This is a genomic window from Oerskovia enterophila (assembly GCF_044748475.1).
GTDB classification, from domain to species: domain Bacteria; phylum Actinomycetota; class Actinomycetes; order Actinomycetales; family Cellulomonadaceae; genus Oerskovia; species Oerskovia enterophila.
This window is the reverse complement of record NZ_JBIVFZ010000007.1, coordinates 1-57,671: the sequence shown is the minus strand read 5'-3', so window position 1 is coordinate 57,671 and position 57,671 is coordinate 1. Positions and strand designations below refer to the sequence as shown.

The following is a 57,671-nucleotide window of genomic DNA, read 5'->3' as shown; positions in this document are numbered from 1 at the left end:
GTGGGGGCGGGGCGAGCAGGTCTCAAGGTGCCCGACGGCGGAGCGCACGTCGAGCGATTTCGGTGACCTCGGCGAGAGGTCCAGCATGCGACGCCGCGGTGAGGTCCGCGACGGCAGGCCGAGCGCCTCAGGCGAGCGACGCCGTCGGGTCCGGGGCTGCGACGTGCGGGTCGGGCGGACGGACCGCCGCGTGGGGCGGGCCCACCGCATGGGGCGGGCCCGCGCCCTGGCACGGCGCCTCGAGGACGCCGTGGAGGAACACGTCGACGATCTGGGTCGCGTCGAGCGGCCCGTCCTGGAACAGCAGCGGGCTCGCATGGCCGTGCACGAGGAAGAAGAAGACGCTCGCGGCCACGCGGGGCTCGGTCCGCAGCTCGTCCGCGTACGGGACGAGGCTCGCCTCGATCGCCTCGACGATGTCCTGGACGGCCGACATCCGGGCGTCGCGGTGCGAGTCCGGGCCCTGCTTGCCATGGTTGCGGTGCACGTCGTCCCGGTGGCGACGGCGGGCGTCGCCCCCCGGACCGCCCGGCGGGCCGCCCCGGTCCCCCATGACCTGATGGGCGACCTGGACGATCTTGGCGGTCGCGCGCTGGCTGTCCTGGATCAGCTCGGCCAGGGCCGTGAGGGTCTCCGGGAGGGACCCGCGGTCGGCCGTCTCGCTGATCGCGCGCACGAGCGGCGCCGGGTCGAGCGCGGCCACGAGGGCCGCGTGGATCAGCTCGTCCTTGTCCTCGAACGCGCGGAAGAGCGTGCCCTCGGCGACGTCGGCCGCCTGGGCGATCTGCCGGGTCGTCACGGCCGAGCCGTAGCGCGCGAGCAGGGGGACGGTCGCGGCGGCGATCGCCGCGCGGCGGTCGTCACGGCTCATGGGTCGGGCGCGGCCCGAGGGGGTGCTCACGCCCTCGACCCTAAATGAGTGAGCACTCACTCGTCAAGGTTGCCCGACGCAACCAGATGCACGGACGCCCGAGGGGGCGCCGCGAGCGCGGCGCCCCCTCGGGCGTACGGTCCTGCTGTGGTGATGCCCTAGGGGCGATCCTCCGGCGTCCCCTCGCCGGGCTCCGACGCGTCGGTCGGGACGGCCGGCGGGCCGAGCGGACGCGGCGACGCGGTGCCCGGCTCCGGGGCCGGGGCGAAGCGCTGGCCGGGGACCCCGGGGCGCTGCCCGCTCTCCGCCTGCGGGTCGAACGGCAGGCCCGAGTGCGTGCCCGCGCTCGTGGCGTCGGCCGTCGCGGCCTCGGCCTGACGACGGGCCTCGGCGAGCGCCTCGGCCGGGTCGACCAGTGCCGGGGTGCCGAACTTGACGCGGTCCCGGTCGCGCTCGCGGCGCGCCGCCTCGGAGGGCTCGTACCCTTCGCCGGACGGCGTGGGCGCACCGCCGCCGAAGCCCTGCGCGATGGATCCCAGCGCCGCGGTGAACTCGGTGGGGACGACCCACAGCTTGCTCGCGGTGCCGTCGGCGATCTTGGGCAGCATCTGCAGGTACTGGTAGGCGAGCAGCTTGGGGTCCGCGTCGCCCTCGTGGATCGCGTCGAAGACCTGCAGGATGGCCCGCGCCTCACCCTCGGCGTTCAGGATCGCGGCCTGCGCGTTGCCCTCTGCGCGCAGGATCGCGGCCTGCTTCTCGCCCTCTGCGGTCAGCACCTGGGACTGCTTGATGCCCTCGGCCGTGAGGATCGTGGCGCGACGGTCACGCTCGGCGCGCATCTGCTGCTCCATGGAGCCCTGCACGCTCGCGGGCGGGTCGATCGACTTGAGCTCGACGCGGTTGACGCGCACGCCCCAGCGCCCGGTCGCCTCGTCGAGCACGCCGCGGAGCTGGCCGTTGATCTGGTCGCGGCTCGTGAGCGTCTGCTCGAGGTCCATGGAGCCGACGACGTTGCGCAGCGTGGTGACCGTGAGCTGCTCGATGCCCTGGATGTAGTTGGCGATCTCGTAGACCGCCGACTTGGGCTCGGTGACCTGGAAGTAGATGACCGTGTCGATGCTGACCACGAGGTTGTCCGAGGTGATCACGGGCTGCGGGGGGAACGAGACCACCTGCTCGCGCAGGTCGACACCCGCACGCACGCGGTCCACGAACGGGATCAGCAGGTGCAGACCGGGCTCGAGCGTGCTCGAGTAGCGACCCAGCCGCTCGATGATCAGCGCGGTGGCCTGCGGGACGATCCGCACCGCCTTGACGAGCGCGATGATCACGAACAGCAGGATCAGCCCGAGCACGATGTAGACGGCGATCATTCCGGGTTCTGGTTCAGTCATCGATCTTTCTCCTGAGGATGCTTCTCGGCGGAAGGGCGGGGCGGACGGAGCGACGGCTGGACGGGCTCAGACGGTGTGGCTGTCGGAGGCGACCGACTGCACCACGGCCGTGGCCCCGTCGATGCGGACCACACGGACCTCGGTACCGGTCGCCAGCTCCGGCGACCCGTCCACGGTCCGGGCGCTCCAGATCTCTCCCTGGAGCTTGACGCGGCCGCCCAGCTCGGTCACCCGGGACACGACGACGGCGGACCGACCCACCTGGGCGGCGGCGCCGGTCTCGGTGAGCGGCATGCGGTGACGCAGGTGGCGCAGCAGCCACGGGCGCAGCGAGAACAGGAGAGCGGCCGAGACGACCGCGAAGGTGATGATCTGCAGCCACAAGGGACCGCCGGCCGCGTTGACCCCCGCGGCTGCGAACGCTCCCCCGGCGAACATGATGAGCACCAGGTCGAGCGAGATGATCTCGATCAGGACGAAGAGGAGACCCGCTCCGACCCACCACAACCAGTCCATGACGGTTCCTTCCGTCGTGCGGCTCGTCCTGCGCGTCGTGGACGCGTCGACATCACCTGCGTTGACACCACCTGCGTTCTTTGCCCAGATTTTACCGGAAGAACGAGTTCCGTGCACCTATCGGGCGTGTCGGACGCGGGGCGTCCGGGGCCGCGCGTCAGCGCGCCGCGCGCGCCATCCAGCGACCGCCGCCGTGCGCGACGAACAGCGGCAGGCCGAACGCCGCGCTCAGGTTCTCCGCCGTCAGGACCTCGTGCAGCGGACCGGCGCGGTGGACGCCGCCGTCCTTGAGCAGCAGGACGTGCGTGAAGCCCGGCGGGATCTCCTCGACGTGGTGCGTCACGAGGACCAGCACGGGCGAGGCAGGGTCCGCAGCAAGCTCCGAGAGCGCCCCGACGAGCTCCTCGCGCCCGCCCAGGTCCAGGCCGGCGGCGGGCTCGTCGAGCAGCAGCAGCTCCGGGTCGGTCATGAGCGCGCGGGCGATCTGCACGCGCTTGCGCTCACCCTCGCTCAGCGTGCCGAACAGGCGGTCGGCCAGCGGCAGCACGTCGAAGGCCGCGAGCAGGTCGTCGGCACGCTCGGTGTCGAACTCCTCGTACGTCTCCGTCCAGCGGCCCGTGACGCCGTAGGCCGCGGTGACCACCACGTTGCGGACGGTCTCCGAGGCCGGGATCTGCTCCGCGAGCGCCGCGCTCGCCAGGCCGATGCGGGGCCGCAGCCCGAACACGTCGGTGCGGCCCATCCGCTCGCCGAGCAGGTCCGCGCTGCCCGCGGTGGGGTGCATGCGTGCTGCCGCGATCTGCAGCAGGGTCGTCTTGCCCGCGCCGTTGCGGCCCAGGATCACCCACCGCTCGCCCTCGTTCACCTGCCAGTCCACGGAGTCGAGGATGGTCTTCGTGCCACGGCGCACCGTGACTGCCTGCAGGTCCAGAACCGAGCTCATGGGACACGACCCTATAGGTTGGCGGACGTGGAATCCCACTCTGCCCTCGCGCTCCCCCGTACCGTCGTCCTCGCCCTGTGGTCGCAGGCGCTCGGCCCGCAGGCCGACGAGCCGGTCGATCCCGACGGCCCCGGCACGGCCCTCGTGCGCCGCGCGGTCGCCGCGGTGCGGCTCGACGACGAACCGCACACGGTCGAGGGCGACGGGACGGCCTCGACCCTGACCGACCTGGTCGCCCGCTGGACCCGTTCGCCGTTCGAGGTGTGCGCGGTGCTGCCGGCCCCCGGCGACCCGCTCGGCGTGCCGTCGGTCGTGAGCGCCGACGCGACCGACGCCGAGGAGTGCCTGCTCGTGCAGTCCCCCGAGGGCGCCTGGGCGCTCGTGCCCGAGGTCACGGCGTTCGGGAGCGTCTACGAGACGGGGCACCTCGTCACGTGGCGCATGACGCCCGTGCCGACGTGGCGCACCCAGGTGCTCGCCGCCGTCGGGACCCTCGCGGACGCCGAGCGCGACCTGCGCGTGGCCCTGCTCACCGCGACCGAGGCCCTGGCCTCGCTCGACGTCGCCCGCTGGCGCGAGGACGCGGCCGAGACGATCGCGTCGCTGCGGTCCACGACCCCCCCGGACTGGCCGCTGCCCGCGGCCCGCTCGGAGTCGGACGCGCGCCGCGTGCGCGTGCTCGCCCAGGCCGCGCGGCTGCGGGCCATCGTGGACCTGGCCACGGCCGACGACGGCGGCGCGGTCAACCTCTGGCAGGCCGACCAGCGCTCGACCGCCCTGCGCGAGGTCGACCGTGCCGCGCGGCGGGCCATGTCCGCCGCGACCGCCCGCTACGCGGCGGGACCGGACCCGAGCACGCTGCGGTAGACCTCGAGCGTGCGGTCCGCGATCGCGTCCCACGCGAAGTGCTCCTCGACGCGCGTCCGGGCCGCTCGACCCATCTCGCGCGCCCGCTCCGGGTCGGAGACGACCGCGACGAGCGCAGCGGCGAGGTCGGCGACGAACGTGTCCGGGTCCACGGGCGTGCCCGTCCCGTCGTCGACCTGCTCGATCGGGACCAGGTGGCCCGTGACGTCGTCGTCGATGACCTCGGGGATGCCCCCGGTCGCCGAGCCGACGACGGGCAGACCCACGGCCATGGCCTCGAGGTTCACGATCCCCAGCGGCTCGTAGACCGAGGGGCACACGAACACGGTCGAGGCCGCCAGGACCGCCACGAGCTCCTCGCGCGGGAGCATCTGCTCGATCCACACGACCCCGGTGCGCTGCTCGGCGAGGCGCGCGACGGCCTCGCTCACCTCGGTCGCGATCTCGGGGGTGTCGGGTGCACCCGCGCACAGGATCAGCTGGACCTCCGGAGGGAGCTGAGCGGCCGCGCGCAGCAGGTACGGCAGGCCCTTCTGGCGCGTGATGCGCCCGACGAAGACCACGGCCGGGCGCTCGGGGTCGATCCCGAGGTCGCGGACCACGCGGTCCGCCGCGGCGACCTGCGCCTCGGAACCGGGGCGACGCCAGCCGTCGAGGTCGATCCCGTTGTGGACCACGTGCACCTTGGCCGGGTCGACGTCCGGGTAGCAGCGCAGGATGTCCGCGCGCATGCCCGCCGAGACCGCGATGATGCCGGCCGCGGCCTCGTAGGCCGTCTTCTCGGCCCAGCCCGACAGCGCGTAGCCGCCCCCGAGCTGCTCGGCCTTCCACGGTCGCAGCGGCTCGAGCGAGTGCGCGCTGAGGACGTGCGGGATCCCGTGCAGGAGCGAGGCCAGGTGGCCGCCGAGGTTCGCGTACCAGGTGTGCGAGTGCACGAGGTCGGCTCCTGCGACGTCGTCGGCCATCGCCAGGTCCACGCCGAACGTCCCCAGCACGGGGTTCGCCGAGGAGAGCGAGCCGGGCACCGAGTACCCCGTGACCCCCTCCTCGCTGCGGGGTCCGTCGAAGCTGCGCACGCGCACGTCGATGCGTTCGCGCAGCACACGGGACAGCTCGGCGACGTGGACGCCCGCGCCTCCGTAGACGTAGGGCGGGTACTCACGGGTCAGCAGGTCGACTCTCACGCGGCACACGCTAGCGCGCTCGGCAGGGCCCGTGCGCACGGCAGGCCGCCCGCGACGCTCTCGCACCGCGAATCACCCGCGACCAACACGTGGTTCGGTCCCCACGAACACCGGCCGAGGCCATAAGGTTCTGCCCATGGCCGCCCCACGTGTCCTCGCAATCGTCCTCGCCGGTGGCGAGGGCAACCGGCTCATGCCGCTCACCGCCCACCGCGCCAAGCCGGCCGTCCCGTTCGGCGGTATCTACCGCCTGGTCGACTTCGCGCTGTCGAACCTGGTGAACTCGCACTACCTGCACATCGTCGTGCTGACGCAGTACAAGTCCCACAGCCTCGACCGCCACATCACCAAGACGTGGCGCATGTCGTCGTTGCTCGGGAACTTCGTCGCGCCGGTGCCGGCGCAGCAGCGGGTGGGCAAGCACTGGTACCTCGGCAGCGCCGACGCGATCTACCAGTGCCTGAACATCATCGAGGACGAGCGCCCCGACATCGTCGTGGTCGTCGGTGCGGACCACGTGTACCGCATGGACTTCTCCCAGATGGTCGACGCCCACATCGCGTCGGGGGCCGAGCTGACCGTCGCGGGCATCCGCCAGCCCATCTCGATGGCCGACCAGTTCGGGGTCATCGACACCGACCCCGAGGACCCCACCAAGATCCGCGCGTTCCTCGAGAAGCCGACCGACCCGGTCGGGCTCGCGGACTCGCCGCTCGAGGTCCTGGCGTCCATGGGCAACTACGTCATCAACGCCGACGCGCTCGTCGCGGCCGTCACGGCGGACGCGACCGACCCGGACTCGCGCCACGACATGGGCGGAGACATCGTCCCGGCCTTCGTCGCGCGCGGCACGGCCGGTGTCTACGACTTCATCCGGAACGACGTCCCGGGCTCCACGGACCGCGACCGCGACTACTGGCGCGACGTCGGGACGCTCGACGCGTACTACGACGCGAACAAGGACCTCATCTCGATCACGCCGGTCTTCAACCTCTACAACGACGAGTGGCCGCTGCACACCGGGTACGTGGGCCTGCCGCCCGCGAAGTTCGTCCACTCGGGGCAGGGCCGCCTGGGCCACGCCGCGGACTCGCTCGTCTCCCCCGGCGTCATCATCTCCGGGGCCACCGTGGTGGGCTCGGTCCTGTCCCCCGGCGTCTACCTGCACTCCTGGTCGTCGGTGTCGGACTCCGTCCTCATGGACGGGGTCCAGGTCGAGCGGCACGCCCAGGTCCACCGCGCGATCCTCGACAAGAACGTGATCGTCACCGAGCGCGCCCGCATCGGGCTCGACCCGGCACAGGACCGCGCCCGTGGGTTCACCGTCACCGAGTCGGGCATCACCGTCGTCCCCAAGGGAACCATCGTTGAATAGCACTGCCGCCCGTCCTGACGTCTCGACCCGCCGGTTGGTGGTCATGGACGTCGACTCGACCCTCATCACGCAGGAGGTCATCGAGCTCCTGGCGGACCACGCCGGGACCCGCGAGCTCGTCACCGAGGTCACCGAGCGCGCCATGCGCGGCGAGATCGACTTCGGCGAGTCCCTGCGCGAGCGGGTCGCGACGCTGGCCGGGGTCCCGGTCAGCGCGTTCGAGGACGTGCTCGAGCGCGTCACGCTCACGCCCGGCGCCCGCGAGCTGGTCGCCGAGTTCCAGGGCCGGGGCTGGACCGTGGCCCTGGTCTCCGGGGGCTTCGAGGAGATCGTCGCCCCGCTGGCCGCGAGCCTCGGGATCACGCACTTCCGGGCGAACCGGCTCGAGGTCGTGGACGGCCTGCTCACGGGCAGGACGACCGGCCCCGTGATCGACCGCGCGACCAAGGAGGTCACGCTGCGCGAGCTCGCCGCCAGCGAGGGCGTGGACATGGCGGACACCGTCGCGATCGGCGACGGCGCGAACGACCTCGACATGATCGGCGCGGCCGGCATCGGGATCGCGTTCGCGGCCAAGCCCGTCGTGGTCGCCCAGGCACCCTTCTCCGTCCCGGGTCCGCGCCTCGACGCGGTGCTGGAGATCATCGACGCATCGCGCCGGACCGCCTGAGGATCACCCCGGATCGCGCGCCGGTACGACGAAGCCCCTTCCTCCCGTCGATCGGGTGAAAGGGGCTTCGTGCTTCGCGCGGCTCGCGCCTTCAGCTCGAGGGACGCCCGACGTACGACAGGTTCGCGACCGCACCGTCCCACTCGCCCCACGGGGTCGAGGACTCCAGGACGCTGTACGTCGCCGTGGGGACCCCCACCCGGACCTGGGCGAGCGCGCCCGAGTCCGAGCCGGGGCCGGCCAGGTGCGCCGCGGTCGCTGCCATGGTCGGCTCGTGACCGACCACCAGGAGGGTGCGCACCCGGGAGTCGGCCCCTCGGACCATGTCCAGCACGTCCCGCACGCCCGCGGCGTACAGGGTGTCCGTCACCACGACCTCCGGGGCGACGTCACCCAGGTGCGCCGCGAGGAGGTCCCACGTCTGGCGCGTGCGCAGGGCAGAAGAGCACAGGACGAGCTCGGGGACGAGCGCGGAGTGCGCCAGCGCGGCACCGACCCGGCCGGCCTGACGCCGGCCGTTGAGCGCCAGCGGGCGCAGGACGTCGTCGACTCCGCCGGCAGGCTCCGCCTTGGCGTGCCGGAGCAGCACCAGGCGGTGCGTGCCGCCCGTCGCCCCGGAACCGGCGGCGTCGGACGCCACCGAGGATCTGCCGTCTCGCACGTTCGCCCCTCTCGTCACAGCCCCATGGCGTGCACGCCGCCGTCGACGTGCACGATCTCCCCCGTGGTCGCCGGGAACCAGTCTGACAGCAGCGCGACGACCGCGCGTGCAGCGGGCTCCGCGGTCAGCTGGTCCCAGCCGAGCGGTGCGCGCGTGGGCCAGCCGTCCTCCATCTGCTCGAACCCGGGGATCGACTTCGCCGCGGTGGTGCGGATGGGGCCCGCGGAGACGAGGTTGGTGCGGATGCCCTCCGGGCCGAGGTCGCGCGCGAGGTAGCGGTTCGCCGACTCGAGCCCGGCCTTCGCGACGCCCATCCAGTCGTACACGGGCCACGCGAACTGCGCGTCGAACGTGAGCCCGACGACGGCACCACCGTTGGTCATGAGCGGCTTGGCGGCCACGGCGAGGGACTTGTAGGAGAAGGTCGAGACCTGCAGCGCGGTCGCGACGTCCTCCCAGGTCGCGGAGAGGAAGTTGCCGCCCATGACGCTCTGGGGCGCGAACCCGATCGAGTGCACGACGCCGTCGAGCGTGTCCACGTGCTCGCGGACCGCGTCGGCCAGGCCCGCCAGGTCCTCCTCGTTCGTCACGTCGAGCTGGACGACGGGCGCCTCGACCGGCAGACGCTTGGCGAACGCCTGCGTGAGCTTCATCTGGCGACCGAACGAGGAGAGCACGACCGTGGCCCCCTCCTCCTGCGCGAGCCGGGCCGCGTGGAACGCGATCGAGGAGTCGGTGAGGACGCCGGTGATCAGGAGCTTCTTGCCTTCGAGCAGACCCATCAGATTCTTCTTCCGTTCTTTCGTCGTGCGCTGCTTGAGCGTACTCATGGACGACCTGCCCGGGGTAGTTCTCGGGGGTCGTGCGGTGTGTCGGGGAGCACGCGTGCTCCCCGACGACGTCAGGTGGTGGTCAGTGCCCCATGCCGAGGCCGCCGTCGACCGGGATCACGGCGCCGCTGATGTAGCCCGCGTCGGGGGACGCGAGGAACTGCACGACACCCGCGACCTCGTCGGCCTGGGCGAAGCGTCCCGCGGGGATGTTCGCCTTGTACTGCTTCTGGCGCTCCTCGGGCAGCTCGGCGGTCATGGCCGTCTCGATGAAGCCCGGGGCGACGACGTTGGCCGTGATGCCGCGACCACCGAGCTCGCGCGTGATCGAGCGGGCCATGCCGACCAGCGCGGCCTTCGAGGCCGAGTAGTTGACCTGCCCGGGGCCGCCGTACAGGCCCACGACCGAGGAGATGAGCACGATGCGGCCGCGCCGCAGGCGGATCATGCCCTTGGAGACGCGGCGCACGCAGCGGAAGGTCCCCGTGAGGTTGACGTCGATGACGGACTCGAACTCGTCGTCGGTCATGCGCATGAGGAGCTGGTCACGGGTCACGCCCGCGTTCGCGACGAGGACCTCGACCGGGCCGAGCTCGGCCTCGATCGCCGTGAAGGCCGCGTCGACGGCCTCGGTGTCGGTGATGTCGCCCACGACGCCGAACACGCCCTCGGGCAGGTCGCCGCTGCGGTAGATCGTCGCGACACGGTCACCGTTGGCGACGAACCGCTCGGCGATCGAGCGGCCGATGCCCCGGTTGGCGCCCGTGACGACCACGGTGCGCGGGCTGGGGGAAGCGGGGGCTTCGGACACGACATCTCCTCGTTCGGGTGGCCTGGGAGGCGTCGTCCGCGGCGGGGATTCCCCCGCTCGTCCGGCACGTCGCCGCAACGACCGTACCGCGAGCGCCCGACGGCGTGCGCGCAGGGACCATCACAGGCGACCGGGGTCCTTTGTCGGGTTCCGACAAACGTAGGATGGAGGGGTGAGCAGCAACAACAAGGTGCCGAGCATCTCGGACGCACCGGAGTCGCTCGCGCAGGACCAGGCCCGGCGCACCAAGCGCTACCTCATCCAGATGGGGATCCGGCTCGTGTGCTTCCTCGCGGCCGTGATCGTCCACGGGTGGTTCTCGTTCGTCCTGATCGGGGCCGCGATCGTCCTCCCGTACGTCGCGGTGCTGCTCGTCAACGCCGGGCGGGACCAGAGGACCTACGACGTCTCGCCCATGGAGCGCCTCCAGGTGGAGGCCGCCCCTGACCACCCGAGCCTCGGGCGCGTCGTCGAGCTCGACGACGAGGGCCGGGTCCGCCGTGAGGACCCCGACTCCCCCGCCGCCCCGGACGCCCCCGCCCCGCCGCCGACCGGCGAGCCTTCCGACCGGTCCGCCGCCGGCCCCGCCACTGACCGACCCACCGACCACCCCACTGACCGACCCACCCAGCAGGAGCCGCACGATGGTTGACCTCCTCCACCTCGCCGACCCCGTCGACGAGGGTGAGCTGTTGTGCAGCGCCAAGGGCTGCCGCGCCGAGGCGGCGTGGGGCCTGCTGTGGAACAACCCCAAGCTCCACACCCCCGAGCGCCGCAAGGTGTGGCTCGCGTGCGACGACCACCGCGAGCACCTCGAGACGTTCCTGGGCGCCCGGGACTTCTGGAAGCAGACCGTGCCGGTCGTCGACCTGGAACGTCGGCCCGAGCTGTGACGTCCCCCTCCCCCGAGGTCCCCGGCACCCCGCAGAGCGCTGAGCCTTCCAGCCCGCGGGCCCGCACCCCCGACGCGGCCGAGCTCGCCCGGGACGTCGCGCGCGACGCCAAGGCCGAGCCCCGGACGATCCGCCAGTGGATCACGCTCGCGCTCGGCGTCCTGCTCGTGGCGGCGCTCTGCGTGCTCGCGGGCCGCTGGCAGTGGCACCGGTACGAGTCGCGATCGGCCCAGATCGAGATCATCGAGTCCAACTACGACGCGACCCCGGTCCCGCTCGCCGACGTCCTGCCAGGGCCGGGCGCCGAGCTGGACCCGCAGCGGGTGTGGCAGCAGGTCACGCTCGAGGGCAGCTACGTCCCCGAGGCGAGCGTCCTCCTGCGCAACCGTCCGGTCGGCAGCAAGGCCGGGTTCCACGTCCTGGTCCCGTTCGTCACCGAGCCCACCGACGGCAGCGAGCCGGTCGTCATGGTCGTGGACCGCGGCTTCGTCCCGCTGGGCGCCGACGCGAGCGCACCCGACGAGGTGGCCGCTCCGCCGTCGGGCCGCGTCGAGGTGACCGTGAGCCTGCGCGCCGACGAGCCCGCGTCGAGCCGCGACGCACCCGACGGGCAGGTCCAGGCCATCAACACGGCCCAGGTGCTCGCCGAGGGGCCCGACGGCGGCGCGTGGGCCGACGGGATGACCGTCGGCGCGTACGGCTCGCTCCGTGCCGAGGACCCGGCCCCCCCGGCCTCGCTGCGGGCCCTGGCCGTCCCGGACACCGATCCCGGCTCGCACCTGTCCTACACGTTCCAGTGGTTCGTGTTCGCGGCGGGCGCGATCGGCGGCTTCCTCATCCTGATCCGCCGCGAGAAGCGCGAGACCGTGACCGCGGGAGACCTGCTCGGCGAGCAGCGCGCCGCGGGCCGGACCCCCGGGGAGCCCGCTCCCCGGCGTCGGCGAGGGCCGACCGCCGAGGAGGAGGAGGACGCCCTCCTCGACGCCCAGGCGGCCGCGCACGAGCCCTCCGCGCACGACGACGCACGGACCTGACCGCCGCACCACACCGCACCGCACCGCACCGCACCGCACCGCACCGCACCGCACCGCACCGCACCACACCACACCGCACCGCACCGCACCGCACCCGGAGCGTCCGCACCGACCCGCCCGGCGGGAACGACGAACGGCCCGCCTGCTCCTCGGAGCAGGCGGGCCGTTCGTGTCGCTGCAGGTACCGGTGGCTACCGGTCGATCAGGCCAGCGAGATGAGCTCGGCGTAGGAGTCGTTCCACAGGTCCTCGTCGCCGTCGGGCAGCAGCAGGACGCGCTCGGGAGAGAGCGCCTCGACCGCGCCGTCGTCGTGGGTGACCATGACCACGGCCCCCTCGTAGTTCTTGAGCGCGTCGAGGATCTCCGCCCGCGAGGCCGGGTCCAGGTTGTTGGTGGGCTCGTCGAGGAGCAGCACGTTCGCACCCGACACGACGATGGTCGCGAGCGCGAGGCGCGTCTTCTCCCCACCCGACAGCACGTGCGTGGGCTTGTTGGCGTCGTCGCCCGAGAACAGGAACGAGCCGAGGACCGAGCGCACCTGCGTGTCCGTGAGGTCCGGCGCCGCGTGGCGCAGGTTCTCGACGACGGTCACGTCCATGTCCAGGGTGTCGTGCTCCTGGGCGTAGTAGCCCAGCTTGAGCCCGTGCCCCGCGATGACCTCACCCGTGTCGGCCTTCTCGACGCCCGCCAGGATGCGCAGCAGCGTCGTCTTGCCGGCACCGTTGAGCCCGAGTACCACGACCCGGCTGCCGCGGTCGATCGCCAGGTCGACGCCCGCGAAGATCTCCTGCGACCCGTAGGACTTGGACAGCCCCTCGGCCGTGATCGGGGTGCGCCCGCACGGGGCGGGGGTCGGGAAGCGCAGCTTGGCGACCTTGTCGCTCACGCGCTCGCCCTCGAGGCCCGAGAGCATGCGCTCGGCGCGCTTGATCATGTTCTGCGCGGCCACGGCCTTGGTCGCCTTGGCGCGCATCTTCTCGGCCTGCGCGAGCAGCGTGCCAGCCTTCTTCTCGGCGTTGGCGCGCTCGCGGCGGCGACGACGCTCGTCGGTCTCGCGCTGCTCGAGGTAGGCCTTGTAGCCCAGGTTGTACTGGTCCAGGACGCCGCGGTTCGCGTCGAGGTAGAAGACCTTGTTGACGGTCGCCGAGAGCAGCTCGACGTCGTGGCTGATGACCACGAACCCGCCCGAGTAGTTCTTCAGGTAGTCGCGCAGCCACAGGATCGAGTCGGCGTCGAGGTGGTTCGTCGGCTCGTCGAGCAGGAGCGTCTCGACGCCCGAGAACAGGATGCGTGCGAGCTCGATGCGGCGGCGCTGACCACCCGAGAGCGTGTTGAGCGGCTGCGCGAGGATGCGCTCGTCGAGGCCCAGGTTCGAGGTGATGCGCTGCGCCTCGCTCTCCGCCGCGTACCCGCCAGCGGCCGTGAAGCGCTCCTCGAGCTTGGGGTAGCGGTCCATCGCGGCCAGGTGCGTGTCCGCGTCGGCGCTCGCCATCTCGCCCTCGGTCTCGCGCATCTTGCGCACGAGGACGTCGAGCCCGCGCGCCGAGAGCACGCGGTCCATCGCGATCACGTCGAGGTCGCCCGTACGGGGGTCCTGCGGCAGGTAGCCGACCTCGCCCGTGCGCACGATCTGCCCGGCCGTGGGCTGGGTCTCCCCCGCGAGGGTCTTCGTCAGGGTGGTCTTGCCCGCTCCGTTGCGACCCACCAGACCGATCCGGTCTCCGGCAGCGATGCGGAAGGACGCCTCGTCCAGCAGGACGCGGGCGCCGACGCGCAGCTCGACGGCATGGGCAGTGATCACAGAGAGTTCCTCCGGCGGGGTCGTGGGGTGTCCAGGAGTCTTGCCCGGCGCGGGACCGCGCCGTGTGCGAGACACAAACGCCACCGATTCTAGTGCCGCGCGGCTGCGGACGGAACGGGATTTCGCGGGCTGGTCCGTCACAGTGGGTGGGCCGCGTGCGGACCGGACCGCCGCGAGGGCCGTACTGCTCTGTTCCTGGTCGGGTCGCGGGTGCCGAGAACGAGGTTGCGTTCGTTCTGAGCCCTGAAACGACCGCAACCTCGTTCTCGGCGGCCACCTTGCTGCCCGACGACGTCGCTCCCCTCCCAGGACGAGCCGCGCCCGGGTGCGGCGAGAGCGCGCGGCGGGCTGCGCCGTCGGGCAGCGAAGGGCGGCCTCCCCGCCGACGGCTCCCGCGCACGGCGAGCCGCGGCGGGGCATCGCCGACCGGACAGCGACCGCAGGGCGCCGTGACCTGCGGCGACGGGTAGCGTTGACCTGTGACGTTCAACGAGGGTGGTTCTTTCGAGGGCGGCCGTGTCCGCAAGGGCGGCCGTGGCAAGGGTCCTGCGATCGCGGGCGGCGGCATCGCGGCCGTGCTCGTGGCGGTCGTGGTCGCCCTGCTCAACGGCGGCGACCTGGGCAGCGTGCTCGGGGCCGTGGGCGAGCAGGTCCAGTCGACCAGCACCGAGGACACGGGGCAGCAGCAGTACGTCGACGACTGCACCGCTGAGCAGGCCAACACCGAGCGCGAGTGCAGGCTGTCGGCGACGTCGTACTCGCTCGACGACTACTGGTCCGAGGCGCTGCCCGCGCAGGTCGGTGTGGCCTACGTCGTGCCCGACGTCGTGAGCTTCACGGGCTCGACGCAGACGGCGTGCGGCGCGGCGACCAGCGCCGTCGGGCCGTTCTACTGCCCGCCCGACCAGAGCGTGTACCTCGACGTCTCGTTCTTCGACGAGCTGCGCGACCGCTTCGGCTCGTCGGGCGGTCCGCTCGCCGAGGAGTACGTCGTGGCGCACGAGTTCGGACACCACATCGAGCAGCTCTCGGGGGCCATGTCGTCCGCGGACCGCTCGGGCACCGGGCCCGAGTCCGACTCGGTGCGCATCGAGCTCATGGCCGACTGCCTCGCGGGCATGTGGGCGGGGAACGCGGCCACGACGATCGACCCCCAGACCGGCGTGGCGTACCTCGCCCCCATCACGCAGGAGCAGTTGAAGGATGCCCTCTCCGCAGCATCGGCTGTGGGCGACGACCGCATCCAGCAGTCCGCGACCGGCTCGGTGAACCCCGAGGCGTGGACGCACGGATCGAGCGAGCAGCGCCAGCGCTGGTTCATGACGGGCTACGACGGCGGGTCGTTCCAGGACTGCAACGCGCTCGAGGCGTCGACGCTCTGAGCGGTCCCGTTCCCGCTCACCCTGACGGCGGTCGTCGGACGGTCCGTGAGCGCCCAGCGCACGTGCGCCTCCGACCGACCGATGAGTTCTCGGTCGCGCAGCCGTCTCACGAGTGAGACCAGGCCGCCGTCGAGCGGCATCACCGCACGGGAGCACCGAGGACGGGGACGGATCGATGGCTGACCTGCTCGTGGACTTCATCACCTCGCTCGACGGCTACGCGTCGGGCGAGGGCTGGCCCGGGTTCTGGGGGCTCGAGGGCCCCGAGTACCTCGCGTGGCTGCAGGAGCAACCCGAGGTCACGTACCTCATGGGCGCGAACACCTACCGGCTGATGTCGGGCTTCGCGGCCGGGCAGATGCCGGCGGGGACCGACGAGTTCACCGCAGACGAGGAGGCGTCGGTCGACGAGCTCACGGCGGCGCGGAAGGTGGTCTTCTCCAGCACGCTCACCGAACCGTTGACGTGGGCCAACTCCACGCTGGTGCGCGGCGACGCGGTGGAGACCGTCCGCGCCATGAAGGCCGACGAGGGCGGGCTCCTGAGCACGATCGGCAGCCTCAGCGTGGCGCGGACGCTGCTGCGGGCGGGGCTCGTCGACCGGTTCCGGGTCGGGATGTTCCCCGTGATCACCGGTGCGACCGGAGCCGAGCGGATCTACGACGGCTATCCAGACGTCGCCCTCGAGATGATCGACCACCGCACCTTCGACACCGGGATCCACATCGTCGAGTACCGCCCACGCGTCCTGGAGCACCCACCTCTCCTGCCCGCCGACGGGTGAGAGCGCCAGGTCGGACAGGAGTCCAGCGTTCCGGCGCACGGGCTCTGAGCCCCGTACCCAGGCGCTGACGAGCCTGCCTCGGGCGGCGAGCAGCGGTCCGGGGTCCTCGGACGAGCCGAGGACCCCGGACCCCTTCACCGCGTCAGCTCGACATGACGCGCTGGTGGAGGTTCTGCACGGCGTACCGCGCCGACCAGAACGCACCGTGCTGCCAGGCGGAGATCTCGGACATCCAGTCCCCCGCGAAGTAGACGTTGCCCGCTCCCTGCTGGAGCTGCTTGAAGCGCGCGGACTCGGTGTTCGGGTACGCCCAGGCGCCCTCGATGTACGGCACCTTGTGCCACGCGATCGAGAACGAGCTCTCGAGCTCGGTCCGGTACTTCTCGCCGTGGATCTTGACGCCCTGCTCGACCGCGCGCAGCTCGCGCTGCTTGGGCGCCATGTCCGCGTAGGCCCGCGCGTTGGCCCCCGTGTTGTAGTAGCCGACGACGAGGCCCTTACGCTCCCCGTACCCGTAGGACGGGTACCAGATGTGGGCCAGGTCCATGTCGGTCTCGGTGATGCCGCCGTAGATGCGGTGGTCGTCCTCCCAGAAGCGCGACCGGTACTGGAGGCCGATCTTGCCCGCAGGAGAGCCGACCGCGAACTCGCCCAGCGCCGCGTCGATGTCCGGGCCCCAGTTGGTGCTCCAGCGACGCATGAGCCCTGCCGGGGCTGACACGATCGCGAAGTCGGCGTCGATCTGGCGGGCCTTGCCGTTCGCCGCGGTGTAGGTGACCTTGACCCCGCGGCTCGTGTTCTCGACCCCGGTGACCGGTGAGTTGAAGAGCACGTTCTGCTTGCCGATGGCGCGCACGAAGTACTCGTAGGTCGTGTCCATGCCGCCCTTGGGCTGGAACATGAGCATCGACTGCTCCCAGTTGATCTCGAACGGGAAGTACTGCCCCACCTTCGAGGCGAGCACCTCCGAGACCGTGCCCGGTCCGGGCAGCGGCGTGCCGTGCTCGTTCCACGCCGTCGGGTAGACCGAGTACCCGCGGTTGCTCCCGCCCTGGTACTTCCCGTCGGCCGTCAGCGACCCCCAGCTGCGCAGGAAGGACCGCAGGTTCTCCTTGTCCGCGGCGGTCAGCTTCTGGTCGAGCGCACCCTGGTCGGCCGCCATGCTCAGCAGCTCCGAGGTGTAGCCGAACACGTCGGCCTTGGCCGTGCGGTACCGCACCGGGTTGCCCGGGGTGGCGCCCGAGCGCTCGTTGTAGAGGTAGGCGTCGGCGTTGGCGTTGGTGAAGACCTCGTACGGCACCCCCAGCTCGCGCAGGTAGTCCATGGTCACCATCCACTGGGCGATGCGCCCGGCGCCCGCGTTCATGTACGTGCCCTCGGAGAACCGGGCGGTCTGCTTGACGCCGTTGATGTCCGTCTCGGAGTCGCCGTTGCGTATCGTCAGCGTCCGGCCGCCCGCGCGGTGACGGGCCTCGAGCACCGTCACCCGGTATCCGGCCTTCTGCAGCTCGTACGCCGACGCGAGCCCGGCGGGTCCTGCACCGACGACCACGACCTTCTTGGCGGAGCGCCCGGTCAGCGAGAAGTCGCTGCCCCTCGGGGGCGTCCAGGACTCGTTCCGCGGCTGCGCCGCGGCCGTCGGGGCGAGCCCGACGGCGCCCATCGTCGCGAACATGACACCGGCGCTGGAGCCCACGCCGACTGCCTGGAGGAAGTTGCGGCGCGAGACGCCGGAGGAGCCGTTTTCTGAGACCACGATGCCCTACCTCTCATCTGTCGGTCTGACGGACGGGGGTCCACGGCCGCGAGCGCCGGGTGCCGCCGCCAGCACCGTGCGTGACGCTAGGCGCCTCAGGTTCCCTGGACGGTTCCTCGGCGTTTCCTGACAGTTGCCGGTGGTAACAAGTCTGTTTCGCGAGGTTCCTGCTGGATGCCCTCTGCAGGCGGATCCGGCGATACGAGGCATCGGCCCGACTTCAGCCCGAACCTCGGCGTTCATCGCGCCGAAACGGCACCTCACTACGGTCCTCGCCATCCGGTACCCACCGGACCGACACGTGCCAGGCGCCCCGCGCGCTGCACCGCCACTGGAGGTCCTCATGAAGAACAGCGTCAAGATCATCGCCGCGGTCGTCGTGACCGCAGCCGTCGCCGTCCCGGGCACCGCCTACGCGAAGGGCAAGCTCTTCGAGCCCGCGCCGACCGAGGCCGTCTCGTTCATCACGGGAGACACGGCCTCGATCGCCGACGGCGTCGCGATCGGCAAGAACGTCTCCTGGTACAAGTCCTCGGGACTCGGTCCGTCGGCGATGAACACGGCCCCCGGCGTGTCGGCCGAGGCCCGGTACATCCCGACCGACGTCTTCCCGGGAGGCCAGCTGCCGGCCGGGGTCACCCTCACCGAGGCCCAGGGCATCAACGCCCTCATGCGCATCGGTGAGAACCTCACGAAGGCCGGGCTGTCCTACGAGGACGTCGTCTCGATGCGGGTCTTCCTCCAGAACCCCGAGGGCGAGGCGAAGATGGACTTCGCCGGGTGGAACCGGGCGTACCGGCAGTTCTTCGCCAACACGAACCTCGCGACGGGCGCGACGCTCGACGTCCAGCTCGGCTCCGTGACGACCAAGCCGATGGTCGTCAACGGGGCGCGTCCCTCGCGGTTCGCGCTCGAGATCGAGAACCTGCCGGTCAACGGTTGGCTCGTCGAGGTCGAGGTGGACGCCGTCTACCCGGGGACGGACCACAAGCACTCGAAGTGAGCGGGGGCGGCGCCGCGCACGCCGGGTGGCCGGCCCGCCTCCGGCCCGTCCCCCGGCTCGCGGTGGCGTGAGCCGGTGAGCACGTCGAAGGGGCCGCCGTCCCGGGAGGAACGACGGCCCCTTCGACGCAAGCCCCTGAGGCGAGCGTCAGACGTTGAAGCCCAGCGCGCGCAGCTGGTCCTTGCCGTCCTGCGTGATCTTCTCGGGGCCCCACGGCGGCATCCAGACCCAGTTGACCCGGAAGCCGTCGATCAGCCCGTCGAGGGACTGCGCCGTCTGGTCCTCGATGACGTCCGTGAGCGGGCAGGCCGCCGACGTGAGCGTCATGTCGATCACGGCGTGGTTGTTCTGGTCGACCTGGATGCCGTAGACGAGCCCGAGGTCGACGACGTTGATGCCGAGCTCGGGGTCGATGACGTCGCGCATGGCCTCCTCGACGTCGGCCGCGGTCGGCGGGGTCGGTGCCGCAGAGGCGGCGGGGGTCTCGGTCGTCATCGGTTCTCCTGGGGGGACTGCGGGGACAGAGGGTGGTCGAGCGAGGGCTGAGAGGCGGTGCCCGGGCCCGCGAGGACTCCGGACGTCGCCAGGGTGTCACGCAGCGCGGCCCAGCCGAGCAGGGCGCACTTGATGCGCGCGGGGTACTGCGAGACGCCCGTGAAGACCGTGGCGTCACCCAGCTCGTCCTCGCGCTCGTCGTCGAGGCCCTTGCCGCGCGACTGCATGAGCTGGCGGAAGAGCTCGCCGAGGTGCTCGGACTCCGCGACGGGGGCTCCGGTCACCAGGTCGGTGAGCACGGACAGCGAGGCCTGCGAGATGCTGCAGCCCTGACCCTCCCAGCTCACGCGCGAGATCGTGGGGGCCTCGGGGTCCGCGGTGTCGAACTCGACGCGCATCGTGACCTCGTCACCGCACGTGGGGTTGATCTGGTGGGACTCGCCGTGCAGGTGCCCCTCCGCGAGCTCCACGAAGCCGCGCCCGTGCGGGGACTTCGCGTGGTCGAGGATGACCTGCTGGTACATCTGCTCCATCGAGCTGCTCATTGCTGGGGTCCTGCTCCTTCGGTGCATCCTGCGGTTCGCTGGAAGGCGGGGATCAACCGGGCCACGCCCACGGTCGACGTGGACGTGCGCGCGTCAGTCCACTGAGAAGAACGCCCGGACCCCCGCCAAACCTTCCCGGAACGCCGTGACGTCCTCGGACGTCGTGTACACCGAGGCCGAGGCGCGCGCCGTGGCGGCGACCCCGAACCGGCGGTGCAGGGGCTGGGCGCAGTGGTGACCGACCCGCACGGCGATGCCGGCGTCGTCGAGCACCTGGCCCACGTCGTGGGCGTGGACGCCCTCGACGACGAACGAGACGACCGCGAGGCGGTCCTCGGGCGTCCGCGGGCCGATGACCCGCACGCCCGGGATGTCCGCGATCCGGAGCAGCTCGACCGCGAGGTCGTGCTCGTGGGCCGCGACGTTCTCCATCCCGAGCTCTTCGAGGTACTGCGCCGCGACGCCGAGGCCGACGATCTGCGCGACGGCCTGCGTGCCGGCCTCGAAGCGCTGCGGCGGCGGCATGTACGACGCCTCCGTCATGGTCACGACCTCGATCATGGAGCCGCCGGTCGTGACCGGGGGCAGCGCCTCGAGCAGCTCACGCCGCCCGTAGAGCGCGCCGATCCCCGTGGGGCCGAGCATCTTGTGGCCCGAGAACGCGGCGAAGTCGACGTCCAGGTCGTGCAGGTCGACCGGCAGGTGCGGCACGGACTGGCACGCGTCGAGGAACGTGAGCGCCCCGACCTCCTTGGCCCGCGCCACGATCGGCGCGACCGGGGTGATCGCGCCCGTGACGTTCGAGGCGTGCGTGAACGCGACGACGCGCGTGCGCTCGGTGATGACCGAGGCCGCCTCGTCGACGCGGATGCGCCCCTCGTCGTCGACACCGAACCAGCGCAGCACCGCTCCGGTGCGCGCGGCGAGCTCCTGCCACGGCACGAGGTTCGCGTGGTGCTCGGCCTCGGTCAGGACGATCTCGTCGCCCGGCGCGAGGGCGAAGCGGCGGGCCGCCTCTCCCCCGCGACCGATCGTCGCGTTCGACAGCGCGTACGTCACGAGGTTGATCGCGGCCGTGGCCCCGGAGGTCCACACGATCTCGTCGGCGTCCGCCCCGACGAAGCGCGCGACCGCGGACCGGGCGTCCTCGAACGCCTCGGTCGCCTCCTCCGCGAGCTGGTGCGCACCGCGGTGCACCGCGGCGTTGCGCTCCTCGTAGAAGTCGACCTCGGTGTCGAGGACGACCTGGGGCTTCTGCGACGTGGCGCCCGAGTCGAGGTAGACGAGCGGGCGGCCACCACGCACCGTGCGGGCGAGCAGCGGGAAGTCGGCTCGCACGGCGGCGAGCTCGGTGGCGCTCAGCCCGGCCCGCACGGTGTCGGTGGTGGTCATCGGAAGTCTCCTCGGGTGTGTCAGGTGCCCGCCGGCGGACCGGCGGGCGGGAGGCCGACGGGCGGCCGGCCGGGTCAGGCCGTGGCCGCGCCGGTCAGGAAGCGGTCGTAGCCCTCGTTCTCGAGGCGGTCGGCGAGCTCGGGGCCGCCCTCCTCGGCGATGCGGCCGTCGACGAACACGTGCACGAAGTCCGGCTTGATGTATCGCAGGATGCGCGTGTAGTGCGTGATGAGCAGCACGCCGACGTCGGTGCTCGCCTTGGCGCGGTTGACGCCCTCCGAGACGATGCGCAGCGCGTCGACGTCGAGGCCCGAGTCGGTCTCGTCGAGGATCGCGATGCTCGGCTTGAGGAGCTCCATCTGCAGGATCTCGTGGCGCTTCTTCTCACCACCGGAGAAGCCCTCGTTGACCGAGCGCTCGGCGAAGGACGAGTCCATGCGCAGGTTCTCCATGGCGCCCTTGACGTCCTTGACCCACGTGCGCAGCGCGGGGGCCTCGCCGTCGATCGCGGTCTTCGCGGTGCGCAGGAAGTTCGAGACGGACACGCCCGGGACCTCGACGGGGTACTGCATGGCGAGGAACATGCCGGCGCGGGCACGCTCGTCGACGGTCATCGCGAGGACGTCCTTGCCGTCGAGCGTCACGGTGCCGCTCGTGATCGTGTACTTGGGGTGACCGGCGATCGAGTACGCGAGGGTCGACTTGCCCGAGCCGTTGGGGCCCATGATCGCGTGGGTCTCGCCGCTGTTGATGGTCAGGTCGACGCCGCGCAGGATCGGCTTCGGCCCTTCCTTGGTCTCGACGCTGACGTGCAGGTCGCGGATCTCCAGAGTGGACATGTGGTGTTCTCCAGTATTCGGAATATCGAGAAGTTCAGGGGTCAGGACGGGGAGACGGTCTGGTCGATGTCGACGAGCACGCGCTCGCCGTCGATCGTGACCGGGTAGACGGGCACAGGGCGCATCGCGGGCAGCGCAGTCGGCATGCCGGTCCGCAGGTCGAACTGCGAGCCGTGCAGCCAGCACTCGATGAAGCAGCCCTCGACCTCGCCGTCGGACAGCGAGACCGCGCCGTGGGAGCAGATGTCCGAGATGGCGTGCCAGTTCCCGTCGCCGTCGCGGACGACCGCGACCTCCACGGGACCCTTCTCGCCCTCGAGCTCCACGCGCAGCGCCTCCTCGGGCGCCACGTCGTCGGTCATGCAAGCAAGCTGTGCAGTCATGCGGGTCCGGTCACCGGCCTTCGATGACGCTCATCGACTTGGCGAGCTCGGCCTCGATCGACGTGAGCAGACGCTCCTCGACCGACGGGACACCGATCTCCTGGATGAGCTCCGCGAAGAAGCCGCGGACCACGAGGCGACGGGCGTCGGCCTCGGGGATGCCACGGGCCTGCAGGTAGAAGAGCTGCTCGTCGTCGAAGCGACCGGTCGCCGAGGCGTGCCCGGCACCCTCGATGAGGCCCGTCTCGATCTCGAGGTTCGGCACCGAGTCGGCCCGCGCGCCGTCCGAGAGGACGAGGTTGCGGTTGAGCTCGTAGGTGTCGGTGCCCTCGGCCTCGGTACGGATCAGCACGTCGCCGACCCAGACCGTGTGCGCGCCCTCGCCCTGCAGCGCGCCCTTGTAGGTGACGCGCGACTTGCAGCTCGGGACAGCGTGGTCGACGAAGAGACGGTGCTCCTGGTGCTGGTCGGCGTCCGCGAAGTACAGGCCGACCATCTCGACCTCGCCACCGGTGCCGGTGAACTCGGCGTCCGGGGTCACGCGCACGACGTCGCCGCCGAACGTCACGACGACGTGCTTGAGCTTGGCGTCGCGGCCGATGCGGGCGCGGTGCGAGCTCGCGTGCACGGCGCCCGCGCTCCAGTCCTGGACCGACACGACCGTGAGGTGCGCGCCGTCCTCGACGACGATCTCGACCGTCTCGGTGAGCGTCGCGGAGCCCACGTGGTCGATGACCACGACGGACTCGCTGTGACGCTCGGCCTGGATCAGCAGGTGCGTCGCGGTGGGCTCGTCGGACAGGCCCTCGATGCGCACGGACGTGACCTCGCTGGCCACGGCCTCGGCCGGGATCGTCACGACGGTCGCCTCGGCGAACGCGTTCCACGCGGTCACGGCGGTGCGGTCGCCGGGGACGCCCGCGCGGCCGAGCCGCTCGTCGTCCCGGCCGACGATCTCGACCGTGACCTCGGGGGCGTCGACCACGGTCGTGCGCACGCCGGCGCTGCCGAGCTCGGCCGCGAACAGCGGGGCGAGGCGCGGGACCGGCGAGAAGCGCCACTCCTCCTCGCGCCCCGTGGGCACGGTGATGACGGTCGGGTCGAACGAGGTGATGCGCTCGGCGCGGGATCCCTGCGGCGTGCCGCCGACCCCGTGCGAGTGAGCGCCGTCCTGGACGGCCTGCGTGTGGTCCGTGCTCAGGCCGATCGGCTCGGTCTCTGTGGTGCTCGCAGTAGTAGTCATTTAGCCGACGGACCCTTCCATCTGCAGTTCGATGAGGCGGTTGAGCTCGAGCGCGTACTCCATGGGTAGCTCGCGCGCGATGGGCTCGACGAACCCGCGCACGATCATGGCCATGGCCTCGGTCTCTGCCATGCCTCGGGACATGAGGTAGAACAACTGGTCCTCGCTCACGCGCGACACGGTCGCCTCGTGACCCATCGAGACGTCGTCCTCGCGGACGTCGACGTACGGGTAGGTGTCGGACCGGGAGATCTGGTCGACGAGCAGCGCGTCGCACAGAACGGTGGAGGCGGAGTGCTCCGCTCCCTCGAGGACCTGGACGAGGCCGCGGTAGGACGTGCGTCCACCGCCGCGCGCCACGGACTTCGAGACGATCGAGGAGGACGTGTGCGGGGCCGCGTGCACCATCTTGGCGCCCGCGTCCTGGTGCTGGCCCTCGCCCGCGAACGCGATCGACAGCGTCTCGCCCTTGGCGTGCTCGCCGAGCAGGTAGATCGCGGGGTACTTCATGGTGACCTTGGAGCCGATGTTGCCGTCGACCCACTCCATGGTCGCGCCCTCGGCCGCCGTCGCACGCTTGGTGACGAGGTTGTACACGTTGTTCGACCAGTTCTGGATGGTCGTGTACCGCACGCGGGCGTTCTTCTTGACGATGATCTCGACGACCGCGGAGTGCAGCGAGTCGCTCGAGTAGATCGGGGCGGTGCAGCCCTCGACGTAGTGCACGTACGAGCCCTCGTCCGCGATGATCAGCGTGCGCTCGAACTGGCCCATGTTCTCCGTGTTGATGCGGAAGTAGGCCTGCAGCGGGATCTCGACGTGGACGCCCGGGGGGACGTAGACGAACGAGCCGCCGGACCACACGGCCGAGTTGAGCGCGGCGAACTTGTTGTCACCCGAGGGGATGACGGTGCCGAAGTACTCCTGGAAGAGCTCGGGGTGCTCGCGCAGCGCGGTGTCGGTGTCGAGGAAGATGACGCCCTGCTTCTCGAGCTCCTCGTTGATCTGGTGGTAGACGACCTCGGACTCGTACTGGGCCGCGACGCCCGCGACGAGGCGCTGCTTCTCCGCCTCGGGGATGCCGAGCTTGTCGTAGGTGTCCTTGATGTCCTCGGGCAGGTCGTCCCACGAGGTGGCCTGCTTCTCGGTGGACCGCACGAAGTACTTGATGTTGTCGAAGTCGATGCCCGACAGGTCGCTGCCCCAGTTGGGCATGGGCTTCTTGTCGAACAGGCGCAGGGCCTTGAGCCGGTAGTTCAGCATCCACTCGGGCTCGCTCTTGAGCGCCGAGATGTTGCGCACGACCGCCTCGGAGAGGCCACGCTGCGCAGTGGCACCGGCGTCGTCCTTGTCGTGCCAGCCGTAGCCGTAGGAGCCGATCGAGGCGATGATCTCCTCGTCGGACTGGCCGGTGCTCTGGGACACGCCAGCGGTGTCCTGGGTGGGAGCGCTCATGTCATTCCTTCCACGTTCCGTCGACGACGGAGGGGGGCGGTGGGGCGGTGGTCGATGAACCTGTCGGTTCGGGGTGTCGTGCTGGGGGGTGCGCCGGGGCGCGCGGTCCGCGCGCGGTGGCGCGACGTCCGGTGGTCTCGTGCCCGACGGCGTCGCTCGCCTCGGGTGCGCGGGTCACCGCGGGGAGCACGGGGACGTTGGTGGTGCACGCGTGCCCGCCGCCCGCGAGGGTCGCGAGCCGCTGGACGTGCGAGCCGAGGAGCTGGGAGAAGACCTGGGCCTCGGCGTCGCAGAGCTGGGGGAACTCCTCGGCCACGTGCTGGACCGGGCAGTGCCCCTGGCAGAGCTGGACGGTCGCGGTCCCGGCGACGGGGCGCACGCTCGCCGCGAACCCGTCCTCGGCGAGGACCGCGGCGAGCTGCTCGGCGCGGCCCGCGACGTCGTCGGCCGTGATGCGGGGCGCGTAGCGGTCCGTGAGCTCCTCGAGGCGACGGCGCGCGAAGTCCTCGACCGCGTCCTCGCCCGCGACGTCGCGCAGGAAGCGCAGGGCCTGGGTCGCGAGGTCGGGGTAGGCCCCCGAGAGCTCGGACTGGCCCCGGTTCGTCGCGACGTAGTGCCGTGCGGGGCGTCCGCGCATGCCCGTGGTGGCGCCCGAGTCGTGGACCGAGATGAGGCCGTCGGTCTCGAGCTGCGCGAGGTGGCGGCGGACGCCCGCGGGTGTGAGGCCCAGGTCCGTCGCGAGCGAGGCGGCGCTCACGGGCCCGTCGGTCACGATGAGGGACAGGACGCGCTCGCGCGTGGTCCCGTCACCGTCGAGGGCGACGTGGGATGCGTCACTGCCGAGCGCGACGGCAGGCAGCGAGCGGGGGGCTGCACCCGAGGTGCGTGCACCGTGCGTCATGCCTCACCTCCACGTCGTCCGGCCTGCTGGGATCCGCCTCGCCTGCCCCGCGGGCGCGCAAGAGCCCCGGGGACAGGTCGATATAGGTAACAGTCTCATGCGCTAAATGGTCCGACGCAAGCAAGGCGTACCTCACAGCGGGCCCCAGGCGGCTCCCCTACAATCGCCACCGTGCCCGACTCCCCCGCCGTCGTCCTCCAGGACGTGGTCAAGCGTTATGACGGCCGGGCGGTCGTCGACCACCTGAGCCTGACCGCCTCACGAGGCGCCGTGACCGCCGTCCTCGGCCCCAACGGGGCCGGCAAGACCACCACGATCGAGTGCTGCGAAGGGCTGCGTGCCCCGGACGCGGGCACCGTGCGGGTGCTCGGGCTCGACCCCCTGCTGAGCGCACGCGACCTGCGCCCGCGCGTCGGGGTCATGCTCCAGGACGGCGGTCTGCCCACGGGCGTGCGCGCGCTCGAGATGCTGCACCACGTCGCGTCGATGTACGCGAACCCTCGCGACGTGGCGGAGATCACGGAGCGCCTGGGCCTCGCGAGCTTCGCCCGGACCACGGTCCGACGCCTGTCGGGCGGTCAGCGGCAGCGCCTCGCGCTCGCCGCGGCGATCGTCGGCCGCCCCGAGGTCGTGTTCCTCGACGAGCCGAGCGCGGGCATGGACCCCCAGAGCCGGCACGCGGTGTGGGAGCTCGTGCGCGAGCTGCGCGCGGACGGCGTCGGGATCGTCCTGACGACCCACCTCATGGACGAGGCCGAGGACCTCGCGGACCACGTCTACGTCGTGGACCACGGGCAGGTCATCGCCTCGGGCGCGACGGCCGACCTGCTGCACGCGGGCCCGTCCGCGGACGGGAACCGCACGCTGCGCCTCGAGGCGCGCGCGGGACTGGACGTGGAGGCGCTGGCCCGGCGCGTCGAGGCAGGCCCGACGACGTCGCCCACCTCCGCGTGGACCGTGACCGAGACGCAGCCCGGCTCGTACAGCGTGACCGGGCCGGTCGACCCGTCGACCGTCGCGGTCGTGACCGCCTGGCTCGCGGACGAGAGCGCGCTCGCCTCGCGCATCACGATCGGCCGCCGCACCCTCGAGGACGTCTTCCTCGACCTGACAGGACGAGAGCTCCGATGACCGACCAGACGACGACCGGCCCGGTCGCCGAGCGGCCCGCCCCGACCGACGGGGCAGCCCTCGCGGACGGCGCCGCCCCGGCGTGGCGGCGGGTCGCGTCGCAGACGGCGTTCGAGACGCGCATGATCCTGCGCAACGGCGAGCAGCTGCTCGTGACGATCATCCTGCCCGTGATGCTGCTCGTGGGCCTGGCCCGCACGACCTTCATCGACCTCGACACGCAGGGCTACTCGCGCATCGACTTCGTGACGCCCGGCGTCCTGGCCCTCGCCGTCATGTCCACGGCCTTCACCTCGCAGGCCATCGCGACGGCCTTCGACCGGCGCAACGGCGTCCTGCGCCTGCTGTCCACGACGCCGCTGGGCCGGGGCGGGCTGCTCGCGGGCAAGATCCTCGGGGTGCTCGCGGTCGAGGTCGTCCAGGTCGTCGTGCTCGGTGGGGTCGCGCTCGCGCTCGGATGGTCCCCGGACCCGGCCGGCATCCTGCCGGCCCTGCTCGCGGTGCTGCTCGGCACCGCGGCGTTCACGAGCCTCGCGCTCCTCCTCGCGGGGACGCTGCGCGCCGAGGGCGTGCTCGCGGTCGCGAACCTGCTGCTGGTCCTGCTGACCGTCGCGGGAGGCGTGCTGGTCCCGGCCGCGCAGCTCCCCGGGGCGCTCGAGCAGGTCGCGCTGCTGCTGCCCTCCGGCGCGCTGGGCGAGGCCATGCGCGGCGCGCTGCTCCTCGGCGAGGTCCCTGCGTTCTCCGTGGTCGTGCTGCTCGGGTGGACCGCGGCGCTCGGGTGGGGAGCGGGCAAGCTGTTCCGCTGGCACTGAGCCCGTCCCCCGGCGCCGTGAGCGCCCCGACCGTCAGCCCGCCGTGCGACGGTCCCGCGTCACTCGTCCCGCCACGCGCCTGCCGCCTCCCCGCCGGCGACGGGCAGACGCACCTGTGCCAGCGCCGCTCCCCAGGCCGCCTCGTCGATCGCGGTCCCGGTGCACTCGAAGGCCACGAGCGAGGACTCGCGCAGGCCCTCGCCCGAGTAGAGACGAGCCCACACCGAGCGGACCAGGACGCGGCTCCGCACCACGGTGCCCGCACGCTCGACGGTCCACTCCTGCACGAGCGCGTTCGTCCCGCGGGGCGTGCCCGGCCTGCCGTCGGCCACGAGGACCTCGGAGACGCTCGACGGGTCGCTCGCCCGTTGCTCGCCGGCCAGGAGGTCGGCGAGCGCGACGAGGGAGATGTCCCGCTCCGCAGCGACCTGGTCCTCGTCGGGCACGCTCGTCGCGGTGCTGGACACGGTGCACCTGCCGGTCGATCCGAGCGTCGTCCAGCCGGCGCGTGACGGGAAGGCGCTCGCCGAGGTGAAGCCCTCGGGGCGGACGACCAGGGTCGCGGTCCGGTCGAAGGCTCCGGCCGTCCCCGCCCCGGCACCGGCCTCCGTCCCGGACTCCTCGCCGACCGTCTGCCCGGGAGCCGCGTCACCGCCCACCGCCTCGTCGGTCGTCCCGGTCCCTCCCGAGGCAGGCGAAGCCTCACCCACGGCCGGGGTCTCCTGCGGGTCCGCTCCTGGCGTGCAGCCGGCCAGCACCAGCAGGGCGACCGCGAGCGCTCCCATCCTCTGGATGCGGCGAGCAGGTCGGGAAACGGTCACGAAAACCCCCTGAAATGTGGCGAAAGGTCCCGTGAGGGTATCGAAACGACCACGATTCGTCGGGATCGACGCGCTGTCCCGTCACGGTTCCCTTCCGGCGGTCTCCTGCGGGCCAATCTCACACCCGCGCGGGGCCTCGGCGATTGAGGGCCGCACTGCCCCCGCGGCTACCTTTGGACGGTGAGCAGCGCAGAACTCGCCCCGGTACCCACCTCGCCCGCCTGGTACGCGAAGGTCGACCGCTTCCGCCGCTGGACCCGACCGGTCCTCGTCGCGAACCTCGTCGGCCAGATCGGCATCATCGTCACGGGCGGCGCGGTGCGTCTGACCGGGTCCGGCCTCGGCTGCTCGACGTGGCCGCTGTGCGAGCCCGGGAGCTTCACGCCCGAGTTCCACTCGGCGATGTCCATCCACCCCCTGATCGAGTTCGGCAACCGCACGCTCACGGGGGTCGTCGGGATCATCGCGCTCGCGGTCCTGGTGCTCCTCTGGACGGACACGACGCGTTCCACGTCGTTCCGGCGGGCGAGCTCGCTCCCCCTCATCGGGGTGGCCCTGCAGGCCCTCATCGGCGGCGTCACGGTCCTCCTGCACCTGCACCCTGCCGTGGTCGGCGTCCACTTCCTCGTCTCCGCCGCGCTCGTGGCGGTCTCGGCGTACCTGCTGTACCGCTCCGGCGAGGGCGACGGGCAGCCCACGGCCGCCGTGGACCGGCGGACCACGCTGGTCGGCCGGGTCCTGGCCGTCCTGGCCGTCCCGCTGCTGGTCCTGGGCGTCCTGGCGACGGGCTCGGGCCCGCACGGGGGCGACGACGAGGTGGCCTACCGCTTCTCCCTCGACCCGGCGCTCATCAGCAAGGCGCACGCGGCCTCGGTGTGGCTCTTCCTCGTCGTGCTGGTCGTGCTGACGGTCATGGTCCTGCGTCAGGCCACCGCCCCTGCCCGGGCCCGCAAGGCCGTCGTCGTGCTCGTCGGGGTGACGCTCCTCCAGGGGCTGATCGGCTACGTCCAGTACTTCACGGGACTGCCCGAGATCCTGGTCGCCGCGCACATGCTGGGCGCCGGGCTCCTCATCACGTCGCTCACCTGGACGCTGCTCACGTTCCGCGTCCGCGCCTGACGCTCACCGCCTGTCGCCGCCGCCCGCCGTCGCGCCTGGGCGGCAGGACCGAAGAGGGCCGTCGTTCCTGCGGGAACGACGGCCCTCTCTCGCTCCCCTCACTCCCCCCGACTCCCGCGGCAGCGGCATGACAGGGCCGTGACACCGGCGTGACAGGCCCCTCCCGGAGGCTGGACCCACCAGCAACCAGGAGGAATCCATGACCCACGAATGGGCGGTCGAGGCACACGGCCTCGTCAAGACGTTCGGCGACAACCGGGCGGTCGACGGCGTCGACCTGAGCATCCGCACCGGCTCGGTGTACGGCGTGCTCGGCCCCAACGGCGCCGGCAAGACCACCACCATCAGCATGCTCGCCACGCTCCTGCGCCCCGACGCCGGCGAGGCCCGGGTCTTCGGGCACGACGTCGTCCGCGAGGCGCAGGTCGTGCGCCAGCTCATCGGCGTCACGGGCCAGTACGCCTCGGTCGACGAGACGCTCAGCGCGACCGAGAACCTCGTGATCTTCTCGCGCCTGCTCGGCCTCGGGCGCGCCGAGTCGCGACGCAAGGCCGCCGACCTGCTCGAGACCTTCGGCCTGACCGAGGCCGCGACGCGTCCGCTCAAGAACTTCTCCGGCGGCATGCGCCGCCGTCTGGACCTCGCGGCGAGCCTCATCGCCCAGCCTCCCCTGATCTTCCTCGACGAGCCGACCACGGGCCTGGACCCGCGCACGCGCGCCCAGATGTGGGACACGATCCGTGAGCTCGTCGCGACGGGGTCGACGGTCGTGCTCACGACCCAGTACCTCGACGAGGCCGACCAGCTGGCCGACCGGATCGCGGTCATCGACCGCGGGCGCGTCGTCGCGGAGGGCACGGCCGACGAGCTCAAGGACGCGGTCGGGAACCAGTCGCTCCAGCTCGGGCTGGTCGCGGCCGCGGACCTGGGGTCGGCCCTCGACATCGTCGAGGCCACGTTCGGCGTGCCCGCGACGACGTCCCCCGAGGCCCGACGCATCACGGTGCCGGTGACGGGTCCCGACGAGGTCACGGACCTGCTGGTCCGGCTGCGCGAGGCCCGCATCGGCGTCGACTCGATCAGCATGGACAAGCCGAGTCTCGACGAGGTCTTCCTGACCCTCACGGGTCACGGCGTCGCGACCGAGGAGCCGGGCGCGGACGCCACCCCGAGCCCCACGGGCGGCGCGCCCGTACCGACCACCGGCACCACGCGAGAGGCGGCACTGCGATGACCACGACCCTCACCGCTCCCCGGGAGCAGATCCAGGCCGCGACCGACCGCGACCTGACGAACCGCACGAGCCTCGGGCAGACGGTCCGCAACACGTTCACCATGGCGTACCGCGGCATCCTCAAGATCCGTCGGACGCCCGAGCAGCTCGTCGACGTGACGCTCCAGCCCATCCTGTTCACGCTGATGTTCACGTACATCTTCGGCGGCGCGATCGCGGGCGACGTCGTGAGCTACCTGCCCACGATCATCCCGGGCATCCTCGTCCAGACCGTCATCACGACGTCGGTCGTCACGGGCGTCCAGCTCCGCGAGGACATGGACAAGGGCGTGTTCGACCGCTTCCGCTCGCTGCCGATCGCGCGCATCGCGCCGCTTTCGGGGGCGCTGCTCGCGGACACGGTCCGGTACGGCATCGCGACGACGCTCACGTTCGCGATGGGCTACGTCATGGGCTACCGCCCGGCGGGCGGCCTGGGGTCGGTCGTCCTGGCGGCCCTGCTCGTGATCGTGTGCTCGTGGGCCGTGAGCTGGATCTTCGCGTTCTTCGGGGTGGTCGCACGCACCGCGTCGAGCGTCCAGGGGATCTCGATGATCGTCCTGTTCCCGCTCACGTTCCTCTCGAACGCGTTCGTCCAGCCCGAGACCATGCCGGGCTGGCTCCAGGGCTTCGTCAACCTCAACCCGGTCTCGCACCTGGTCACGGCGGTCCGGGAGCTGACGAACAACGGCGTGCTCGGTGCGGACGCCGTGATCTCGCTGCTCGGCGCCGCGGTCATCGTCGCGGTCTTCGCGCCGCTCACGGTACGGGCGTACATGCGCAAGGCCTGAGCGTCGCGCCCCACCACGGACGGGCGGTGCCCCGGCGGATCCCGCCGGGGCACCGCCCGTCGTCATGCCGTGGGTCGGGTCCAGGGGCCGGTGCGCAGGATCTCCATGACCCGGCCGGGCAGGTCGTCGTGCGCCAGCCGCCCGACGGCGTCGCGCACCTCGTCCACGCGCGCGTCACCGTGCAGGGTGCGCGCCCACGCGACGTGGTCCGGCGTGCGGAGCGAGGGCACGTCCTGCCGGGCTCCCATGCGCTGCGCGAGCTGGAGCAGGACGAGCCCGTCGTCGACCCGGCCGAGCCCGGGCGACGACCACAGGTACGCCCCGAGGGCGAGCGCCGCCGTCCCGAGGACGGGGTAGTCGACCATCCCGGGAGCGGCGCGGTGCCCGGCGATCATGCGCACGCGGATCTCGCGGGCCAGCCGCTCGGCCTGGGGAACGGGCAGCGGGTCCGGGTCCCACGGCCCGGTCGTCCCGGGGGCGGGCAGCACGATCGTGGACAGCCACCCCGCGGCGAACATCGTGTACCAGGGCGAGCGCCGCGGAGGCCCGCTCCCGACCGACGCGTTGGCCGCCTCGAGCTCGGCCAGGGCACGCGCGTGGTCGCCGCGCGCAGCGGCGATCTCGGCCAGGCCGGCATGCCCGATCGAGCGCAGCTCGTGCGCGGTCCCACCCAGCCCGGACGGCACGGGATCGTCGTCGGTCTCGACGAGCGAGGTGAACAGCGGCTCGGCCTCGGCGATGCGCCCGACGAGGACGAGGTTCGTCGCCTCGAGCCAGTCGAGCTGGCGCAGGTCCTCGTCCGCGTGCAGCCGGCCGAGCCCCTCGCGGGCACGGGCGACCCACTCGAGCGCCTGGGCGGCGTCGCCCTGCTCGCTCGCGAGCTGGGCGCGGAAGAGGGCCGACGTCGCTGCTCCCCACGTGTCCTGGGCGCGGGTCGCGAACCCGTGCGCGACGGTGACCTGCGCGATCGCCTCGTCGAGGCGTCCGGCGTTCTCGGAGAGCTGGGCGCTGAGCAGGTGGGTCACGAGCGCGACGAACGGGTCGGGCGACCCGTGGAGCTCGGCGAGCCGCGGTCCCATGCCGAGCGGGTCGCCCGCGTCGGCCAGGAGGTCCGTGAGCGCGGCGGCGCGCGAGCCGATGTCGGCAGCGCGGTGGAGCCGGCGCAGCCGGGCCGCTGCTCGGACGCCGGTCGCCGGGTCGCCGTTGGGCGTCGAGGCCGTGAGCAGGAAGAGCACGATGCCCGCCTCGCGCGTGAGCTGCTCGGCGGGAGCGTCCGGTGCGCCCCGCACGGCCCGACCCTGCCAGCCCGCGACGACGCGCAGCACGTCGCGGCCGAGCCCGACGACCTCGGTGTGGGCCCCGCGCAGGGACCAGTGCAGGCCGAGCGCATGGAAGACGGGCAGGACCACGTCGGCCCGGTCGGCCGCGAGCGCCGTGCGCAGCACGTGCAGGAGGTTCTCCTGCTCGACGCGCAGCGCGAGCATCGCCGGGACCTGCGTGGGTCCTTCGAGGCGGGCGACCTCGCGGCGCGCGAGGTCGACGGCCCACCGGTAGGTCGCCTCCTGGGCGGTCTCGCGCTCCCCGGCCTCGTCGAGCGCGAGCGCGCCGAACTCGCGCACGGTCTCGAGCATGCGGTAGCGCGCGGTGTGGCACAGGGGCTCGTCGGTCACGGTCAGGAGGGACTGGTTGACGAGCGCCTCGACGTCGTCGAGCCCGACGGCGGAGGCCTCCTGCGCGGTCTGCGCACCGAAGCCGTCGGGCAGCAGGGACAGGCGGCGCAGCAGCTCCTGCTGGGGGGCGGTGAGGAGGTTCCAGCTCCAGTCGATGACGGCGTGCAGAGTCCGGTGGCGGGCGGGGGCGCCCCGGTCGCCCGTGGTGAGCAGGGCGAAGCGGGCGTCGAGCCGGCGCTCGATCTCCTGCACCGAGAGCGTGCGCACGCGCGCCGCCGCGAGCTCGATCGCGAGCGGCAGACCGTCGAGGTGGGTGCAGAGCCGGTCGACGACGTCGTCGGGCAGGTCGGCGCCGGGGCGCGCCGCGAGCGCGCGGGCGCGGAAGAGCTCGACGGCGGGCCCCGCGCCACCGTCCACGAAGCCGGCCGTGGCGAGGGGTTCGAGCGGGTGCACCTGCTCGCCACCGACCTGGAGGGGCGAACGGCTGGTCGTGAGGATCGTGAGCCCGGGGACCACGGCGAGCAGCTCGGCAGCCCATCGGGCGGCCTCTTCCACGACGTGCTCGCAGTTGTCGAGCACGAGCAGGGTCTCGGTCTCCCCGAGGCGGTCGGCGACGAGCTCGTGGACCTCGGTGCGCGCGACCTGGTCGCCGAGCCGCAGGCCGCGCGTGTCCCGGATCTCGAGCGCCGACGTGAGGGCGAGGCCGATGTCCTCGCCCGTGCGCACGCTCGCGAGCTCGACGACCGCGACGAGCGGGGTCGTCCCGACCGACCGGTGGGCGACCTCCTGCACCACGCGCGTCTTGCCCATCCCACCCGGCCCGAGCACCGTGACGAGCCGGGACCGCGCCAGGAGGCCGAGGATCGCGACGACGTCGGCCTCGCGGCCGACCAGGGCGTTGGGCGCGGCGCGCAGCCCGAGCGCCGTCCCCCGCCGGGGTGCGCGGGGTGCGGGCGAGGGCGAGGAGCCCGCGGCCTGCAGGATCCGGGTGTTGAGCGCGACCAGGTCCGCGCGCGGGTCGGTCCCCAGCTCGGTCGCGAGCCTGGTGCGCAGGGCGCCGAACGCGCGCAGGGCGTCGGCCCCGCGCCCCGTCCCCTCGTAGGCGAGCAGGAGGGCCAGGTGCGCGTCCTCGTCGAGCGGAGCGCGCTCGACGGCCCGCTCGGCCCACCCGACCGCGGCTTGGTGGTCGCCCGCGGCGAGGAGCGCGTCGAGCAGGGTCTGCTCGGCCTCGGCCCGGCGGTGCTCGGCCGTCGCGACGAGCTCCTCGCCGACCGGACCGCCGACCAGGTCGAGCAGGTCGTCGCCGGGCTCGCCCCGCCACAGCTCGAGCGCGGCGCGCGCCGACTCGACGGCCTCGTGGGGGTCCCCCGCCGCGAGCGCATCCGCGGCGTGACGGGTGCGCTCGCGCGCGACGTCGAGGTCGCTCTCGGTGGGCAGCGAGTAGCCGCCGGGCCCCGAGACGAGCAGGCCCTCGGCCAGCGCCGAGCGCGTGCGGGAGACGAGGCTCTGGAGCGCCGCGCGCGGGTCGGCAGGTTGCTCGTCGGGCCACAGGTCGGAGACGAGCGTGGTGGCGCTCACGGTCCGCCCCTGCGCGAGCACGAGCGCGACCACGAGGGCTCTCGCGCGGGCGCTGGAGGGGGCGACGGGAGTCCCGTGGCGCCCGTCGACGACTACCGGCCCGAGGACGAGGGCGCGAGGGCGCGGGACCGACGAGGACACCCGCCCCACTCTAGTGCGCGCCCCGCCTCCGCCGAGGTGCGCCGACCGCGGGAGGGACCCGACGGCGTCGGGTCCCTCCCGCGTCCGGTGCGGGCCCCTCAGGCTCCGTCGACCGGCACGCCCGCGGCGACCGCAGCGCGGGCCTGGTCGTCGACCGGGCGCAGCACCCGGCAGGGCGAGCCGACCGCGACCACGCGTGGCGGGACGTCGCGTGTCACGACGCTGCCCGCGCCGACGACAGAGCCTGCGCCGATCGTGACCCCGGGCAGGATGACGACGTTCGAGCCGATCCAGACGTCGTCCTCGATGTGCACGGGCAGCGAGAACTGGGTCCCGTCGCGGCGCGCCCCGGGCTCGACGGGATGGCCCGCGGTGCTCACGGTGACGTTGGGGGCGAACATGACCCGGTCGCCGATGTGGATGTCGGCGTCGTCGACCAGCACGAGGTTGAAGTTGACGTAGACGTGGTTCCCCACGTGGACGTGCGAGCCGTAGGACACGCTGAGCGGCGGCTCGACCCAGACCCCCTCCCCGACGGTCCCGAACAGCTCGCGCAGGATCCGCCCGCGCTCCTCGACCTGGCTCGGGCGCGAGTGGTTGAAGTCGTACGCGAGCTCCTTGCCCGCGACCCGCTCGGCCTCGAGCTGCTCGAGCCCCTCGCCGTAGTCCACGTAGGGCTCGCCCGTGTTCATCCGCGCCCGGACGGTGCGGTACTGCTCGGTCGTCATCGGTCTCTCCTGGTCGTTCGGTGGTCGTCCGACGCTACCGGTCGGCAGCGCGGGTCACGCATAGGATCGTCGGGTGGCGAGGGACGGCGTGTACGCAAAGGGACGGCTCAAGCGCGAGGAGATCCTCGACGTCGCGCTCGAGGTCTTCGCCGACGAGGGGTACCGCGGCACGAGCCTGCGGACGGTCGCGGCGCGCTGCGGCCTGACGGTCGCCGGGGTCATGCACTACTTCGACTCGCGCGAGGACCTGCTCACCCAGGTGATCGTGCGCCGCGACCAGACGGGGCGCCCCATCTACCACGACGCGCCGCGCACCCTCGCGGAGAACGTCAAGGGCAACGCCGAGCGCCCCGGTCTGGTCGAGCTGTTCGTGTCGCTCACGGCAGCGGCCCACGACCGCGAGCACCCGGCCCACGAGGTCCTGGCCCACCGCTACGCGGGGCTGCGTGCGACGCTCAGCGCCGACGTCGTGGAGCGGCAGGAGGCCGGCAAGCTCCCGTCCCACCTGGATCCGGACGCGATCGCGCGCCTGATCATCGCGACGGCCGACGGCGCACAGCTCCAGTGGATGGTCGACGACGAGGCCCGCCTCGAGGGTCCGCTGAGCACGCTGCTGTACGACGTGCTGGGGCTTCCGCGCCCCTGAGCCTCGACGGGCACCCGGCACGCGCGCACCACTCATCGCTGCTGCCCTCCTCGGCCGTCACGACATTTACCTATCAGTGTATGGTTTTCTCGAACCGTCCGACGACTGCCTCCTCGGATCGATTCGACCGCACCGTTCGCGCCACCGTCGTCGTCTCCGAAGGGACCCCGCACATGTCCGACCTCCTGCCCTACCAGGACCCCTCGCGGCCCGTCGCCGAGCGCGTCGCCGACCTCGTCCGGCGCATGACGCTCCCGGAGAAGGTCGGGCAGATGATGCAGCTCAACGCCGCCGACGGCGTCGAGCGGCTCGTGAACGAGGTGAACGTCGGCTCGATCCTGCACACGTCCCCCGAGAACGCGCTGCTCGCGCACGAGCTCACGTCGCGCAGCCGCCTGCAGATCCCGCTGCTCATCGCCGAGGACTGCATCCACGGGCACTCGTTCTGGCACGGCGCGACGATCTACCCGACCCAGCTCGGCATGGCCGCGACCTGGAGCGCCGAGCTCCTCGAGCGCGTGGCCCGGGCCACCGCGGTCGAGGTCGCCGCGACGGGCATCCACTGGACCTTCTCCCCCGTGCTGTGCATCACGCGCGACCTGCGCTGGGGCCGCGTGAGCGAGACGTTCGGCGAGGACCCGTTCCTCATCGGCGAGCTCGCGTCCGCGATGGTCCGGGGCTACCAGGGCGACGGGCTCGACGACCCGACGGCGATCCTCGCGACCGCCAAGCACTTCGCGGGCTACTCCGAGACCCAGGGCGGGCGCGACGCGACCGAGGCCGACATCTCGCGCCGCAAGCTGCGTTCCTGGTTCCTCCCGCCGTTCGAGCGCGTCGCGCGCGAGGGATGCCGGACCTTCATGCTGGGCTACCAGTCGATGGACGGCGTGCCGATCACGGTCAACGAGTGGCTGCTCAGCGACGTGCTGCGCGGCGAGTGGGGCTACACCGGCACCCTCGTCACGGACTGGGACAACGTGGGCCGCATGGTCTGGGAGCAGCACATCCAGCCCGACCACACGCACGCGGCCGCGGCCGCGGTGCGCGCCGGGAACGACATGGTCATGACCACGCCCCAGTTCTTCGAGGGGGCCCAGGAGGCCGTGCGCCAGGGCCTGCTGGACGAGGCTCAGCTCGATGCCGCGGTCGCTCGCATCCTCGCGCTCAAGTTCGAGCTCGGTCTGTTCGAGAACCCTCGTCGCCCCGACCCGGAGCGCCAGGCCCAGGTCGTCGGCTCGTCCGAGCACGCCGACCTCAACCTCGAGGTCGCACGCCGCTCGCTCGTGCTGCTCACGAACGACGGGACGCTCCCCCTCGACGGCGGGCTCGTCGCGGGACCGGACGGTCGCGCGGCCGCCGCGAGCGCCGGCGCCCCGACCCGGCGGATCGCAGTCGTGGGACCCAACGCCGACGACCCGCACACCCAGCAGGGCGACTGGGCCGGGGCGTCCGGGCAGGTCGACTGGCTGCCCGACGGCCACCCGCGCGAGATGACCCAGACCGTGCTCGACGGCTTCCGGGACCACGTCCCCGCCGGCTGGGAGGTCACGCACGCCCGTGGCGCGGACATCCTCACCCTGGTCCCGGACCCCGAGGGCGACCTCTTCCCCGACGGGCAGCCGCGCCCCCAGGTCGTCCAGCCCGCCGAGCCCGACGCGGCCATGATCGCCGAGGCCGTCGCGTCCGCCCGCGACGCCGACCTCGTCGTCGCGGTCGTGGGTGACCGCATCGAGCTGGTCGGCGAGGGCCGCTCGACCGCGACGCTCGACCTCGTGGGCGCGCAGGTCGCCCTGCTCGACGCGCTCGCGGAGACCGGCACGCCGCTCGTCGTCGTGGTCGTGGCCTCCAAGCCCCTCGTCCTGCCGCCCTCGGCCCGGGACGCCGCGGCGATCGTCTGGGCCGCGAACCCCGGCATGCGCGGCGGGCGAGCGGTCGCCGAGCTCGTCCTGGGGCTGATCGAGCCCTCGGGCCGCCTGCCCCTGTCGTTCGCGGAGCACGTCGGGCAGCTGCCCGTCTTCTACAACCAGCTCCCGGGCCAGCACGGCACGCGCTACGCCGACCTCACGCAGCGCCCGCCCTTCGCGTTCGGCGAGGGCCTGAGCTACACCACGGTCGAGTACGCGGACCTCTCGGTCCTCGACGCCGTGGTCGGGCTCGAGGACACCGTCCGGGCGCAGGTCACGGTGAGCAACACCGGGACCCGGCCCGCGCGCGAGACCGTCCAGGTCTACGTCCGGGACACGGTCACCTCGGTCACGTGGGCCGAGAAGGAGCTCAAGGCCTACCGTCAGGTCGACCTGGCACCGGGCGAGTCCCAGGTGGTCGACCTCGAGGTCGCCGTGGCGGACTGCACGCTCGTCGACGCCCAGGGGCGTCGCGTCGTCGAGCCCGGGGCGTTCGAGCTGCTGGTCGGCCCGTCGTCGCGCGACGAGGTCCTGCTCGTGGGCGAGTTCACGGTCAAGGGCTGAGCCGGGCGCCCCGCCGGTCAGGCGGCGGGAGCGCAGGGGCACGACGAGGGCCCGACCGCGGTACGCGCCGTCGGGCCCTCGTCCTTGCTCGCGGGTGGCGCACGGGACGAGCGCCACGACCGACCGTCAGGTCACGGCGCGGCGCACGTGACCGACGCACTCGTCGGCGGGGTGCCCGTGCCGATGAACCCGAACGACGTCGAGCCCCCGGCTGCGAGACTGCCGTTCCACGAGAGGTTGCTCGCCGTGACGACCGTGCCGGACACGGTGTGCGAGGCACCCCAGAGCTGGCTGACCGCGGCCGGGGCGAGGTCCCAGCGCACGGTCCACCCCGTGACGGGGGCGTTGCCCGCGGTCACGGTGACCTCGCCCTGGAAGCCTCCCGACCACGAGCCGGTCGTACGGTAGGCCGCCGTGCACGCCCCGGTCGGCACGGGTGCTGTGGTCGCCGAGACGGCCGTGGAGCGCGCCGAGACGTTCCCCGCGGCGTCGCGCGCCGCGACGCTGAACGAGTACCCGGTCGCGGGCGCCAGGCCCGTGACGGTATGGCTCGTGCCCGCGACCGTCGCGACCTTGACCGTGCCCTGGTAGACGTCGTACCCCGTGACGCCGACCGCGTCGCTCGACGCGTCCCAGGTGAGCGGCACGGACGTCGTCGTCACGGTCCCGGCTCGCAGCCCCGCAGGGACGGAGGGCGGGGTCGTGTCGGCGGTCGGAGGCCGGGTCGTGGCCGTCACGGGGCTCGACGGCGCGGACAGGTTGCCCGCCGCGTCGCGCGCCCGGACCGTGTAGCCGTACGCCGTCGCCGGCGCCAGGCCCGGGTCGGTGAAGATCGTCCCGGTCGCGGTCCCGACCACGACACCGTCGCGCAGGACGTCGTACCCCGTGACACGCACGTCGTCGGTCGACGAGGTCCACGTGAGGGTCGCGCTCGACGAGGTCGTCGACGCGACGGCGAGCGCCGTCGGCACGGTCGGCGCCGTGGTGTCCTCACCGGCAGGCTCGCCGAAGAACCGGTCGTAGTTCGCGAGCGCCACAGCCACCGCGGACTGCGCCCAGAAGCGGTGGTACCGGAACGCGGGCGCCTCTCCCCCGTCGAGGTAGGCCTGGACCTTGGGCCAGTCCGGGTCGTCGCGGTAGAAGCTGCGCAGGTCGAGGAAGCTCACGCCGGGCTCGATCTCGTCGCCGTTGGGCATGGTGCCCTGCCACCCGGACGGGACGTAGACGCCGTCTCCGGTCGTCGTGGTCAGCACGTCGTCGAAGCGCTTGTAGTCCTCGCGCACCTCGACCGCCGAGACGCCCTTGTCGTCGCGGTTGTGCTCCCAGATCGAGTCGAGCAGGGACTTGGCGACGGCCTGGGCCTCGTCGTCGTGCGCCGCTGCGGCGTAGTGGATCAGCGTCCCGGCGAGCGCCGCGGCGACGCCGACGTCCTGGCCGTGCGAGATCACCTCGACGTGCAGGCCGGAGTTGTCGCCCGGGTTCGCGGCGTCCCACGCGTCGGGCGCGCCGGTCCAGCGCAGGGTCGAGGGCACGGCCCAGTCGGCGCCGCCCGTCGCCTGCGTGTTCGCGATCGCCCACGGGACCCACCTGTCGAGCAGCGCCTTGGCCTGCGCGTCCCCCGACTCGTAGTAGAGCTGCGCGACACGCTCCATGGACCAGACCTGCATGCCGAACCACTGGTTCGAGGGCGGGTCGCTGTAGACGGGCGCCTCCTGGTAGGCCATGCCGTAGAAGGTCGGCGTGCCCGCCGGCGGCGTGCCGTAGGCACCGCCCCAGCTGTTGGTCGCCCCGCCCGCGATCCCGCCCTCGTCGGACTGGAGCCACTGGTAGAACTCGAGCTGACGCTCGAGGCTCGTGGACCAGTCGTCGACGGCGGTCGGCGACTGCGGCTCGAGGGCCGGCGACGTGGACAGCGCCCACGCGGCCATCGGGTTCTGGTAGCCGAAGTGCGCGTGGCTGGACCCGATGCGCCATGCCCACCCGGCGGCCGGGTCGAGCGCCCCGCCCCACGCGTAGTACCAGGACATCAGGTAGTGCGCAGAGTTCTTGCCCGTCCCGGCCGGGCAGCTCGGGGACGTGCAGCCCGGCTGCTTGAAGTACTTGTCGAACATCGCGTAGCGCAGGTAGTCGCCCATCTTCGCGGCCTTGGCCACGGTCGCCGCCACCGCCTCCGGCTGCCCCTGCTCGGTCGCCCAGGTGTGTGCCCAGTAGGCGGCCTCGACCGCACGCGCGTCGGCGTCGGACGCGTTGGTGTACTTCCACTGCTTGGCGTAGCTCGAGTCCCCGGTGAACAGGTCGAGGAAGCCGTTGGTCCCGCCGAACGAGAAGTCCTCGCACGACGGCTGCGGCACGGTCTCCCAGACCGACTCCTGCGTCCCGCGCTGGAACGTGTTGATGTACGACGTGCCCTCGCTGTCGGGCCCCAGGAGGCAGCCCGCGCCGGGCGCCGCGCCGAACCCGTAGGTGTTGTCGACGTCCGCGAGCCAGTGCATGCCGTACACGTCGGAGGTCCCGTAGGTCGCCTTGAGCTCGTTCGCGAGCGGGTCGACGCCGGACCTCACGCCGCTGTTCAGGGCGGCCGGGTACTTGCTCGGGTGGTCGTGCTCGGCCGCGTAGGTCGCGGGACTCTGCGGGTTGTAGAACGAGTTGGTCGGCTGGTCCTCGTGCTGCGGGATCATGTACGTCTCCATCGTCGCCCAGGCGTCGTTGAAGCTCGTCCAGTCCGCGGTGGCACGGCCGTAGGCCGCCTCGAGCCAGAGCCAGAAGCTGTACGCCTCGGACGTGGTCTCGTGGCCGTGGTCGGGGGCCTCGACGATGAGGGTCTCGACCGAGTGGTACGGGATGCCCTGCGGGCTGAAGTAGCCGTTCGCGGGGTCGTGGATCTCGTCGTACATCTCGAGGAAGCGCTCGGCGTACTCGGAGCTGACGGCCACGCGCGGCGCGGCGGTCGCGGTGCTCACCGTCGTGCTCGCGCGGGGCGTCCCCTCGGCTGCGGGGGCCGCGCCCGCGGGCTGGACTGCGGCGAGAGCGAGGAGCGACAGCAGCGCGGCGCCGGCCGTCGAGGCCGCCGCCCGTCTGTGCCGGCGGAGGGATCGTGACATCTGACTACCTCTCTGGGTGACGTCGCGCTCGGGAGCCGCGCTCGTCCGCGGGACGGCGTCGTCCTCGCGGGCTGGAAGCGCTCCCACATCGTCGGTGATGCGGGGCGACACACCTGGACACTGCGGCCGGCGGGACACGGGGTCAACGCACCTAAACCTTTCGGCCACGGGCGCGGGCCGCGGGCCCGAGGTGCGACGAGGGCCCGACGGCGCGTGACGCCGTCGGGCCCTCGTGTGCTGTTCCGCGGTGCGCGCCTCAGGCGCGGGGGTCTCCCCCGCGCCGCTCGGGCCACGGGCTGTCCGCGGGGCGCAGCGACGACCACCCGGTCGCGCGCGCGGCAGCAGCCGCCAGGACCCCGACGACGGCCGACGGGTTGTGCAGGTCCCCGGCCAGGACCGCGGACACCGCCTCGTCGAGCGGGACCCAGCGCAGCTCCATGCCGAGCTCCTCGGCCTCGCGCACGTGGCGCTCGGCCGCAGGCACCTCGGAGAGGTCCCGCGCGAGGAAGACCCGCAGGGCCTCGTTGCTGCCGCCCGGGGTCGTGTAGTAGTCCGCGAGGACGTCCCAGCGTGCCGCGCGCAGGTCGGTCTCCTCGAGCAGCTCGCGCGCGGCCGCGACCTGCGCGTCCTCGCCGTCCACGTCGAGGAGACCCGCCGGCGGCTCCCACAGCTCGCGCCGCACCGGGTGACGGTACTGGTGCAGGAGCAGGACCCGCTCGTCCTCGTCGAGAGCGACGATCGCGACCGCCCCGGGGTGGTCGACGAACTCGCGCGTCACCACGCCGCCCTCGCCCAGGTCGACCTGCTCCGAGCGAAGGTCGAAGATGCGTCCCGCGTGCAGGACGCGCGCCTCGCTGACGTCCCGGGCGACCGGGACGTCAGCGAGCGGGCGGACCGTCACGTCAGGCCGTCCGGGCCTCGAGCGCCGCCGCGACCAGTCCCGCGAACAGCGGGTGGGCGCGCGTCGGACGGCTCTTGAACTCGGGGTGCGCCTGGGTGCTCACGTAATACGGGTGCACGTCCTGGGGAAGCTCGACGAACTCGACGAGCGAGGAGTCGGGCGAGGTGCCGGAGATGACCAGGCCGGCCTCCTCGAGCTGCGCACGGTAGGCGTTGTTGACCTCGTAGCGGTGGCGGTGACGCTCGGTCACCGACTCCGCGCCGTAGGTCGTGGCGACCACGGAGCCCGGCGTCAGCGCGGCCTCGTACGAGCCCAGGCGCATGGTGCCGCCCAGGTCGCCCGCACCGTCGACGATCGCGAGCTGCTCCTCCATCGTGGCGATGACCGGGTTCTTGCTCTCCGGGTCGAACTCGCTCGACGACGCGTCCTCGATGCCGAGCACGTTGCGCGCGTACTCGATGACCATGGACTGCAGGCCCAGGCAGATGCCGAGCGTCGGGATCCGGTTCTCGCGGGCCCAGCGCAGCGCGCCGAGCTTGCCCTCGATGCCGCGCACGCCGAACCCGCCCGGGACCAGGATCGCGTCGGCGCCGCCGAGCGCGTCCGCGGCCCCCTCGGGCGTCTGGCACTCGTCGGACGGGACCCACCGGATGGTGACCTTGGCGTCGTTGGCGAATCCACCCGCACGCAGCGCCTCGGTCACGGACAGGTACGCGTCCGGCAGGTCGATGTACTTGCCGACGAGCGCGACCTCGACCTGGTGCTCGGGCTGGTGCACGCGCTCGAGGAGCTGCGACCACCCGTCCCAGTCCACGTCGCGGAACGCGAGACCCAGGCGGCGCACGACGTACGCGTCGAGGCCCTCGGAGTGCAGCACGCGCGGGATGTCGTAGATGCTCGGGGCGTCGATCGCGTTGACCACGGCCTCGTTGTCCACGTCGCACATCAGCGCGATCTTGCGCTTGACGGGCTCGGGGACCACGCGGTCCGCGCGCAGGACGATCGCGTCCGGCTGGATACCGATCGAGCGCAGAGCCGCGACCGAGTGCTGCGTGGGCTTGGTCTTGAGCTCGCCCGACGGGCCGATGTACGGCACCAGCGAGACGTGCAGGAAGAAGACGTCGTCGCGGCCCAGCTCGTGTCGGACCTGACGGGCGGCCTCGAGGAAGGGCTGGGACTCGATGTCGCCGACCGTGCCGCCGATCTCCGTGATGATCACGTCGACGTCCTCGCCCGCCTGGGCGCGCATGCGCGACTTGATCTCGTCGGTGATGTGCGGGATGACCTGCACCGTGTCGCCCAGGTACTCGCCACGACGCTCCTTGGCGATGACCTGCGAGTAGACCTGGCCTGTCGTCACGTTGGACGAGGCCGGGAGCTCGACGTCGAGGAAGCGCTCGTAGTGACCGATGTCGAGGTCCGTCTCGGCGCCGTCCTCGGTCACGAAGACCTCACCGTGCTGGAACGGGTTCATGGTGCCCGGGTCGACGTTGAGGTAGGGGTCGAGCTTCTGCATCGTGACGCGAAGGCCACGGGATCGGAGCAAGCGACCCAGGCTCGAAGCCGTCAGCCCCTTACCGAGAGAGGAGGCCACGCCGCCGGTCACGAAGATGTGCCGGGTGCTGTGGTCCGAGCGGCCGCCGTTGACGGCGAGGGGTCTGTTCAGGTGATCTGCCACGGAACTCCATGCTATCAGCGACTTGTCGGGGGCGCTCCGGATCCAGCGTGGGATGACTCTCAGTCGGGCGCTCGTCCACCAGTCTGCGCCAGGTGCCGGCGGTGTGCCGGACAACCGCGGAAGCACGCGGTCCCGACGGCGGAGCCCGCCGCTCCGGTCGACCGAAGGGGCAGGTCGATCAGCGACCGACGGACGAGCTCCCCACGACTAGCTCGGGTCCGCGACCTTCGGAGCGCTCCCCCGGCCACGACGCACCAGCCCGACGACCGACGACCTGTCCGCGACCAACGCGAGTCCGACGACGAGCACGGCCGCGACCAGCGCAGCCCCGACTCCCACGGCGAGCGCCACGGCGACGTGCGCGTCGTCGGGCAGGAGGACCGCGCTGAGTCCCCGGCCTGCCGCACCGCCGAGCGCCACACCCACGACCAGCACCGCCAGGGTACGAGGCACGCCGCGCACCGCCTCGGGGCCCGCGTGACGGCGCACCGCGAGCAGGAGCAGGAGGCCCGCGACGGTCATGCCCACCGCGGTCGCGAGGCCGAGGAGCGCCAGCACCCGCACCTGGTCGCCCGCGCCGAGCGTCGCCGGGCCCGCGACGGCCAGCAGCGCGACGACCACCCAACCGGCCGCGGTCCCCGCGACGGCCGCGCGCTGACGGTCCAGGACGTAGAGCGCGCGCGACAGGTGCAGGATCAGGGCGAAGCCCACGATGCCAGGCGCCATCGCGGCGGTGGCCGCTCCCAGACCGTCGACGGACCCGACGGTGACGACGGCGAAGACCGCCTCGACCGCGGCCGAGGCCGCGACGAGTGCGGCCACGCCCACACCCGACACCAGCAGCAGGGTCCGCGTCGTCGACGCCAGCAACCGGTCGAAGAGCTCGTGGCTCCCCTGCGCGACGTGCTCGGCCAGGCGCGGGAACGCGCTCGTGGCGAGCGGGAACGCGAGCACCGCGTACGGCAGCAGGTAGACCTGCTGCGCGTAGAAGTACGTCGGGAACGTCTCCTCAGGACCGAAGTTGGTGGCCGCGTACATGGCCGCGAGCACCGACACCTGCTGCGCGACGAGCGCCCCCACCCCGGCGAACGCCAGGTTGCGGGCCCGGACGCCCTCGCCGCCGGGGAAGCGCAGGGTCGGGCGCAGCCGCGTCCCGGTTCGGGCGACGGGGACGACCAGAGGCAGGGCCAGCGCCGCGACCCCGAGCGTCGTCCCCCAGCCCAGCCAGGCGATCGCGTCCGTGGACAGTGCAGCGACGTCCGCCTGGTTCCCGTCAGCCATGCCCGCGAACACCAGGTACACCACGATGACCACGACGCTCGAGACGAGCGGCGCGAACGCCTGCCAGAAGAAGCGCTTGTGCGCCTGGAGGATCCCCCCGAGGATCACCGCGATGCCGTACAGAGGGATCTGCAGCGCGAAGACCCGGACGAACAGCGCCGTGACGTCGACGAGCTCCGGGTGCTTGGTGGCCATCAGGACGTGAGCGATCGGGTAGGCGAGCACCGCGAGCAGCGCGCCGATCGGCACGAGGACCAGGAGGGTCCACCCCAGCAGCGCCGACGCGATCTTCGACACGTCGACCCGGGCGCCTCGCGCGATGGGACCAGCGAGCAGAGGCACGACCGCGCCTGCGAGCGCACCGCCGGCCGCGACCTCGAACAGGACGTTGGGCAGGACGTTGGCCGACGTGTACGCCGCGCCCACCCCTGGAGTTCCGACCGCCCACGCCATGACCAGCGAGCGGGCGAAGCCCACGAGCCGGCTCGCGATCGTCACGGCCGTGATCATGAGGGCCGCGCCCGCGAGCGTCTGCGTCCCCGCGCGCACCCGGGAGGCGCGCGCAGGGCGTGGCGCGGGCGCGGTGTCCCGGCCCGGCGTCACGTCCTCGCTCAAGCCGGTGCGTCCTGACCGGACGACGGCTCGTCGACGGGCGAAGCCGCGGACGGGGCCGACGGCGTCGGGCGAGCGGCGGGAGCCGCAGGGCGCCGACCCCACTGGTCGAACCGGCGCAGCAGCGGGTTGCCGTCGATGACCTTCGAGAAGCTGACCTTCTCGCTCGCGACGTTGAGTCCCAGGACCCCGGCGAGCGCGAGGAGACGCACGGCCCGCGGCGTCCCGAACGCGACCTGGGTGCCCACGAGCGCGCCCAGGGCGTTCGCTCCCCCGTCGCCGAGCATGTCTCGCTCGCTCAGGTCTCCGGGCGCGGCGGCCACGGCCGCACCGAGCACGGCACCCGACGTGGCGCCCACGGGCGTCACCGCGAGGGGCAGCGCGAGCGCCGCCCCCGACTTGAGCGCGCGCCCGGGCCGCAGGTCGAGCAGGTTGAAGAGGTTGGCGCTGAGCGCCACGATCGAGCCGTTGACCGCGACGTCGGTCAGGTAGCCGAACGTGGAACCGGTCCTGCGCGTGCCGACGAAGGCTGCGGCGAGGGACGTCGTCCCGATCCCGAGGACCTTGAGGCCCCCTGTGGTGACCTGGCCCTTGAGGAGCGCGCCGACGTGTCCCTTGATGCCCTTGGTCCGGGTCGAGGTGTCCTCCACGAGGTCGTCCACCAGACCGAACGCTCCGCCCCCGGCGGTCGCGAGCGCGGTCGCCGTCCGGGTGCGGGCGTCGGGTCCCGCGACGAGAGCGCCCGCGACGAGGCCCGCGGCCACCGCGGGCCCCTCGAGCAGGCTGATGGGTTCGCCCCGGTGGTTGGTGCGCGTCCAGCGGTCGGGCCCACCGGGCGAGACCGTGTCCAGCACGCTGCGCGCCCCGCCGGTCACGACGGCCGCCACGACGCCTGCCCCGAGGGCGCGGAAGAAGGTCCCCATCGCTCAGCCCTCGGTCGTCTCGCCGGTGGTCCCGGCGCCGTCGGTGCCCTCGGTGCCGAGCGGCGTGTCGGGCGCCCCTGCGGGAGTGCGGTCGACCGGGGGGAGCTGGACGGACGGCGGGATGACCGCGGTCGCGCCCTCCTCGAACCCGAACTGACCCACCTTGTCCCCGATGCGGGCAGCAAGGGCGAGCGGCACCGAGATCTGGCCGGCCGGAGCCTCGATGCCGCTCACGGTCGACAGGACAGCCGCGAGGTCGGCATCGGCCGTGATCGTGGAGATCAGGTCACCCGGCACCGGCGTCGAGCCCGCGACGAGCGAGCCCTCCGAGCGAGCCTGGGCCGCCTGCGCGAGCAGGACCTCGATCGAGACCGCGTAGGTGTCGGCCTCCTCGGCTGCGGCCCCGGTCGTGGTGTCGGTCACCGGGGCGGCCTTGCCCTGCGGCGCCAGGAGCAGGACGACGTCCGCAGGGACGTCCTGCTCCTGGACGACCTCGATGAGCTCCGCCTGGGCGAGCTTGAGCTCGATCTGGACGGCCTCGGGGGTGCGCTCCTCCGGAGCCGCGAGCTGCTTCGCCGTGAGCGACGTCGCGAGCCCCGCGGCCAGCTTCTCGTCCGTCCCGGACTCCGTGACACCCGTCACGAGGTCGGTGATCTCGGTGGCCGTCGCCTTGCGCGCATCCTCCTGCTTCTTGTCGGTCCACGCGCCGTTGAGCCGGACGTGTCCGACGATGCTCGCGCCGGCGCCCTCGAGCTGCTCCTGCACGGCCTCGAAGCGGTCGCCGTCGACGTCGCCGAGGTCCACCACGGCGACGCGGCGGTCCTGGAGCGTGCCCGCGACGAGCTGCGGGCCCGAGGCCACGATGAACTCCTGGTCGTCGGCGACCTTGAGGTTCGTCGCGTCGAGCTGGTCGCGCAGCTCGTTGCGCTCGAGGCGCAGCTGCTCGACCTGCCCGGTCAGCTGGTCGCCGATCGCGCCCTGCAGCGGTCCGGCGCCCAGGATGATCCCGACCGCCAGCGCCAGGAAGACCGAGATCAACGAGACGATGTGGTACCTGAAGTCGATCACTGTGCTGTTGCGTCCTTCGTGTCCGTGCGGGGCGACGTGCGGGCGGCGCGCGTCAGGGAGGTGGTGGGAGCGTAGGGTCCGGGGCTCATGCGCCCCCGAACAGTGCGCCGATCCACGAGGTGAAGTCGTCGAAGCGGGCACCGACGATGCCGAAGACCGTCTGCCCTGCGGCCGTGGACCACATCGCCATGATCACGGCGAAGAGCCCGGCGAGCGAGAGCAAGGTCAGCTGCAGGTTGGAGATCCGGTGCTGGTACAGGCGCGAGACGCCCTTGGCGTCGACGAGCTTGCCGCCCACGCGCAGTCGCGTGAGGAACGTGCTGGCCATGCCCGACCGACCCTTGTCGAGGAACTCGACGAGTGTCGCGTGCGTGCCGACCGCGACGATCAGCTCGGCTCCCTTGTCGTCGGCCATGAGCATGGCGATGTCCTCGCTCGTGCCCGTCGCCGGGAAGACCACGGGCTCGACGCCGAGTGCCTGGACGCGCTCGAGGCCGGGAGCCTTGCCATCGCGGTAGGCGTGCACCACGATCTCGGCCCCGCACGCGAGCGCGCGGTCCGAGACGGAGTCCATGTCGCCCACGATCATGTCGGGCTTCCAGCCCGCGTCGATGATCGCGTCCGCGCCGCCGTCCACGCCGATCAGGATCGGCCGGTACTCCTTGATGTAGGGGCGCAGCGTCGCGAGGTCCTCGCGGTAGTGGTAGCCGCGCACGACGATCAGGACCTGCCGGCCCTCGATCACGGTGCGGATGTCCGGCACGCCCACGCCGTCCAGCAGGAGCTCGCGCTCGCGGCGCATGTAGTCCATGGTGTTCTCGGCGAAGCGCTCGATCTCCTCGGAGAGCCCCGCGCGCGCCTCGTCGAGGCTGACCGCGATGGTCTCGGAGGTCTGGCGGACGCCCTCTGCGAGCAGGTCCTCGCCCGCGAACACCTTTCCGTCCTCGAGGCGCAGCTCGCGCCCGTCGGAGATGCTCATGATGCCGGTGCCGAGGTCGTCGATGAGGATGATCCCGGCGTCGACGAGGATCTCCGGGCCCAGGTTCGGGTAGCGCCCCGAGATCGACTTCGCAGCGTTGAGCACCGCGAGCGGCTTGGCGGTGACCAGGGCGTCCGCCGCGACGCGGTCGATGTCGAGGTGGTCGATGACGGCGACGTCACCGGGCTTGAGCCTCTTGGTGAGCGCCTTGGTGCGGGCATCGACTCGTGCGGGGCCGCTGGTTCCCGGCTCCGTCACGTCGGACGTGGATCTGCGCAGACTGATTCTCATCGCGGCTATCGTCCCACGACCGAGGACTCGAGCAGTTCGAGCGCGTGCTGACGGGCCGCGTCCGACTCGTCCTGCCCGGAGAGCATGCGCGCCAGCTCGCGGACGCGCTCCTCGCCCGTGACCTCGTGCACGCCCGTGACTGTGACGGGATCGGCTCCGTCGGCGCCGCCGTGCGACTTGGTCACGACGAGCTGGGAGTCGGCGAACGCGGCCACCTGTGCGAGGTGCGTCACGACGATCACCTGCGCGGACCGCGCGAGCGAGGCGAGCCGTCGACCGACCTCGACCGCGGCACGGCCGCCGACCCCCGCGTCGACCTCGTCGAACACGAACGTGGGCAGCGGCGCGGCGGCGTCGGTCCCGGCGTCGGTGCCCGACGTGGCCAGCGCGACCTCGATCGCGAGCATGACGCGCGAGAGCTCACCGCCCGAGGCCCCCTTGCCGAGCGGGCGCGGCGGCGAACCCGGGTGCGGGACGAGCGAGAGGGTCACGACGTCGGCGCCCCACGGGCCTGGCTCGTCGGCGGGCGTCACGTCGACCTCGAGTCGCGAGCCGCCCATGGCCAGGCCCGCGAGCTCCTCGGTCACGGCGTGCGCGAGCCGCTCGCCCGCCTCGACGCGTGACGCGGTGATGCGCGCGCCCAGCGCGGACAGCAGCGCCGTGAGCTCGTCGGCGCGCTCGGTCATCGAGCGCAGGCGCTCTCCGCCGTCGTCGAGGTCCAGCAGGCGCAGCCCGGCGTCGCTGGCCCAGGTCAGGACGTCGTCGATCGTCTCGCCGTAGGTACGGGTCAGGGCGCTCAGCGCGGCCAGGCGCGTGTGCGCCTGCTCGAGGCCCCCGGGGTCTGCCTGGAGGTCCTCGACGTAGCCGGAGACCTCGGTCGCGATGTCCGCGAGGGCGTACCCGACCCCGGCGATCCGTTCGACGAGACCGGTGAGGCTCGGGTCGAGGTGGCTCGCGGTCTCGAGCGCGCGACGAGCCCGCTCGACGGCGGAGGTTGCGTCGCCGGGGACGTCGCCCCCGTCGAGCGCGTCGTCACCGACGAGCGCGTCGTGCGCGGCCTGCGCCCCCAGGCGCAGCTCCTCGGCGTTGCCGAGGCGCGCGACGAGCGACGTGAGCTCGGTGTCCTCCCCCGGCTGGGGGTCCACGCGCTCGATCTCGGTGAGCCCGATGCGCAGCAGCTCGGCCTCGCGCGCGCGCTCCTGGGCGCGCGTGGTCAGGTCGGCGATCTCCTCGAGGAGCCCGCTGCGCTCGGTCCACGCCGCGCGGTACTCCTCGAGGAGCGCCGCGTGGGCGCGGCCCGCGAACGCGTCGAGGGCCGCGCGCTGGTGGCTCGGGGTCCGCAGCCGGAGCTGGTCGGCCTGCCCGTGGACGGTCACGAGGTCGTCGGCAATCTCTGCGAGCACGCCCTGGGGCACGCTGCGTCCGCCCAGGTGCGCGCGCGAGCGGCCCTCGGCCGCGACGGTGCGCAGGACCACGACGGTCCCGTCGTCGTCCACGCTGCCGCCGGCCTCGTCGATCCGCTGCCCGACGGCGTCGCGCCCGCTCACGCGCAGGCGCCCCTCGACCACGGCACCGGTCGCGCCGGGGCGGACGGTGGACGGGTCCGCCTTGCCGCCCATGAGGAGGCCGAGGCCGGTGAGGACCATGGTCTTGCCCGCGCCCGTCTCGCCCGTGATGACGGTCAGTCCCGGGTGCAGGGGGACGCGGGCGGAACGGATCACGCCCAGGTTCTCGATCGAGATCTCCTCGAGCACGGTCACTCCCCCTTCGGGTCGGGTGCGGTCGGGTGCCCGCCGTCGGGCCGCTTGGCCGCGTCGACGGCCGCGGTCGCGGCCTGGCGTGCGACGCGGGCGGCCTCGGCGGCGTCCTCGGCCACCCGACCGCGCCACCCCACGACCGGCAGGGAGAACTTGGAGACCAGCCGGTCGGTGAACGGCGCGGTGCTCAGGCGGGCGAGCCGGATCGGCGAGTCACCGCGCCGGACCTCGACGCGCGAACCCGCGGGCAGGTCGATGCGACGGCGCCCGTCGCACGTGAGGACGCCAGGGCCTGCGGAGCGCTGCAGCAGCTCGAGCGCGAACGTCGACGAGGGCCCCACCACGAGGGGCCGGGCGAACAGTGCGTGCGCGGCGAGCGGGACGAGGAGCATGGCGTCGACGTCGGGCCACACGATGGGCCCTCCGGCCGAGAAGGCGTGCGCCGTGGACCCGGTCGCGGTGGACATGACGACGCCGTCGCAGCCGAACGAGGACAACGGGCGGCCGTCGACGCCGATCGCCACCTCGATCATGCGCTCGCGGGACGCCTTCTCGACCGTGGCCTCGTTGAGGGCCCAGCCGACGCGCGGCTCGTCCTCGCCGGGCAGCGTGACGCGGACCTCGAGGACGCCTCGTTCCTCGACCACGTAGTCGTGCGCGGCCAGGCGCTGGACCGCGGCGTGCAGCCCTTCACGCTCGGCCTCCGCAAGAAAGCCGACGTGCCCCAGGTTCACGCCGAGCAGCGGGACGCCGGTGCCGTGCGTGAGCTCGGCCGCGCGCAGGATGGTGCCGTCGCCGCCCAGGACCATGACGACCTCGGACTCGGCGACGCCCTCGCGCGTGCGGAGCTGGGCCATGTGGTCGCCGAACGTCTCGGCGAGGTCGTCGTCGTGCAGCCCGACCTCGAAGCCCGCGTCCTGGAGCTCCTTGACCGCCTCGTGCAGCGCGACGACCGCCTCGGGTCGTCCACCGTGCGTGACGATCAGCACTCTCCTGGTCACAGGGCTCCTCCGGTCGATCGGTGCTGGTCCGTGCCGGCGGCACGGACCAGGTGGTCGGTCGCGCCGACGCGCGGCGACGACTGGTCGCCGGGCGCCGTGTGCGAGTCTGTCAGGTCGGCGGGCCGGACGCCGTCAGGTTCGGCGGGTTCACCGACCAGCGCGACGAGAGGCTGCTCGCCGAGCGGCGAGCAGACTGCCTGTTCGACCGCGTTCTCGAGCGCGGCACGGTGGGCACCACCTGCCACGTCACCGAGGCGCGGGTCGGGGCGCAGCCACAGGAAGAACTCCCGGTTGCCGCTGGGGCCCGGCAGCGGGCTCGGGATCACGCCGAGCGGGCGCAGGCCCAGGCCCTCAGCGTCGAGCGCCACGTCGAGCACGGCACGCGCGTGCAGCGCCGGGTCACGGACCACTCCCCCGGTGCCCAGCCGTTCGCGGCCGACCTCGAACTGCGGCTTGACCATGAGGAGCAGGTCGGTGCCCGGGCCGACGACCGCGGCCACGGGAGGCAGCACGAGTCGCAATGAGATGAAGGACAGGTCCGCGACGACGACGTCGGGCGTGACGTCGAGGTCGTCCGGGGTCAGGTCGCGCACGTTGAAGCCCTCGCGGACCGAGACGCGCGGGTCGTCCCGCAGCGAGGGGACGAGCTGGTCGTGCCCGACGTCGACGGCCACGACCCCGCGCGCCCCCCGGCGCAGCAGGACGTCGGTGAACCCGCCGGTCGAGGCCCCGAGGTCGAGCCCGTGGGCCCCCTCGATGCGTGGAGCCAGCCCAGGCGCGCCTGCCCGGACGGCGTCGAGCGCGCCGGCCAGCTTGAACGCGGCACGGGACGCGTACCCCTGGTCGGCGGGGTCGGGGTCGACCAGGATCTCCTGGTCGGGCCGGACCGGCAGGGAGGGCTTGGCCACGACGCGTCCGTCGAGACTGACGCGTCCGGCGTCGATCAGCTCCGCGGCACGCCCGCGTGAGCGGGCGAGCCCGCGGCGGACGAGCTCGGCGTCCACGCGTGCGCTCACGCTCAGTCCTCCGCGTCCGCGAGGCGGTCCTGCAGTGCCTCGTGGATCGCGTCGAAGACGGTGACGTGGTGCTCGAGGGGCGCGTCGGTCAGCTCGTCGAGCCGGCCGAGGGCCGCGGTGACCGCGTCGTGGGTGGTCTCGTCGCCCGACGGCGTCGCGCCGGTCCACACGTCTCCGGGGGTGGGGACGGGGGTCGGGGTGGGAGCGCCGTCGTCGACGGTGTCCTGCGCCATGCGTGTTCCTCCAGTCCGTGTCCAGGGTCGGGTGCGTCGCACCGGTGAGGTGGGACACGGCGGGAGGCCGCGCGTCACCGCACCGGTGCAACGCTACCGGTCAGGACAGGATCTCAGGGGTTACCGACAGCGAGCTCGGGGACGGTGTCCGCATCCACCGTGCCGCCTGCGTCGACCGTCGCCCAGGCTGCGCCGCACGCGGCACGGATCAGGTCGACGCCCTGGGGACCCGTCAGCTCGAGCGCGCCGTCGGTCACGCGCGCGGCGGACGGGCCGCTCGTCCACCAGCCCTCGCCAGCCTGGACCGGTGCCTCGTGGGGCTCCAGGAGGCTCAGGAGGTCGGCGCCGATGTAGTGCGGGCGCAGGCCGGGCTCGGCGAGGACCGCGTCGCGGCCCCCGTTGACACCGGTCAGGACGTGCAGGCCCGGGTACCCGCCCGAGCGCGCACCGGCGAGGTCGGTGTCGAGACGGTCACCGACGACGAGAGGGGACGACGCCCCCGCGCGCTCGACCGCGAGGTGGTACATGGTCGGCGAGGGCTTGCCCGCGCTCGACGGCTCGACCCCCGTGGCTGCCTGGACGGCCCGCACGAGCGAGCCGTTGCCGGGCGCGAAGCCACGGGCCGTCGGCAGCGACAGGTCGAGGTTGCTCGCGACGTGCCAGGCGCCCCGCTGGATCGCGTACGCGGCCTCGGCGAGCTGTGCCCAGCCGAGCTCGGGCGCGAAGCCCTGCGCGACCGCGACGGGCTCCTCGTCCGCGCTCTCGACGATCACGAAGCCCGCGTCGTGGACAGCCGTGAAGAGGCCCGCCCCGCCGACGACCAGGACCCGAGCCCCGGGCTCGAGCCGGGTCCGCAGGAGCGCGGCGGCGGCCTGAGCGGCCGTCATGACCTCGTCCGAGGACGTGGGGATGTCCAGCTCGGTGAGCTGGGAGGCGACCGACTGCGGCTCGCGCGAGGCGTTGTTCGTCACGAAGACGAGACGCATGCCCGCGGCACGGGCCCCCCCGAGGCCGGTGGCGGCGTTCGGGATGGGCTCGTGGCCGCGGTAGGCGACACCGTCGAGGTCGACGAGGGCCAGGTCGTAGCGTTCTGCGAGCGGGATGTCGCTCGCGATCAGCCCCAGGCTCACTTGCTCTCCTCGTCGTTCTCCGTGCCCGACGCCGCAGCGTCCGTCTCGTCCGTGGGCGCGGCCTCGGTGTCGGGGGCGTCGGAGTCCGACCCGTCGGTCTCGTCCTCGTCGGACGGCGCGGCATCGGCCTCGTCAGAGTCCTCTTCGGACTCGTCCTCGTCGAGCTCGACGGCGTCCTCGGTCAGGTCGTACACGACGACCTCGTCGTCGAGCGACGTGCCGAGTGCCGCGGCGAGTGCGCGGGGGTCGACGTCCGCGAGGATCGCGGCGGCCTCGTCGAGACGACCTGCAGCCTCGAGGACGCTGGCGCGGGCCTGGAGGACTCGCAGCGCGAGGTCGCCCTGCGCCTCGGCAGCGGGGATCTGGTCGAGGACCGCCAGAGCGGCCTCGAACTCACCGAGGTCGGCACGAGCACCGCTCACGACGAGCGCGAGCTCGGTACGACCGTGCGCGTCGAGCGTGCTCGCCTCCTCGGAGGCGGCAAGGGCGAGGGCGCGCTCGGGGCGCTCGAGGCCTCGCTCGCAGTCGGCCATGATCGGGAGGTGCTCCGAGGAACCGTTGAGGCGGCGAACGGTGCGCAGCTCACGCAGCGCCTCGGCGTACCGGCCCGTCTGGTAGGCCGTCAGGCCGGCGGCCTCACGGACCACGTCGACGCGGCCTGCTCGGCGGACGGCAGCCTGAGCGTGCTCGTAGGCGAGCTCGGGGTCCGTGTCGATCAACTTCCCGGCCATGACCAGGTGGCGTCCGACGACCGTCGCGTTCTCCTTGCTCAGGGTGCGCAGACGGCCCCGCACGTCACGGTCGAGGTCCGAGAACTGCACCGCTTCGTCGATCTCCGGGCCCGCGTGACGCTGGTCCTGCGGAGGACGCGACTGACGCTCTCCCTGATCGGTCGAACGTTGCGGGCGGTCACCGTAGCTCTTGCGCTCGCCACCACCGGACTGCGGACGGTCGCCGTAGCTCTTGCGCTCGCCACCACCGGACTGCGGACGGTCGCCGTAGCTCTTGCGCTCGCCACCACCGGACTGCGGACGGTCGCCGTAGGAACGGCGCTCACCGCCACCGGACTGGGGACGGTCGCCGTAGGAACGGCGCTCGCCCGAGCCGGACTGGGGACGGTCGCCGTAAGAGCGGCGCTCGCCACCACCGTAGGAACCGCCACCGGACTGGGGACGGTCGCCGTAAGAGCGGCGCTCGCCCGAGCCGGAAGACTGGGGACGGTCGCCGTAAGAGCGGCGCTCGCCACCACCGTAGGAGCCACCGCCGGACTGGGGGCGGTCGCCGTAAGAGCGGCGCTCACCCGAGCCGGAAGACTGGGGACGGTCGCCGTAAGAGCGGCGCTCGCCACCACCGTAGGAGCCACCGCCGGACTGGGGACGGTCGCCGTAGGAACGGCGCTCGCCACCACCGTAGGAACCGCCACCGGACTGGGGACGGTCGCCGTAGGAACGGCGCTCACCCGAGCCCGAAGACTGGGGACGGTCACCGTAAGAGCGGCGCTCACCGGAGCCCGAAGACTGAGAGCGGTCGCCATAGCTCTTGCGCTCGCCGCCGTAGGAGCCGCCACCCGACTGCGGACGGTCGCCGTAGCTCTTGCGCTCGCCCGAGCCGGAAGACTGCGGACGGTCACCGTAGGAGCGGCGCTCACCGCCACCGGACTGGGGACGGTCGCCGTAGCTCTTGCGCTCGCCACCACCGTAGGAACCGCCACCGGACTGCGGGCGGTCGCCGTAAGAGCGGCGCTCACCCGAGCCGGAAGACTGGGGACGGTCACCGTAAGAGCGGCGCTCGCCACCACCGTAGGAACCGCCACCGGACTGGGGACGGTCGCCGTACGAGCGGCGCTCACCCGAGCCGGAAGACTGGGGACGGTCGCCGTAAGAGCGGCGCTCACCCGAGCCGGAAGACTGGGGACGGTCGCCGTAAGAGCGGCGCTCGCCACCACCGTAGGAACCGCCACCGGACTGGGGACGGTCGCCGTAGGAACGGCGCTCACCCGAGCCCGAAGACTGGGGACGGTCACCGTAAGAGCGGCGCTCACCGGAGCCCGAAGACTGAGAGCGGTCGCCATAGCTCTTGCGCTCGCCGCCGTAGGAGCCGCCACCCGACTGCGGGCGGTCGCCGTAGGAGCGACGCTCACCCGAGTCCGGACGACGGACGCCGCCGGCGCGGGGCGGCTTGCCGCCCGAACCTTCGCGACGGGGGGCTCCCTGACCACGGCCCTGTGAGCCGGAGGAACGACCGGTGTCGCCGGACCGCCCTGCCCCGGAAGACCTACGGTCGCGGTCGTCGGCGTGACGTTCTGGGCTGTCGTTCACAGCGGTGTCCCTTCGATATGCACTGACGTTCATCATCCCACGAGCTGGGTCGTGGGGTCTTGCCCGGTAGGTCACAGGCACGCCAAAGGCCCACCCCGTGTGGGGTGGGCCTTTGGTGAATGGTTGTCCGGCGGCGACCTACTCTCCCACCCCGTCTCCAGGGCAGTACCATCGGC

The 57,671-nt window shown here is 72.6% G+C and carries 50 protein-coding genes; 16 read left to right on the top strand and 34 right to left on the bottom strand.

Annotation, left to right across the window (positions count from 1 at the left end):
* Nucleotides 1-127: 127 nt before the first annotated feature.
* The 4 genes from ACIPWA_RS18820 to ACIPWA_RS18805 form a co-directional block, all read right to left on the bottom strand.
* On the bottom strand, nt 128-901 hold the full coding sequence (locus ACIPWA_RS18820) for a TetR/AcrR family transcriptional regulator (protein ID WP_400292134.1): 774 nt from the start codon (nt 899-901) through the stop codon (nt 128-130).
* A gap of 128 nt (nt 902-1,029) precedes the next feature.
* On the bottom strand, nt 1,030-2,265 hold the full coding sequence (locus ACIPWA_RS18815) for an SPFH domain-containing protein (RefSeq protein WP_400292132.1): 1,236 nt from the start codon (nt 2,263-2,265) through the stop codon (nt 1,030-1,032).
* 66 nt (nt 2,266-2,331) lie between these two features.
* On the bottom strand, nt 2,332-2,781 hold the full coding sequence (locus ACIPWA_RS18810) for an NfeD family protein (protein ID WP_056647117.1): 450 nt from the start codon (nt 2,779-2,781) through the stop codon (nt 2,332-2,334).
* A gap of 157 nt (nt 2,782-2,938) precedes the next feature.
* The gene (locus ACIPWA_RS18805; protein ID WP_056647120.1) at nt 2,939-3,724 is read right to left on the bottom strand and encodes an ABC transporter ATP-binding protein; all 786 of its coding nucleotides are present in this window, start codon (nt 3,722-3,724) and stop codon (nt 2,939-2,941) included.
* Between the two features lie 27 nt (nt 3,725-3,751).
* Here ACIPWA_RS18805 and ACIPWA_RS18800 point away from each other — a divergent pair, with 27 nt between their 5' ends.
* Nucleotides 3,752-4,591, top strand: coding sequence for a hypothetical protein (locus tag ACIPWA_RS18800; protein WP_056647124.1), 840 nt, complete (start codon nt 3,752-3,754; stop codon nt 4,589-4,591).
* Here the strand turns inward: ACIPWA_RS18800 and glgA are convergent.
* The gene (gene glgA, locus ACIPWA_RS18795; protein WP_400292129.1) at nt 4,555-5,775 is read right to left on the bottom strand and encodes a glycogen synthase; all 1,221 of its coding nucleotides are present in this window, start codon (nt 5,773-5,775) and stop codon (nt 4,555-4,557) included. The two genes, ACIPWA_RS18800 and glgA, sit on opposite strands and share 37 nt — an antisense overlap.
* A 136-nt stretch (nt 5,776-5,911) precedes the next feature.
* Between glgA and ACIPWA_RS18790 the strand changes: the two genes are divergently transcribed.
* Entirely contained in the window at nt 5,912-7,150 is a 1,239-nt protein-coding gene (locus ACIPWA_RS18790; protein WP_056647129.1) for a glucose-1-phosphate adenylyltransferase, read from the top strand.
* Nucleotides 7,143-7,820: a phosphoserine phosphatase SerB gene (gene serB / locus ACIPWA_RS18785; RefSeq protein WP_400292127.1), complete on the top strand. Its 678-nt coding sequence runs from the start codon at nt 7,143-7,145 to the stop codon at nt 7,818-7,820. The genes ACIPWA_RS18790 and serB overlap by 8 nt, the downstream gene beginning before the upstream one ends.
* 91 nt (nt 7,821-7,911) lie before the next feature.
* Here serB and ACIPWA_RS18780 read toward each other — a convergent pair whose 3' ends face one another.
* From ACIPWA_RS18780 to fabG, 3 genes are all read right to left on the bottom strand, one after another.
* On the bottom strand, nt 7,912-8,481 hold the full coding sequence (locus ACIPWA_RS18780) for a SixA phosphatase family protein (RefSeq protein WP_231907835.1): 570 nt from the start codon (nt 8,479-8,481) through the stop codon (nt 7,912-7,914).
* Between the two features lie 14 nt (nt 8,482-8,495).
* A complete protein-coding gene (gene fabI, locus ACIPWA_RS18775) occupies nt 8,496-9,263 on the bottom strand; it encodes an enoyl-ACP reductase FabI (protein WP_056647143.1) in 768 nt (255 codons plus the stop codon).
* A 130-nt stretch (nt 9,264-9,393) separates the two neighbouring features.
* Nucleotides 9,394-10,122: a beta-ketoacyl-ACP reductase gene (gene fabG, locus ACIPWA_RS18770; RefSeq protein WP_056647146.1), complete on the bottom strand. Its 729-nt coding sequence runs from the start codon at nt 10,120-10,122 to the stop codon at nt 9,394-9,396.
* A 172-nt stretch (nt 10,123-10,294) separates the two neighbouring features.
* Here fabG and ACIPWA_RS18765 point away from each other — a divergent pair, with 172 nt between their 5' ends.
* From ACIPWA_RS18765 to ACIPWA_RS18755, 3 genes are read left to right on the top strand one after another with little or no spacing between them, the layout of a single operon-like run.
* On the top strand, nt 10,295-10,774 hold the full coding sequence (locus ACIPWA_RS18765; RefSeq protein ID WP_068709713.1) for a DUF3099 domain-containing protein: 480 nt from the start codon (nt 10,295-10,297) through the stop codon (nt 10,772-10,774).
* A complete protein-coding gene (locus ACIPWA_RS18760) occupies nt 10,767-11,015 on the top strand; it encodes a hypothetical protein (protein ID WP_400292123.1) in 249 nt (82 codons plus the stop codon). Before ACIPWA_RS18765 ends, ACIPWA_RS18760 begins: the two co-directional genes overlap by 8 nt.
* Complete coding sequence (locus ACIPWA_RS18755; RefSeq protein WP_400292120.1) at nt 11,012-12,049, top strand: SURF1 family cytochrome oxidase biogenesis protein; 1,038 nt, start codon at nt 11,012-11,014, stop codon at nt 12,047-12,049. Before ACIPWA_RS18760 ends, ACIPWA_RS18755 begins: the two co-directional genes overlap by 4 nt.
* 202 nt (nt 12,050-12,251) lie before the next feature.
* Here the strand turns inward: ACIPWA_RS18755 and ACIPWA_RS18750 are convergent, their stop codons facing one another.
* Nucleotides 12,252-13,850, bottom strand: coding sequence for an ABC-F family ATP-binding cassette domain-containing protein (locus ACIPWA_RS18750; protein WP_056647151.1), 1,599 nt, complete (start codon nt 13,848-13,850; stop codon nt 12,252-12,254).
* Nucleotides 13,851-14,329: 479 nt separating this feature from the next.
* Here ACIPWA_RS18750 and ypfJ point away from each other — a divergent pair, with 479 nt between their 5' ends.
* Together ypfJ and ACIPWA_RS18740 are read left to right on the top strand one after the other, a co-directional pair.
* On the top strand, nt 14,330-15,232 hold the full coding sequence (gene ypfJ, locus ACIPWA_RS18745; RefSeq protein WP_400292117.1) for a KPN_02809 family neutral zinc metallopeptidase: 903 nt from the start codon (nt 14,330-14,332) through the stop codon (nt 15,230-15,232).
* Between the two features lie 175 nt (nt 15,233-15,407).
* Nucleotides 15,408-16,016, top strand: coding sequence for a dihydrofolate reductase family protein (locus ACIPWA_RS18740; protein WP_400292115.1), 609 nt, complete (start codon nt 15,408-15,410; stop codon nt 16,014-16,016).
* A gap of 142 nt (nt 16,017-16,158) precedes the next feature.
* Here ACIPWA_RS18740 and ACIPWA_RS18735 read toward each other — a convergent pair whose 3' ends face one another.
* Complete coding sequence (locus ACIPWA_RS18735; protein WP_068709719.1) at nt 16,159-17,772, bottom strand: flavin monoamine oxidase family protein; 1,614 nt, start codon at nt 17,770-17,772, stop codon at nt 16,159-16,161.
* A gap of 343 nt (nt 17,773-18,115) precedes the next feature.
* On the opposite strand from ACIPWA_RS18735, the gene ACIPWA_RS18730 reads away from it, so the two are divergent.
* Nucleotides 18,116-18,775, top strand: coding sequence for a Rid family hydrolase (locus ACIPWA_RS18730; RefSeq protein ID WP_068709721.1), 660 nt, complete (start codon nt 18,116-18,118; stop codon nt 18,773-18,775).
* Between the two features lie 147 nt (nt 18,776-18,922).
* On the opposite strand, the gene ACIPWA_RS18725 is transcribed toward ACIPWA_RS18730, so the two are convergent.
* From ACIPWA_RS18725 to ACIPWA_RS18690, 8 genes are all read right to left on the bottom strand, one after another.
* On the bottom strand, nt 18,923-19,270 hold the full coding sequence (locus ACIPWA_RS18725) for a metal-sulfur cluster assembly factor (protein WP_056647167.1): 348 nt from the start codon (nt 19,268-19,270) through the stop codon (nt 18,923-18,925).
* Entirely contained in the window at nt 19,267-19,815 is a 549-nt protein-coding gene (sufU, locus tag ACIPWA_RS18720; RefSeq protein WP_068709723.1) for a Fe-S cluster assembly sulfur transfer protein SufU, read from the bottom strand. Before sufU ends, ACIPWA_RS18725 begins: the two co-directional genes overlap by 4 nt.
* Before the next feature lie 93 nt (nt 19,816-19,908).
* Complete coding sequence (locus ACIPWA_RS18715) at nt 19,909-21,207, bottom strand: cysteine desulfurase (protein ID WP_056647173.1); 1,299 nt, start codon at nt 21,205-21,207, stop codon at nt 19,909-19,911.
* Between the two features lie 74 nt (nt 21,208-21,281).
* Nucleotides 21,282-22,046 (bottom strand): Fe-S cluster assembly ATPase SufC, encoded by a 765-nt coding sequence (gene sufC, locus ACIPWA_RS18710; RefSeq protein ID WP_354507447.1) that lies wholly within the window; start codon nt 22,044-22,046, stop codon nt 21,282-21,284.
* A gap of 41 nt (nt 22,047-22,087) precedes the next feature.
* Nucleotides 22,088-22,429, bottom strand: a complete 342-nt coding sequence (locus ACIPWA_RS18705; RefSeq protein ID WP_056647177.1) for a non-heme iron oxygenase ferredoxin subunit — start codon at nt 22,427-22,429, stop codon at nt 22,088-22,090.
* Nucleotides 22,430-22,439: 10 nt separating this feature from the next.
* Nucleotides 22,440-23,672 carry a Fe-S cluster assembly protein SufD gene (gene sufD, locus ACIPWA_RS18700; RefSeq protein ID WP_056647179.1) on the bottom strand — a complete coding sequence of 411 codons (1,233 nt, stop codon included), beginning with the start codon at nt 23,670-23,672 and terminating at the stop codon, nt 22,440-22,442.
* Nucleotides 23,673-25,127 carry a Fe-S cluster assembly protein SufB gene (gene sufB / locus ACIPWA_RS18695; protein ID WP_056647181.1) on the bottom strand — a complete coding sequence of 485 codons (1,455 nt, stop codon included), beginning with the start codon at nt 25,125-25,127 and terminating at the stop codon, nt 23,673-23,675.
* A 1-nt stretch (nt 25,128) separates the two neighbouring features.
* The gene (locus ACIPWA_RS18690; RefSeq protein WP_400292111.1) at nt 25,129-26,028 is read right to left on the bottom strand and encodes a helix-turn-helix transcriptional regulator; all 900 of its coding nucleotides are present in this window, start codon (nt 26,026-26,028) and stop codon (nt 25,129-25,131) included.
* A 171-nt stretch (nt 26,029-26,199) separates the two neighbouring features.
* Here ACIPWA_RS18690 and ACIPWA_RS18685 point away from each other — a divergent pair, with 171 nt between their 5' ends.
* Both ACIPWA_RS18685 and ACIPWA_RS18680 read left to right on the top strand, forming a co-directional pair.
* Nucleotides 26,200-27,159, top strand: a complete 960-nt coding sequence (locus tag ACIPWA_RS18685) for an ABC transporter ATP-binding protein (protein ID WP_068626747.1) — start codon at nt 26,200-26,202, stop codon at nt 27,157-27,159.
* The gene (locus ACIPWA_RS18680; RefSeq protein ID WP_056647191.1) at nt 27,156-27,971 is read left to right on the top strand and encodes an ABC transporter permease; all 816 of its coding nucleotides are present in this window, start codon (nt 27,156-27,158) and stop codon (nt 27,969-27,971) included. The genes ACIPWA_RS18685 and ACIPWA_RS18680 overlap by 4 nt, the downstream gene beginning before the upstream one ends.
* Before the next feature lie 59 nt (nt 27,972-28,030).
* On the opposite strand, the gene ACIPWA_RS18675 is transcribed toward ACIPWA_RS18680, so the two are convergent.
* Nucleotides 28,031-28,792: a hypothetical protein gene (locus tag ACIPWA_RS18675; RefSeq protein ID WP_400292108.1), complete on the bottom strand. Its 762-nt coding sequence runs from the start codon at nt 28,790-28,792 to the stop codon at nt 28,031-28,033.
* 180 nt (nt 28,793-28,972) lie between these two features.
* Between ACIPWA_RS18675 and ACIPWA_RS18670 the strand changes: the two genes are divergently transcribed.
* From ACIPWA_RS18670 to ACIPWA_RS18660, 3 genes are all read left to right on the top strand, one after another.
* Nucleotides 28,973-29,911, top strand: a complete 939-nt coding sequence (locus ACIPWA_RS18670; protein ID WP_068626744.1) for a COX15/CtaA family protein — start codon at nt 28,973-28,975, stop codon at nt 29,909-29,911.
* Between the two features lie 199 nt (nt 29,912-30,110).
* Entirely contained in the window at nt 30,111-31,145 is a 1,035-nt protein-coding gene (locus tag ACIPWA_RS18665; RefSeq protein WP_400292106.1) for an ATP-binding cassette domain-containing protein, read from the top strand.
* On the top strand, nt 31,142-31,975 hold the full coding sequence (locus tag ACIPWA_RS18660) for an ABC transporter permease (protein ID WP_056647205.1): 834 nt from the start codon (nt 31,142-31,144) through the stop codon (nt 31,973-31,975). Before ACIPWA_RS18665 ends, ACIPWA_RS18660 begins: the two co-directional genes overlap by 4 nt.
* 62 nt (nt 31,976-32,037) lie before the next feature.
* Here the strand turns inward: ACIPWA_RS18660 and ACIPWA_RS18655 are convergent, their stop codons facing one another.
* Together ACIPWA_RS18655 and ACIPWA_RS18650 are read right to left on the bottom strand one after the other, a co-directional pair.
* Complete coding sequence (locus ACIPWA_RS18655; protein ID WP_400292103.1) at nt 32,038-35,364, bottom strand: ATP-binding protein; 3,327 nt, start codon at nt 35,362-35,364, stop codon at nt 32,038-32,040.
* A 98-nt stretch (nt 35,365-35,462) separates the two neighbouring features.
* Nucleotides 35,463-36,092, bottom strand: a complete 630-nt coding sequence (locus tag ACIPWA_RS18650; protein ID WP_400292101.1) for a sugar O-acetyltransferase — start codon at nt 36,090-36,092, stop codon at nt 35,463-35,465.
* A 73-nt stretch (nt 36,093-36,165) separates the two neighbouring features.
* On the opposite strand from ACIPWA_RS18650, the gene ACIPWA_RS18645 reads away from it, so the two are divergent.
* Nucleotides 36,166-36,738, top strand: coding sequence for a TetR/AcrR family transcriptional regulator (locus ACIPWA_RS18645; protein ID WP_400292099.1), 573 nt, complete (start codon nt 36,166-36,168; stop codon nt 36,736-36,738).
* A gap of 173 nt (nt 36,739-36,911) precedes the next feature.
* The gene (locus ACIPWA_RS18640) at nt 36,912-39,206 is read left to right on the top strand and encodes an exo-beta-d-1,3/1,6-glucosidase (protein WP_400292097.1); all 2,295 of its coding nucleotides are present in this window, start codon (nt 36,912-36,914) and stop codon (nt 39,204-39,206) included.
* 131 nt (nt 39,207-39,337) lie between these two features.
* Here ACIPWA_RS18640 and ACIPWA_RS18635 read toward each other — a convergent pair whose 3' ends face one another.
* From ACIPWA_RS18635 to ACIPWA_RS18575, 13 genes are all read right to left on the bottom strand, one after another.
* Complete coding sequence (locus ACIPWA_RS18635; protein WP_400292095.1) at nt 39,338-42,307, bottom strand: glycoside hydrolase family 48 protein; 2,970 nt, start codon at nt 42,305-42,307, stop codon at nt 39,338-39,340.
* Between the two features lie 256 nt (nt 42,308-42,563).
* Nucleotides 42,564-43,208 (bottom strand): NUDIX domain-containing protein, encoded by a 645-nt coding sequence (locus ACIPWA_RS18630; protein ID WP_400292093.1) that lies wholly within the window; start codon nt 43,206-43,208, stop codon nt 42,564-42,566.
* 1 nt (nt 43,209) lies between these two features.
* The gene (locus ACIPWA_RS18625) at nt 43,210-44,886 is read right to left on the bottom strand and encodes a CTP synthase (protein WP_056647229.1); all 1,677 of its coding nucleotides are present in this window, start codon (nt 44,884-44,886) and stop codon (nt 43,210-43,212) included.
* A gap of 207 nt (nt 44,887-45,093) precedes the next feature.
* Nucleotides 45,094-46,782, bottom strand: a complete 1,689-nt coding sequence (gene murJ, locus ACIPWA_RS18620) for a murein biosynthesis integral membrane protein MurJ (protein ID WP_400292090.1) — start codon at nt 46,780-46,782, stop codon at nt 45,094-45,096.
* Complete coding sequence (locus ACIPWA_RS18615) at nt 46,779-47,702, bottom strand: hypothetical protein (protein WP_400292088.1); 924 nt, start codon at nt 47,700-47,702, stop codon at nt 46,779-46,781. The genes murJ and ACIPWA_RS18615 overlap by 4 nt, the downstream gene beginning before the upstream one ends.
* A gap of 3 nt (nt 47,703-47,705) precedes the next feature.
* Nucleotides 47,706-48,770 carry a copper transporter gene (locus ACIPWA_RS18610; protein WP_400292086.1) on the bottom strand — a complete coding sequence of 355 codons (1,065 nt, stop codon included), beginning with the start codon at nt 48,768-48,770 and terminating at the stop codon, nt 47,706-47,708.
* Between the two features lie 85 nt (nt 48,771-48,855).
* Nucleotides 48,856-50,040, bottom strand: coding sequence for a putative cytokinetic ring protein SteA (steA, locus tag ACIPWA_RS18605; RefSeq protein WP_400292084.1), 1,185 nt, complete (start codon nt 50,038-50,040; stop codon nt 48,856-48,858).
* 5 nt (nt 50,041-50,045) lie between these two features.
* Nucleotides 50,046-51,794 (bottom strand): DNA repair protein RecN, encoded by a 1,749-nt coding sequence (gene recN, locus ACIPWA_RS18600; RefSeq protein WP_400292237.1) that lies wholly within the window; start codon nt 51,792-51,794, stop codon nt 50,046-50,048.
* 2 nt (nt 51,795-51,796) lie between these two features.
* Nucleotides 51,797-52,798, bottom strand: a complete 1,002-nt coding sequence (locus tag ACIPWA_RS18595) for an NAD kinase (protein ID WP_056647241.1) — start codon at nt 52,796-52,798, stop codon at nt 51,797-51,799.
* Nucleotides 52,795-53,814, bottom strand: coding sequence for a TlyA family RNA methyltransferase (locus tag ACIPWA_RS18590; protein ID WP_400292082.1), 1,020 nt, complete (start codon nt 53,812-53,814; stop codon nt 52,795-52,797). The genes ACIPWA_RS18595 and ACIPWA_RS18590 overlap by 4 nt, the downstream gene beginning before the upstream one ends.
* A gap of 2 nt (nt 53,815-53,816) precedes the next feature.
* On the bottom strand, nt 53,817-54,047 hold the full coding sequence (locus ACIPWA_RS18585) for a hypothetical protein (protein ID WP_400292080.1): 231 nt from the start codon (nt 54,045-54,047) through the stop codon (nt 53,817-53,819).
* 113 nt (nt 54,048-54,160) lie between these two features.
* Entirely contained in the window at nt 54,161-55,177 is a 1,017-nt protein-coding gene (locus ACIPWA_RS18580; protein WP_400292078.1) for an HAD-IIA family hydrolase, read from the bottom strand.
* The gene (locus ACIPWA_RS18575) at nt 55,174-57,495 is read right to left on the bottom strand and encodes a hypothetical protein (RefSeq protein ID WP_400292075.1); all 2,322 of its coding nucleotides are present in this window, start codon (nt 57,493-57,495) and stop codon (nt 55,174-55,176) included. The genes ACIPWA_RS18580 and ACIPWA_RS18575 overlap by 4 nt, the downstream gene beginning before the upstream one ends.
* Nucleotides 57,496-57,671: the final 176 nt, after the last annotated feature.

Bases quoted from the DNA above. Each gene is read 5' to 3' on its own strand.
- sufC (WP_354507447.1), bottom strand. From the start codon at position 22,046: ATGTCCACTCTGGAGATCCGCGACCTGCACGTCAGCGTCGAGACCAAG.
- ACIPWA_RS18790 (WP_056647129.1), top strand. From the start codon at position 5,912: ATGGCCGCCCCACGTGTCCTCGCAATCGTCCTCGCCGGTGGCGAGGGC.
- ACIPWA_RS18725 (WP_056647167.1), bottom strand. From the start codon at position 19,270: ATGACGACCGAGACCCCCGCCGCCTCTGCGGCACCGACCCCGCCGACC.
- ACIPWA_RS18815 (WP_400292132.1), bottom strand. From the start codon at position 2,265: ATGACTGAACCAGAACCCGGAATGATCGCCGTCTACATCGTGCTCGGG.
- ACIPWA_RS18650 (WP_400292101.1), bottom strand. From the start codon at position 36,092: ATGACGACCGAGCAGTACCGCACCGTCCGGGCGCGGATGAACACGGGC.
- ACIPWA_RS18760 (WP_400292123.1), top strand. From the start codon at position 10,767: ATGGTTGACCTCCTCCACCTCGCCGACCCCGTCGACGAGGGTGAGCTG.
- ACIPWA_RS18805 (WP_056647120.1), bottom strand. From the start codon at position 3,724: ATGAGCTCGGTTCTGGACCTGCAGGCAGTCACGGTGCGCCGTGGCACG.
- ACIPWA_RS18680 (WP_056647191.1), top strand. From the start codon at position 27,156: ATGACCGACCAGACGACGACCGGCCCGGTCGCCGAGCGGCCCGCCCCG.
- ACIPWA_RS18635 (WP_400292095.1), bottom strand. From the start codon at position 42,307: ATGTCACGATCCCTCCGCCGGCACAGACGGGCGGCGGCCTCGACGGCC.
- ACIPWA_RS18640 (WP_400292097.1), top strand. From the start codon at position 36,912: ATGTCCGACCTCCTGCCCTACCAGGACCCCTCGCGGCCCGTCGCCGAG.
- ACIPWA_RS18730 (WP_068709721.1), top strand. From the start codon at position 18,116: ATGAAGAACAGCGTCAAGATCATCGCCGCGGTCGTCGTGACCGCAGCC.
- ACIPWA_RS18740 (WP_400292115.1), top strand. From the start codon at position 15,408: ATGGCTGACCTGCTCGTGGACTTCATCACCTCGCTCGACGGCTACGCG.
- ACIPWA_RS18660 (WP_056647205.1), top strand. From the start codon at position 31,142: ATGACCACGACCCTCACCGCTCCCCGGGAGCAGATCCAGGCCGCGACC.
- sufU (WP_068709723.1), bottom strand. From the start codon at position 19,815: ATGAGCAGCTCGATGGAGCAGATGTACCAGCAGGTCATCCTCGACCAC.
- fabI (WP_056647143.1), bottom strand. From the start codon at position 9,263: ATGGGTCTGCTCGAAGGCAAGAAGCTCCTGATCACCGGCGTCCTCACC.
- sufD (WP_056647179.1), bottom strand. From the start codon at position 23,672: ATGACTACTACTGCGAGCACCACAGAGACCGAGCCGATCGGCCTGAGC.
- steA (WP_400292084.1), bottom strand. From the start codon at position 50,040: ATGAGAATCAGTCTGCGCAGATCCACGTCCGACGTGACGGAGCCGGGA.
- ACIPWA_RS18585 (WP_400292080.1), bottom strand. From the start codon at position 54,047: ATGGCGCAGGACACCGTCGACGACGGCGCTCCCACCCCGACCCCCGTC.
- ACIPWA_RS18705 (WP_056647177.1), bottom strand. From the start codon at position 22,429: ATGACTGCACAGCTTGCTTGCATGACCGACGACGTGGCGCCCGAGGAG.
- ACIPWA_RS18690 (WP_400292111.1), bottom strand. From the start codon at position 26,028: ATGACGCACGGTGCACGCACCTCGGGTGCAGCCCCCCGCTCGCTGCCT.
- ACIPWA_RS18810 (WP_056647117.1), bottom strand. From the start codon at position 2,781: ATGGACTGGTTGTGGTGGGTCGGAGCGGGTCTCCTCTTCGTCCTGATC.
- ACIPWA_RS18665 (WP_400292106.1), top strand. From the start codon at position 30,111: ATGACCCACGAATGGGCGGTCGAGGCACACGGCCTCGTCAAGACGTTC.
- sufB (WP_056647181.1), bottom strand. From the start codon at position 25,127: ATGAGCGCTCCCACCCAGGACACCGCTGGCGTGTCCCAGAGCACCGGC.
- ACIPWA_RS18715 (WP_056647173.1), bottom strand. From the start codon at position 21,207: ATGACCACCACCGACACCGTGCGGGCCGGGCTGAGCGCCACCGAGCTC.
- ACIPWA_RS18615 (WP_400292088.1), bottom strand. From the start codon at position 47,702: ATGGGGACCTTCTTCCGCGCCCTCGGGGCAGGCGTCGTGGCGGCCGTC.